At 70.0% G+C, this 40,887-nt stretch carries 40 protein-coding genes and 1 pseudogene (1 of these 41 cut by a window edge); 33 read left to right on the top strand and 8 right to left on the bottom strand.

Features of this window, described 5'->3' with window-relative positions; all coding sequences use genetic code 11:
* The 11 genes from TR50_RS22480 to TR50_RS22440 form a co-directional block, all read left to right on the top strand.
* Positions 1 to 896 (top strand): IS110 family RNA-guided transposase (locus tag TR50_RS22480; protein ID WP_042424590.1); only part of this gene is annotated, 896 nt, incomplete at its 5' end.
* 1,494 nt (positions 897 to 2,390) lie between these two features.
* Positions 2,391 to 3,368 (top strand): conjugal transfer protein, encoded by a 978-nt coding sequence (locus tag TR50_RS22475; RefSeq protein ID WP_052441220.1) that lies wholly within the window; start codon positions 2,391 to 2,393, stop codon positions 3,366 to 3,368.
* 57 nt (positions 3,369 to 3,425) lie between these two features.
* Positions 3,426 to 3,743, top strand: a complete 318-nt coding sequence (locus tag TR50_RS22470; protein WP_042424581.1) for a hypothetical protein — start codon at positions 3,426 to 3,428, stop codon at positions 3,741 to 3,743.
* Complete coding sequence (locus TR50_RS42795) at positions 3,740 to 4,408, top strand: hypothetical protein (RefSeq protein ID WP_052441219.1); 669 nt, start codon at positions 3,740 to 3,742, stop codon at positions 4,406 to 4,408. Before TR50_RS22470 ends, TR50_RS42795 begins: the two co-directional genes overlap by 4 nt.
* A 5-nt stretch (positions 4,409 to 4,413) precedes the next feature.
* Positions 4,414 to 6,507 (top strand): ATP-binding protein, encoded by a 2,094-nt coding sequence (locus TR50_RS49785; RefSeq protein WP_052441218.1) that lies wholly within the window; start codon positions 4,414 to 4,416, stop codon positions 6,505 to 6,507.
* 11 nt (positions 6,508 to 6,518) lie between these two features.
* Entirely contained in the window at positions 6,519 to 7,022 is a 504-nt protein-coding gene (locus TR50_RS49780; RefSeq protein WP_052441217.1) for an ATP-binding protein, read from the top strand.
* On the top strand, positions 7,019 to 9,550 hold the full coding sequence (locus tag TR50_RS22455) for a hypothetical protein (RefSeq protein ID WP_152648566.1): 2,532 nt from the start codon (positions 7,019 to 7,021) through the stop codon (positions 9,548 to 9,550). Before TR50_RS49780 ends, TR50_RS22455 begins: the two co-directional genes overlap by 4 nt.
* Complete coding sequence (locus TR50_RS22450) at positions 9,547 to 10,665, top strand: C40 family peptidase (RefSeq protein ID WP_052441216.1); 1,119 nt, start codon at positions 9,547 to 9,549, stop codon at positions 10,663 to 10,665. The genes TR50_RS22455 and TR50_RS22450 overlap by 4 nt, the downstream gene beginning before the upstream one ends.
* A 158-nt stretch (positions 10,666 to 10,823) precedes the next feature.
* The gene (locus tag TR50_RS22445) at positions 10,824 to 11,258 is read left to right on the top strand and encodes a hypothetical protein (RefSeq protein WP_052441215.1); all 435 of its coding nucleotides are present in this window, start codon (positions 10,824 to 10,826) and stop codon (positions 11,256 to 11,258) included.
* Positions 11,255 to 11,410: a hypothetical protein gene (locus tag TR50_RS46870; RefSeq protein WP_160311153.1), complete on the top strand. Its 156-nt coding sequence runs from the start codon at positions 11,255 to 11,257 to the stop codon at positions 11,408 to 11,410. Before TR50_RS22445 ends, TR50_RS46870 begins: the two co-directional genes overlap by 4 nt.
* Before the next feature lie 69 nt (positions 11,411 to 11,479).
* On the top strand, positions 11,480 to 12,796 hold the full coding sequence (locus TR50_RS22440) for an IS630 family transposase (RefSeq protein ID WP_084700741.1): 1,317 nt from the start codon (positions 11,480 to 11,482) through the stop codon (positions 12,794 to 12,796).
* A gap of 39 nt (positions 12,797 to 12,835) precedes the next feature.
* Here the strand turns inward: TR50_RS22440 and TR50_RS22435 are convergent, their stop codons facing one another.
* Both TR50_RS22435 and TR50_RS22430 read right to left on the bottom strand, forming a co-directional pair.
* Entirely contained in the window at positions 12,836 to 13,969 is a 1,134-nt protein-coding gene (locus tag TR50_RS22435) for an IS630 family transposase (RefSeq protein WP_042424576.1), read from the bottom strand.
* A 63-nt stretch (positions 13,970 to 14,032) separates the two neighbouring features.
* On the bottom strand, positions 14,033 to 14,362 hold the full coding sequence (locus TR50_RS22430) for a hypothetical protein (protein ID WP_152648565.1): 330 nt from the start codon (positions 14,360 to 14,362) through the stop codon (positions 14,033 to 14,035).
* 873 nt (positions 14,363 to 15,235) lie between these two features.
* On the opposite strand from TR50_RS22430, the gene TR50_RS22420 reads away from it, so the two are divergent.
* A complete protein-coding gene (locus tag TR50_RS22420; RefSeq protein ID WP_152648564.1) occupies positions 15,236 to 15,889 on the top strand; it encodes a hypothetical protein in 654 nt (217 codons plus the stop codon).
* A gap of 257 nt (positions 15,890 to 16,146) precedes the next feature.
* Positions 16,147 to 16,830 (top strand): hypothetical protein, encoded by a 684-nt coding sequence (locus TR50_RS22415; RefSeq protein ID WP_052441214.1) that lies wholly within the window; start codon positions 16,147 to 16,149, stop codon positions 16,828 to 16,830.
* Positions 16,831 to 17,938: 1,108 nt separating this feature from the next.
* Here the strand turns inward: TR50_RS22415 and TR50_RS22410 are convergent.
* The 5 genes from TR50_RS22410 to TR50_RS22390 all read right to left on the bottom strand — a co-directional run bounded on the left by TR50_RS22410 (position 17,939) and on the right by TR50_RS22390 (position 22,207).
* Positions 17,939 to 18,316 carry a PIN domain-containing protein gene (locus TR50_RS22410; protein ID WP_042424563.1) on the bottom strand — a complete coding sequence of 126 codons (378 nt, stop codon included), beginning with the start codon at positions 18,314 to 18,316 and terminating at the stop codon, positions 17,939 to 17,941.
* Positions 18,317 to 18,443: 127 nt separating this feature from the next.
* Entirely contained in the window at positions 18,444 to 19,364 is a 921-nt protein-coding gene (locus tag TR50_RS22405) for a hypothetical protein (RefSeq protein ID WP_152648563.1), read from the bottom strand.
* 145 nt (positions 19,365 to 19,509) lie between these two features.
* The gene (locus TR50_RS22400) at positions 19,510 to 20,076 is read right to left on the bottom strand and encodes a GNAT family N-acetyltransferase (RefSeq protein WP_042424557.1); all 567 of its coding nucleotides are present in this window, start codon (positions 20,074 to 20,076) and stop codon (positions 19,510 to 19,512) included.
* Positions 20,077 to 20,093: 17 nt separating this feature from the next.
* Positions 20,094 to 20,912, bottom strand: a complete 819-nt coding sequence (locus tag TR50_RS22395; RefSeq protein ID WP_042424554.1) for a class I SAM-dependent methyltransferase — start codon at positions 20,910 to 20,912, stop codon at positions 20,094 to 20,096.
* On the bottom strand, positions 20,909 to 22,207 hold the full coding sequence (locus TR50_RS22390; RefSeq protein WP_052441213.1) for a helix-turn-helix domain-containing protein: 1,299 nt from the start codon (positions 22,205 to 22,207) through the stop codon (positions 20,909 to 20,911). The genes TR50_RS22395 and TR50_RS22390 overlap by 4 nt, the downstream gene beginning before the upstream one ends.
* Before the next feature lie 204 nt (positions 22,208 to 22,411).
* Here TR50_RS22390 and TR50_RS22385 point away from each other — a divergent pair, with 204 nt between their 5' ends.
* The 18 genes from TR50_RS22385 (at position 22,412) to TR50_RS22305 (ending at position 38,936) form a co-directional block, all read left to right on the top strand.
* Positions 22,412 to 22,906 (top strand): ATP-binding protein, encoded by a 495-nt coding sequence (locus TR50_RS22385; RefSeq protein ID WP_052441212.1) that lies wholly within the window; start codon positions 22,412 to 22,414, stop codon positions 22,904 to 22,906.
* Between the two features lie 177 nt (positions 22,907 to 23,083).
* Complete coding sequence (locus TR50_RS47620) at positions 23,084 to 23,227, top strand: hypothetical protein (protein WP_162837966.1); 144 nt, start codon at positions 23,084 to 23,086, stop codon at positions 23,225 to 23,227.
* Between the two features lie 11 nt (positions 23,228 to 23,238).
* Entirely contained in the window at positions 23,239 to 24,426 is a 1,188-nt protein-coding gene (locus TR50_RS22380; RefSeq protein WP_042424551.1) for a cupin domain-containing protein, read from the top strand.
* Between the two features lie 8 nt (positions 24,427 to 24,434).
* Complete coding sequence (locus TR50_RS22375) at positions 24,435 to 25,319, top strand: aldo/keto reductase (RefSeq protein WP_042424548.1); 885 nt, start codon at positions 24,435 to 24,437, stop codon at positions 25,317 to 25,319.
* Positions 25,303 to 26,157, top strand: a complete 855-nt coding sequence (locus tag TR50_RS22370; RefSeq protein WP_042424545.1) for a hypothetical protein — start codon at positions 25,303 to 25,305, stop codon at positions 26,155 to 26,157. Before TR50_RS22375 ends, TR50_RS22370 begins: the two co-directional genes overlap by 17 nt.
* A 379-nt stretch (positions 26,158 to 26,536) precedes the next feature.
* Positions 26,537 to 26,731, top strand: coding sequence for a hypothetical protein (locus TR50_RS22365; RefSeq protein ID WP_152648561.1), 195 nt, complete (start codon positions 26,537 to 26,539; stop codon positions 26,729 to 26,731).
* A gap of 875 nt (positions 26,732 to 27,606) precedes the next feature.
* Complete coding sequence (locus TR50_RS45705; protein ID WP_152648560.1) at positions 27,607 to 28,194, top strand: hypothetical protein; 588 nt, start codon at positions 27,607 to 27,609, stop codon at positions 28,192 to 28,194.
* A gap of 641 nt (positions 28,195 to 28,835) precedes the next feature.
* Entirely contained in the window at positions 28,836 to 29,132 is a 297-nt protein-coding gene (locus tag TR50_RS45700) for a hypothetical protein (RefSeq protein ID WP_152648559.1), read from the top strand.
* Between the two features lie 25 nt (positions 29,133 to 29,157).
* The gene (locus tag TR50_RS22350; RefSeq protein ID WP_042424534.1) at positions 29,158 to 29,826 is read left to right on the top strand and encodes an SAF domain-containing protein; all 669 of its coding nucleotides are present in this window, start codon (positions 29,158 to 29,160) and stop codon (positions 29,824 to 29,826) included.
* The gene (locus tag TR50_RS22345) at positions 29,823 to 30,656 is read left to right on the top strand and encodes a CpaE/TadZ family protein (RefSeq protein ID WP_042424526.1); all 834 of its coding nucleotides are present in this window, start codon (positions 29,823 to 29,825) and stop codon (positions 30,654 to 30,656) included. The genes TR50_RS22350 and TR50_RS22345 overlap by 4 nt, the downstream gene beginning before the upstream one ends.
* Entirely contained in the window at positions 30,649 to 32,190 is a 1,542-nt protein-coding gene (locus TR50_RS22340) for a TadA family conjugal transfer-associated ATPase (protein ID WP_052441211.1), read from the top strand. The genes TR50_RS22345 and TR50_RS22340 overlap by 8 nt, the downstream gene beginning before the upstream one ends.
* 11 nt (positions 32,191 to 32,201) lie before the next feature.
* Complete coding sequence (locus tag TR50_RS22335) at positions 32,202 to 33,128, top strand: type II secretion system F family protein (RefSeq protein WP_042424638.1); 927 nt, start codon at positions 32,202 to 32,204, stop codon at positions 33,126 to 33,128.
* Positions 33,125 to 34,024 carry a type II secretion system F family protein gene (locus TR50_RS22330; RefSeq protein WP_052441209.1) on the top strand — a complete coding sequence of 300 codons (900 nt, stop codon included), beginning with the start codon at positions 33,125 to 33,127 and terminating at the stop codon, positions 34,022 to 34,024. Before TR50_RS22335 ends, TR50_RS22330 begins: the two co-directional genes overlap by 4 nt.
* Before the next feature lie 33 nt (positions 34,025 to 34,057).
* Positions 34,058 to 34,264 carry a hypothetical protein gene (locus TR50_RS22325; RefSeq protein ID WP_042424523.1) on the top strand — a complete coding sequence of 69 codons (207 nt, stop codon included), beginning with the start codon at positions 34,058 to 34,060 and terminating at the stop codon, positions 34,262 to 34,264.
* A 47-nt stretch (positions 34,265 to 34,311) separates the two neighbouring features.
* Complete coding sequence (locus TR50_RS22320; RefSeq protein ID WP_084700737.1) at positions 34,312 to 34,743, top strand: TadE/TadG family type IV pilus assembly protein; 432 nt, start codon at positions 34,312 to 34,314, stop codon at positions 34,741 to 34,743.
* Positions 34,740 to 35,225, top strand: coding sequence for a TadE/TadG family type IV pilus assembly protein (locus TR50_RS22315; RefSeq protein ID WP_042424521.1), 486 nt, complete (start codon positions 34,740 to 34,742; stop codon positions 35,223 to 35,225). Before TR50_RS22320 ends, TR50_RS22315 begins: the two co-directional genes overlap by 4 nt.
* Positions 35,226 to 35,274: 49 nt before the next feature.
* Complete coding sequence (locus TR50_RS22310) at positions 35,275 to 35,637, top strand: hypothetical protein (protein WP_042424518.1); 363 nt, start codon at positions 35,275 to 35,277, stop codon at positions 35,635 to 35,637.
* On the top strand, positions 35,637 to 38,936 hold the full coding sequence (locus tag TR50_RS22305; protein ID WP_152648558.1) for a LysM peptidoglycan-binding domain-containing protein: 3,300 nt from the start codon (positions 35,637 to 35,639) through the stop codon (positions 38,934 to 38,936). The genes TR50_RS22310 and TR50_RS22305 overlap by 1 nt, the downstream gene beginning before the upstream one ends.
* A 581-nt stretch (positions 38,937 to 39,517) precedes the next feature.
* Here TR50_RS22305 and TR50_RS22295 read toward each other — a convergent pair.
* Complete coding sequence (locus TR50_RS22295) at positions 39,518 to 39,877, bottom strand: hypothetical protein (RefSeq protein ID WP_042424510.1); 360 nt, start codon at positions 39,875 to 39,877, stop codon at positions 39,518 to 39,520.
* Between the two features lie 350 nt (positions 39,878 to 40,227).
* On the opposite strand from TR50_RS22295, the gene TR50_RS22290 reads away from it, so the two are divergent.
* Together TR50_RS22290 and TR50_RS22285 are read left to right on the top strand one after the other, a co-directional pair.
* A complete protein-coding gene (locus TR50_RS22290) occupies positions 40,228 to 40,743 on the top strand; it encodes a GNAT family N-acetyltransferase (RefSeq protein ID WP_042424507.1) in 516 nt (171 codons plus the stop codon).
* 137 nt (positions 40,744 to 40,880) lie between these two features.
* Positions 40,881 to 40,887: pseudogene (locus TR50_RS22285) on the top strand (transposase) (its annotated part continues 263 nt past the right edge of the window); the annotation flags it as partial.

Genomic DNA, 40,887 nt, shown 5'->3' with positions numbered 1-40,887 from the left:
CCAAGACCGACGCGCGGGATGCCTTCGTCATCGCGGACGCCGCCCGGGTCATGCCGCACACGCTCCGCTCGGTCGACGTCGAGGACGAGACCATCGCCGAACTGGAGATGATCGTCGGCTTCGACGACGACCTGGCCGGCGAGGCCACCCGCGTCAGCAACCGCCTGCGCGGCCTGCTCACCCAGATCCACCCGCACCTGGAGCGCGTGCTGGGCCCGCGCATCCAGCACCCCGCCGTCCTGCAGCTGCTGGAGCGGTTCGGGTCTCCCGCCCAGATCCGCAAGGCCGGACGCCGTCGCCTGGTCGGCTTACTTCGGCCGAAGGCCCCGCGGATGGCAGAGCGCCTGGTCGAGGACATCTTCACCGCCCTCGACGAGCAGACCGTCGTCGTTCCGGGCACCGACGCGGCCGCGCTGATCGTCCCGAGCCTGGCCAGCTCGCTGACTGCGGTCCTGGACCAGCGCAAGGTCCTCGCCGGACGGATCGAAGAACTCCTGGACAGCCACCCTCTTTCGAAGGTCCTGACGTCCATGCCGGGGATCGGCGTCAGGACCGGAGCCAGGATCCTCATCGACGTCGGCGACGGCAGCTTCCCGACGGCAGCCCACCTCGCTGCCTACGCGGGTCTCGCCCCCGCGACCCGAAGCTCCGGGTCATCGATCCGCGGCGAGCAACCCTCCCGGCGCGGCAACAAGCAGCTCAAACGTGCCTTCTTCCTCTCCGCGTTCGCATCGCTCTCCGATCCGGTCTCCCGGACCTACTACGACAAGAAGATCGCCCAGGGCAAACACCACACCCAGGCCCTGCTCTGCCTCGCCCGACGCCGAGCCGACGTCCTGTTCGCGATGCTCCGAGACGGCACCTTCTACGAACCCCCGACACCCGAAGCGGCCTGAAGGAACCAGCCCTGCCTGCGGCCCACAAAACACGGCGCCACCGGGACGGGACCGCTACATCTTGTGAACCTCTACAGAGAACCCTTCTGCGAGGGCAGAGTTCAGATGCTCCGCATGGGCTCCCAGCCACTGGCTCGGGCCTGCGACCTGCGCTGTCAGCTCGATGAGCACGTAATCCCTGGCGCCCGCAGTCGGCTCACCGCAGATACAACAACGAAGACGCTGGCTCACCACGCCCGTCCACTCGGCTCCGTCAGCGCTCACCTGCGTTATCTGATCATCAGCATTCACCGCAGCATCGTTCCAGACGCCTTGAACCGGTGCTCGTCCAATTTGACCAAACCCATAGGGGCCCCCCGCGTCGGCGGGGCGGACCGGCGACGCCGTTGTGTGGCCGCCACAGGAGGCGGAGCACCCCCGCGTCGGCGGGGCGGACCTGGAACACGACGACCTCCAGGCCGCCGGCCGGAGCCCCCCGCGTCGGCGGGGCGGACGCGCGTGTGCTCACGCCCCATCACGAGCCTCCGGAGCACCCCCGCGTCGGCAGGGCGGACTCGGCAGGCTCATCGCGAACCCCCTACGAAGCCGGAGCACCCCCGCGTCGGCGGGGCGGACCCGGGCGTAGGCGTCGGCGCGAGCACCGACAGCGGAGCACCCCCGCGGACGCGGGGGTGAGCCGTCCGCGAACCTTGGCGTCACCTATCAGGCGATGTCCGCCCCGCCGACGCGGGGGTGAGCCGGACCCCGGCGAGATGACCGCCGACGAGATGATGTCCGTCCCGCCGAGGCGGGGGTGAGCCGTCTGCTTCTCGATTGGGGCCCTTTGTTCTCACGTCCGCCCCGCGGTGAGTCGGCTTCTCCGACAACCACACCCTCGCCCGCCCCGCCGACGCGGGGGTGAGCCGCTCGTGGAGAACGGCGTCCCGCTGCACATGTAGTCCGCCCCGCCGACGCGGGGGTGAGCCGATCTCCACGCTGTCCGTCGCGAGCCTCTCCGAGTCCGCCCCGCCGACGCGGGGGTGAGCCGACCGCGAACGAGGAGCCCAGCATGCCCGAGCCGTCCGTCCCGCCGACGTGGGGGTGAGCCGAGGACGGCCAGGACTGGGGTTGCCCCCTCGCCGTCCCTCCCGCCCATACGGGGATAAGCCGCAGCAACTGCCCTACAGGCCGCAGGCAGCACCGTCCGTTCCGCCGATGCGGGACATGGCGTCGGGCAGCGGATGCCTGGCGACGGCGGGGCTGGAATCGTTGGCTAGCCGCCGAATCTTCGGTCACGAGATGGGTTACCAGTGCAGGTCAAAGGCCATGGGACGCCGTCAGGCCCGGTGCCAGCACAAGGCGCTGGTTACCGGGCGAGCCGAGGGGCTGGTTACTGGTTACCTCCCGGCTGTTTGGTTTTCGTGATGCTGCGCGGGTGGATCTGGTTACCGGAGCGGTGACCGCGCAGGGGTTTGGTCAGGGCACAGGACCGATCCCCCTGGAGGCCAGACCCCGATGTACCGCTCCCCCGCACCACCCGCCAAGGACGTCGTCGACGACGTCGGCCCGGACCGCATCTACCGCCAGGCCCGGCTGCGCCGCGTCGCCGTGTGGGCTGCGCTCGCCGCCGGTCCGCTCGCCCTGTTCGCGTCCTGTGCCTCGGACCGCGTCCCTGCGCACACTGCCGTCCGGTCGGCCGCGGCGTCGGCCCCACCGGTCGCCATACAGGACCCGTCGGGCTTTGCGCAGTTGTTCGTCTCGCTGTGGCTGCGTACCGACGGGACCGCCGACGATGCGAGCCTGGCCGCGTTGCACGCTCTCGCGCCGAACGTCGATCTGCGCACGGCGCAGAACACCCAGGCACCCGCGTTGTCGGTGGCGCAGTGCGCGTCGGTCCGCAATACGCGGCTACGCGCCGGCTATTGGTCGGTGGTCGTGGGCTGCGAGGCGGAAACGGCGGGCCAGACCGCGGTGCGGTATTTCGTCGTGCCGGTCGAGATGGACCAGACGACGGGCGGGATGGGATCTCTGGCGGTCGTCGCCCAGCCCGCTGCCGTCGCAGCCCCCGCCCCGGCCGGGGTGCCGCCGTTCCTGTACCCCGATGACGCTGCCGCGGGCACGCCGCTGGCGGCCGCTGCGGCCGCGTTCTTGACCGCATACCTGGCCGGGCAGGGCGACGTGTCGGCGCTGCTGTCCCCCGGTGCTCACATTCCGGCGCCTGCCTCGGCGCTGTACGCGCAGGTGCAGGTCGGTCAGATCGCTGTCGGGCAGTCGGGGATGGACGGATCCGTGCCCAGGGACGGTGCCAGCTGCGAGATCTGGGTCCAGGTGACCGCGACGGACCAGAGCGGCGCCGCCTGGCCGCTGGGCTACGCGCTGAAGATGCGGGCCCGCGCCGGCCGCTGGGAGGTCGCTTCTGTTGAATCCGGGCCGGCACTGTCCACCGAACCGCCCCCTGGTCCCGCACCGACGATCACCGCGACCGCCCCGTAGCGCCCCCTTCACCTTTCCTTCCCCCTGTTCTCCTTCTTCTCTTCTGCGGAGATTTCTGTGATCGAGCACGTCTACACGGCCGGTGCCCTCGGCAACCTCGGCGACAACTTGATCGGTGTCGTCGCTAGCTGGGCCAGGCCCGCGCTGGAGGCGATCATCGGCTTGGTGATCGTGGTGAAAGTGATCACGAGGTTCAGCATCAAGGCCGGGATCGGCGTGGCACTGCTGGCGGTGATCTGCCTGGGCATCTACCAGGACCGGGACAACCTGGGAGCGGTCGTCGCCAGCGAGCTTCAGTCGGACGCCCACGGCCTGGCGCCGCTCCACCGCCCGGTCCAGCTCCTGCCCACCGCGAGCACTGGGGTGCGGCGGTGAGCACCGGTTGGGTGGAGGTGCCGGTCGCGCGCTCCTACACCCGGGCGCGGCGGCACCCGTGGGTGCTGGGCAAGCTCGGCGAGATCCGGCTGTGGCTGGGCCCGTACTCGCGGCCGCAGCTCGTGGTCGCCGGGGTCGGCCTGCTGGTGCTGGGCAAGACGATCCCCTTGTGGTGGCCGCTGTTCGGGCCGCTGCCGCTCGTCGGTCTGGGCTTCGCGGTGTGGGCGGCGCGGTGCGCGCGGATCGGCGGGCGGGTGCCGGAGGCCGCGGTGTGGGGGTGGATCCTCCTTTTGGTTCAGCCCCGGTGCGGCCGCATCGCCGGACGGCCGGCCCGCGACCTGGCCCCGACCCGGCTGCACGGCGGCTTCTTCATCACCGACACCGACCCGGTCGCTCGGCCGGACACTTCGCCGGCCGTGCCTGCCGCCCCAGGACGCGTTGCGGCCACGCCGGGCGGCCGCCCAGTGCCCAGGACGTCGGCTGGGTCGATCCGGTCGGCGCGGCGCCGCCCCCAGCCGCCGCACCACGATCGCGCAGCCGAGCCGGAGCCCGCCTCGCGGACCGGCCGCGCGGCGGCACCGGCGTCCGTGACCGCCGCTCCCCGTTCCTCGCTGGACCTGCTGCTGGAGCAGTCCGGCGCCCGGACACCTGTGAAGAAGGCCTGACCCTGATGCGTGTTCCGATCCGTCACATCGTCGACAACCTTCTCTGGTCGAGCACCGGCACCGTGTGGGCCGTCTTCCGTGTCACCGCCGTCTCCTACCGGTACGCGCCTGCTCGGGCGCGGGCTGAGCTGGTGTCCCGGTTGACGTCGATGGTTCGTCAGCTCGACGGGGCGCCGCGCTGGTACGGGCTGGCCGCCCGGATCGACGCGGGCGAGGTGGTCTCCCGGATGGTCAAGGACGTCGATCTGGTGCGCCACCCCGGGTGGGAGGAGACCGCGCAAGCGTGGTTCGCGTGGCTCGCGGGCGATGAGATGTTCCGGCGCACGCACTGGCTCGCCGTCCCGCTGAAGGCCCCGACCAGGCAGGCGGCGTGGGCCGGCCAGCTGGCGGCGACGTGGACGGAGCTGGCGGACCTGCTCGGTATGGCACCCGTGCCGGTGACCGAGCAGGAGGTCACCGCCTACCGGCAGCAGGCCCGGCACCTGGCCGCATCCCTTTCTTCCGGGCCCGGCCTGCGGCCCGCGCGCCCGGCGGAGATCGTGTGGATGTGCCGGCATGCGATCTGCCGTGGGCTCGAGGAGCCGCTGCTGATGGAGGCCGAGCGGTCGCCGACCGGCGGGGGCCGGATCATCGGCGGCGCTCTGCGCTCGCCGTCCTACCTGGTTCTGGGGCAGGTACGGCTCACCGAGGGCGGCCTCCCGGCCGCCGGCTTCGGCGGCCCCTCGGACGTCGAAGACAGAACGAGCGCCCGCGGGCGGAGCGCGCGCGGCCTCGGGCACGGCGACGGGGGCGGGACGTCGCTGATCGCCCGCCGCTGGCTGGAGGTGGAGAGCGAGGCCGGGACCTCCTACCAGGCGCAGCTGGTGGTGGCTGAGCAGCCCGCCACCGCGGTGGCGTCGGCGGCGGATGTGCTGGCGCAGCTGGAGATGACGCCGTTCCCCGTGGACTACGTCATCGACCTGCTGGTGGTCCCGTCGGAGAAGGCGAAGATCTCGGTCCGTCGCAAGAAGCGGGAACTGGTGGACCAGGCCGACCAGTACGGGGCCGAGACCTCCGGGTTGCCGGACAGCATCTACAACGCGGCCGGCGACCTGGGCGAGGAGAGCAACCGCCTGGAGCAGACCACCAGCGAGGTCGAGGTCCAGTCGGTCACCGCGCTGACGGTGTGGGGCACGACGCCGGGCGAGGCCGAGCAGCGCGCCAGGACTCTGGCCGGGGCGTTCACCGGCCTGAACTACCAGATCGTGCGACCGGTCGGCAGCCAGGAGACTCTTTTCTCCCTCGCGCTGCCAGGGAGCCCCTCCTCTCCTCGGCTGCGGGAGTTCCGCCAGCACGAGCTGTCCGGGGACTGGGCGCTGCGCGGGGCCGGCACGAGCGTCGAACTGGGCGACGAAGGCGGAGCCCTGGCCGGGTTCAGCGCCGACAGCGGCACCTCGCTGCCCGTGCTGATCGACCTCGCCGGAGCCCCTGGCCGCAACCGCTCCGCCTCCCTCGGGGTGGTGGGCGAGCTCGGGTCGGGCAAGAGCATCGTGCAAAAAACGCTGGCGATCAGCGTGGTGGACCGCGGCGGGCAGGCCATCGTCATCGACCGGACACCGCTTAGGGAGTGGGCTTCCTTCGCCCGGGCCGCAACCTCGGGTCGGGCACAGATCGTCGATGCGGCCACCGCCACCGTCAGCATCGATCCGCTCAGGCTGTTCCCGGCTGCCGACGGGGCCCGGTGGGCGATCAGCTATCTCACCCTGCAGCTCGGCGTCGGCGCCATGTCGCCGGCCGGTGCCCTGCTGAGCCACGCGGTCCACCACGTCGCCGCATCCAAGGCCCCGAGCATGCGCGCGGTCCTGGACTACCTCGCCGCACTGGCGGGCGAGGACCAGGGCAGCCGACGCGCGCAGGAGGCAGCGCAGCTGGCGGACATGCTGGCTATTGTCGCCGAGGACCGCTTCGGGCAGATGGTCTTCGACCCGTCGCTGCCGCCGCTGCGGTGGCAGGACCTCACCGGGGACATGGTGGTCTTCACCACCGCCGGACTGCTGCTGCCGTCCAAGGAGGCCCTGACGGATCCGAAGCTCCTGGCCCAGCGCCGCTGGAGGCGCTGATCGGGCGGGCTGTGCTCTACCTGGTGGCGGCGGTCGCCCGCGAGGTGGCGTTCAAGCGCCCCGACCGGTTCGGATGGATCGACGTGGACGAGTGCTACTGGCTGACGTCCTCCACCGAGGGCGCCAACCTGGTCCACGAGATCGTCCACGACGGCCGCAAGCACAAGGCAGGGGTGGGCCTTGGTTCGCATGACCCGCTCGAGCTCGGGGACGAGACCACCCGCGGGCTGCTCGGCTACAAGCTGGTGATGCGGCACACCGACCCGGCCCTGGCCCGGCGTTCCTTGGAGTTCCTGGGCCTGGACGCCGCCGATCCGCACCTGCTCGACACCGTCGCCGGGCTCTCGCCCAGCAGCGCCCCGCACCGGCAGGGCGAATGCCTGCTGCGCGACAACACCGGCCGGATCGGACGCGTGCGCATCGAGATCCCCCCGGTGGAGCGCATCGAAGCGCGCATCGGCACGACACCCCCGGAGGGCACCGAGACGGTGGAACAGGTGGGGGTCCCGGCATGACGCGCCGTCTGCAGGGCCTGCTCGGAGGGGTCACCGGTTGGCGTCCTACGTGGTACGGGATGCGCCAGGCCGGCTTCCTCGCAGTGACCGTGTTCGCGTTCCTCACGGTCAATGCGCAGGCCGCGGCTGCGGTCACGGGTTCGGGCGGCGGTGGAGGCGGCGGGATGCTGGCGCCGTTCAACGTGCCCTCCTCCGAGGGCGTGCCGCTGGACCACTACCAGCTGGTGTCCGATCCGGGCGGCGTCACGGACTTCCAGCAGGAGGCCCAGTCGTACCTGATGGGGATGTGCTTCGCGCTGGTGCGGGTCATCGTCGGCCTGGAGTGCTGGCTGATCCACTGGGCCTACAGCTTCCCCGTCACCAGGATGCTGGCCGCCAAGTCGCAGGCCCTCGCGGACGGCTACCGGACCTGGGTGGTGGACCAGCTGGGCCTGCCGGGGATGCTGCTCGCCTGGGCGGTCGTGGTCTGCTCCGTGATGCTGCTGCGCGGCCGCACCGGGCGCGCTTTCGGCGAGCTGGCGCTGACCCTGCTCATTGTCGGTGTCGCCTCCGCCGGGCTGCTGCGACCCGACGTCGTTCTCGGGAGCGGTGGTCTTCTCGACCAGGCCCGCGAGGCATCTCTCGAGGTCGCGTCCATCACCACCAACCAGGGCGCACCGCCGCCGCAGACGGTGGATCCGGCCGGCATCTCCGGTCCGCTGCAGCAGACCCTCACCTCCACCTTCGTTGTCGAGCCCTACCAGCTGCTCCAGTTCGGCCGCCCCATCCCCAAGGGCGACAAGGCCTACGACACCTACCTCGCCTCGGTCGCGATGAACGGCGGCCCGACCGGCGGCGGCACCCCGGCCAACCCGCACGCCTGCGACGGACTCGGGGGGATGGCGGCGCAGGCCTGCCAGCTCGGCCAGTCCAGCAACCCCGCGCCGCCGAGCTGCGACGGCCTGGACGGCGGCGCGAAGATCTGGTGCCTGCAGGGCACCGGCCGCTGCGACCAGCTGTCCGGCGCGACCAAGCTGCTGTGCGACATGGGCGCCGGCCAGAACACCACGGCCGGTAGCGGGGGCGGAGCGAAATGCGACAAGCTGATGGGCCTGGCCAAGCGCTTCTGCCAGGCCGGGACGCCCACCAGCGGGACGACGACCGACCAGGCCAAAGCCCTGGCCGACCGGTTCAAGGACGTCGACCCGGCGATCTCCGCCTACATCGGCCCGCCGTCGTGGGACCGGGTGTTCGGCGCGATGCTGCTGCTGTTCGCCGCGCTGGTCGTGCTGGCCATGGTCGTCGCAATGGTCCTGGCCCTGTTCGCCGCGCAGGCCGCCGACGCGCTGCTCGCCGCCCTGGACTACCCCGCGCTGGTGTGGGCGATCCTGCCCGGCCCCAACCGCGGGGTGCTGTGGCGGTGGATCGGCTCCTTCGTCACCTCCATCCTCGTGCTCTTCGCCGCCTCGGTCTTCCTGCCCGTCTTCGGCCTGACGTGCTCTGCGTTGTTGTCCGGCGGCGGGCAGGACCTCATCACACGGATGTTCCTCGTCGACCTGGTCGCCGTCGTGGCACTCGGCTTCCACCGCCGCATCATGGCCGGCGCCTCCACCGCGGGATCCCGTCTGGCGAACCGGATGCGATGGGCCAGGGTCGGCGGGTCCGGCTCCGGAGACGACGCCACCCGCACCGGCCAGGTCATCGCCGGGGCGCTGGCCGCCGGCGGACCTCTCGGCGCGGGCATGGCCTCCGGCTACAGCACGGCCGGGAACCCGATGCAGGCGCACCTCGCCCGACGCGCCCGCGTCGCCTCGAGCGCCCGGGCGCTGGCCGACATCCCCGGCGCGCCGCTCCACCCGGGCCGACTCCTCGGCGACATCGGCCGCGAAGCCGCCCACGGCCTGGCCCCCGTCACGCTGGCCGCGCGCGGGGTCCACCACGCGTGGAAGGGCCGGGTCCTGACACCGGAGGAGTTCGAGGCACGCTCCATTCGGCCGGGGCTCGGCGGGAAGCTCCCGGTCGGGTCGCGCCTGCACAACCGGCTCATCCAGACCCGTGGCGGCCGGGTGCTGCTGGGCGGCAGCCGGGTCGCCTGGGGCGCCACGTTCGGCGCCCCCGCCACATGGACCCGCACCCGCCGCCGGGTCGCCGCAGCCCGCGGTGAGGTCCGCGGCCAGGTCGCCCACTACAGGCTGGAAGGCGCCAACTACTGGGCGACCGAGTGGAAGCCCGGCCTCACAGACGTGACCACCCCGGCCCGCATGACCGGGAAGGCCGCCGCCCGCACCGGCGCGCGGCTGCACGTCGCCGCCGACGTCTACGGCCACGCCGCCGCCGACCAGGCCAAGCGGACCGTCGTCAACACCACCGCCTCGGCGGTGCTGCGCGCCGGGACGACCAGCACGCCGTCGGGGCCCGGCCCGGTCAGGACCCCGCGCTCCCACAGTCGTGTCGCAAGCCACGAGGAGCAGGCCCGGGCGGAGATCCTGCACGCCCTGCGCCGAGCGCAGCGCGAAGCCCGCGGCGAGCAGGGTGGTGACGGGGCGTGAAGAAGCTGCTGCTGCTCGGCTTCGTGACGCTGATCGGGTTGTCGCTGATGGTGCTGCCGCTGGGCTTGGCCGCTTCCAGCTCGGCCGGCACGAGCGGCGGGTCGGCGGTCGGCGTCGCGGGCCTGCCTCCGGTCCTCGGCCAGGCCTACACCCTGGCCGCCACCAAGGTGCGCGACCTGGTGCCCGCCTGCCGGGGCATGCGCTGGGAGATCCTGGCCGGGGTCGCGGAAGTCGAGACCCACCAGGCCGCCGGCCACCAGATCGGCTCGGACGGCGAGATCACCCCGCCGATCTACGGGCCGCTGCTCGACGGCACAGGCCAAGGCGGCAACACCGTCCCGGTCGTCAACACCACAGCGGGCGAGCGTCAGCTCGACGCAGGCAGCCACTTCGCCCGCGCGCTGGGCCTGTTCCAGTTCATGCCCGCCACCTGGCTCACCACCGCGGTCAACGCCCACGGGACCAGCGCCGCACCGGACCCGGACAACGCCTTCGACGCAGCGCTCACCGCGGCGGCGTACTTGTGCGGGAACGGCCCGGACCTCACACAACCCGCCCAGCTTGCCGCGGCCCTGCTCGCCTACAACCGCTCCGACGCCTACGTGCAGCAGGTCGAAGCCGCGGTCGCCCAGTACGACGCCCTCGCCTCCGTCACCTCAACCATCCCAGCGTCCGGGAAGGCGGCGGTCGTGCTGCGCGCGGCCATGGCGCAGTTCGGCGTCCCCTACTCCTGGGGCGCCGGCAACGCGGCCGGCCCCACCCGCGGGCAGTGCTGTTCCCCCGGCGGCCAGGACGGCAGCCGCATCACCGGCTTCGATTGCTCCGGCCTGACCCTGTACGCCTACGCCCAGGTCGGCATCACCCTGCCCCGCACCGCAGCAGAACAGGCCGCTGAAGGTCGCCGCGTCCCAGCCTCCGCAGGCCTGCCCGCCCTCCGGCCGGGCGACCTCATCTTCTACGGCTACATCCCCGGCGACGACGCGTCCATCTACCACGTCGCCATATACGCCGGCAGCGGCATGCAGATCGCCGCACCACGCCCCGGCCAGGGCGTCACCGAACAGCCCGTCGACCTGAAGTCGCCCACCTACGCCGGAGGAGCCCAAATCCTGTGAAGACCTGGCCGATCCTCGCATGCAGCGCCGCCCTGGCAGCCCTGGGCGTGTGGCTGCTGCGCACCCCACCATCGAACGAGGTAGGTGCCACAGTCGCGACAGCCTCCGCATCCCCAACCGTTGCCACGGGATCCGTCGCCCCCGGAGCGAGCACGCCCTTGGAGGGGCAGGTACCGAGCGCAGCGGCAGCTGCCCCACCGTCCAGCAGCCCCGCGCTTCCTCAGAACGCGCTGGCACCGGACGACGGGCCCGGAGGGGACCACCTGATCCAAGCACTCCTCGACGCACACACCCGGCACAATCTCCCGGCCGCCCTCCAAGAGCGGCTGAACCAACTCGGCCGCGCCGTCTGGCTCGCCGACCTCACCGGCGAAGGCCGCAGCCAGTGGCCCTCCTACTTCACCTCCACCGGAACCTCCGGCTACACCCACGTGCGCGTCCAGGCCGCGGTCGCCCGCGGCATCGGCACCAGCCGCGCAGAGGTCACCCTGATCTGGGCCGGCAGCTCCCCAGCTGGAGACCCGGAGGTCGGCCTACCGGCCACCGTGCTGCTCGCCAAGCAGGCGGGCGGCACCTGGGAGCCGGTCCGGTGATCCCCTCCGAGGTCACGAGGCGCGTCCTGCCCGCCCTGCCGTTCCATCAGGCGGCCACCTCGGTAGAGCTGTTCGCGTTGCTGTCGCCGGGCGGCCTCCCGGCTGCGGAGAGCTGGACGACCGGCTCCCGGCTCTGGAAGAGCAGCAACTAGTGTGATGCGCCGCAAATCACGAGGGTAAGTTGCTACCCTTTTCTCGTGTCGCATCCGGGGCCCTCTGCTGTGTCGATCACGTTGTCCGCGGACGAGCGGGCCGAGTTGGTGCGGCGGGCTGGGTCGTGGGATCGCAGAGCCGCCGAACGTGCTCGGATCATTCTTGGCTGCGCTGACGGCATGTCGAATGCTGCCGTGGGGAGGCTTGTTAACGTCCAAGCCAAGACGGTGGGCAAGTGGCGTCGCAAGTTCGCCGCCGAGGGTTTGGCCGGCCTGCAGGACGCGGGCCGCATCGGTCGGCCGAAGGCCGACCTGGTCCTGAGCGAAGCCGAGCGGGGCCAGTTGGTGCGGTGGGCCAGGCGGGCGAAGACCGCACAGTACCTCGCTCTGCGGGCGAAGATCGTGCTGCGCTGTGCAGAGGGCGGCACGAATCGGCACGCCGCGATGGACCTCGGCGTGGACGAGTCGACCGTGGAACGCTGGCGGGCCCGGTTCGTGGAGCGGCGGCTGGACGGCCTGCAGGACGAGCCGCGACCGGGCCGGCCACCGTCGATCCTGCTGGACCGGGTGGAGGAAGTCGTCGTCGCGACGCTGGAGTCGACACCTGAGAAGGACACGCACTGGTCGCGGACCTCGATGGCCGCCCACTCGGGGCTGTCGAAGTCCACGATCGGGCGGATCTGGAAGAAGTTCGACCTCAAGCCCCACCTGCAGGACAGCTTCAAGCTGTCCACCGACCCGCTGTTCGTGGAGAAGGTCGTCGACGTCGTCGGGCTCTACCACAACCCGCCCGAGCGGGCCGTGGTCCTGTGCGTCGACGAGAAGTCGCAGATCCAGGCCCTGGACCGCTCGCAGCCGGTGCTGCCGATGATGCCGGGCATGCCTGAACGACGCACCCACGACTACCTGCGGCACGGCATCACCAGCCTCTTCGCCGCCTTCAACATCGCCGACGGCACCGTCATCAGCGAGCTCCACCGCCGCCACCGCGCCCTCGAGTACAAGAAGTTCCTGGTCACGATAGACAAGGCCGTCCCCCTCGAGCTCGACGTCCACGTGGTGTGCGACAACTACGCCACCCACAACACCGCCGAGGTCCGGGCCTGGCTCGCGAAGCACCCTCGCTTCCACGTGCACTTCACCCCGACCGGCTCGTCCTGGATCAACCAGGTCGAGCGCTGGTTCGGCCTGCTGACCGACAAGCTCATCCGACGCGGCGTCCACACCTCCGTCAAAGCCCTCGAAGACGACATCAAGGCCTGGATCGACACCTGGAACCAGAACCCCAGACCCTTCACCTGGACCAAGACCGCCGACGAGATCCTCAAATCCCTCGCCGACTACCTCTCCAAGATCAACCCAACCAACACACCAACGCAGCCATAATTACCCTCGCGATTTGCGGCGCATCACACTAGTGCCGCATCAAGCAACGTTCGCCCTGTTGACCACCGTGTGAAGGCGTTTGTCGGTGGCGTGCTTGTTTCGCCAGATGATGTAGCGGCGGATCATGCTGCCCTGGGCCTTGTGGCTGGGGTGGTCGGTGCCGTCGAGTGCGAAGTAGCGCAGGGCGGTGAACTGGGCCTCGATCCGATTGAGCCAGGAGCTGTTGGTCGGGGTGTAGGCGATCTCCACGTTGTTCGCCGCGGCCCAGGTCCCGACCCGCTGGCACCGCCGCGTGGTCAGGTGGGGTGAGTAGTTGTCGCAGACGATCGCGATACGCGTGCCGCTCGGGTGTAGCGAGCGCAGGTAGCGGCAGAACTCCAGGAACTTGGACCGGTTCTTGGTCTTCTTGATGTGGCCGTAGAGCTGGTCTTTGCCCAGGTCGTAGGCGGCGAACAGGTGCCGGACCCCGTGCGGGCGGGTGTAGGTCGCGCGGCGGCGACGGCGTGGTTCGCGATCGGGGTCCTTGTGCTTGCCGCCGCGTTCGGCCCACTGACGGCCGGGGTGTGGCTGGAGGTTCAGCGGCCCGAACTCGTCCATGCAGAAGACCACCTCGGGTTCTCCCAGCTCAGGCAGCACCTCACCGTCGGCGATGGCGTAGAGGTGCTCGACACGGGCCTTCTTGACCGCGTAGTCGGGATCCTTCGAGGTCTTCCAGGTCTTCACGCGTTGAAAGGTGACGCCCTCCTCGCGGAGCAGGATGCGCAGGCCCTCGTGGCTGATGTCGTCGACCACCCCCTCGGCGACCAGGAAGTCGGCCAGCTTGGCCAGGCTCCAGGTCGAGAATGGCAGGCCTTGCTCGACCGGCCTGGACTTGGCGATCTTCTTGATCTCGCGGCGTTCGGGCAGGGTGAAGGTCCTGGGCCGGCCGCCTTTGTACTTCGGGTAGAGCGAGGCGAAGCCGTCGGCGTTGAAGTTGTGGATCACGTCGCGGACCCGGTCCGTGCTGGTGAAGGTCACCTCGGCGATCTTCGTCACCGGCATGCCTTGAGCGGATAACAGCACCATCTGGGACCGGCGCCAGGTCACCACCGATCCGGTCCCCCGGCGGACGATCCGCAGCAACCGTTGCCCCTCGTCGTCGTCGATCTCGCGGACCTGCACACGCTCAGCCACCCGACCAGCATGACGCCTGAGTGGGCGCCGGACGGCGTCACATCGCTGGCCCGCCCTCTGGACCTACCTCGCGGCGTGGATGCAACCGCTCGACTGCACCAGGCCGAGCTCGGGGGCGACCAGTCGCCGTTGTCCGCGAGCCTCGCACGCACTGTTGAGCGGCGGCTCCATCTGCGCGCCCGTGATGGCCAGGCGACGACCGTCACGAGTGCGCAGCACGAGGGACATTCCATCCATCCAGTCGCCCGAACGCCAGTGGCCGGTGATCTGGGTCTGACCGTCCGGCCGACGGTGCATCTCGACCACCATGAAGTGGAACCAGTCGCCGTTGCCCCGGCCCGCCTGCTGGTAGAGCTCCCCGCACTGAGCACAGACAACGGTTGGACCGGGCAAGGATGCGTCACCGGCAGTCACGATGCTCCAGCCCCTCGTATGGACGGCAACGACTCAGTCACCGTCGGCATTCTGCAGATGCTGCTGGCTCACGTCATCTGGTTTGCGATGCGCACAGGGCGAACGTTGCTTGACGCGGCACTAGTGACCTCCGGCGAGGGATGTTGGCCGCTCACGGGCGACGGATTGGCCATTGCCCGAACCCTCCCCACCAGCTTCGTTCTGTCCCCCGGAAGCTCCGTTGACCGCCGAGTCTGGCGAGGCCCTCCGAGTGGAAACCACGACCCCGGCTCCGTACAAGGGACACCTCTGACCGCCCTCTCGAGGTCTTCCCTGCCACGGCGCTGCGTACCTTCGCCTACGGGCAACACCGCCTTGAGCCTGGGAAAGCGCTGGTCGAGGTCCGTCGCCGAACGGCTGCACCGCTTCGCCGAGCTGGGGGCAGCAGACTACGAGGACTCGGCGCGAGGACCACGGCGGCTTGGCTCGGCAGACCCCGGTCCTTCGCACCGCCGTTCCTTCGGAGCCGTCGTGCGGGGACGTCACCGATGTGGCCAGCGACCTCACCGACTCCGATCCGCTCGTGGGGCACAGGGTCGCTAATCTGCCGATCGGCGTGAAAGGGGTTGACGCCCGGAAGGAGGGCAGCGACGCCCGGGTCTGGTGATCCCCCGCGCATGAAGGCGTCCAATCGTTAGGCCGCGGAATGCAAAGAGCACGGGAGGTGTCATGTGCCAGGAGCGCTTGTCACCTTCGCGGGTGATTTCCGCCCGCATGGGGAACGCAGCGGGCTGCCGTCGACTTGCTCATTGACGAGCCGATACGTGTTCACACCCCCTCCGGGCCTTGATGAACTCCGAACAACCAGGCTCCTTGAAGCATTACTATCCGCCCAAGATCCATACACGCAGAGCAAGGTGGCTTTCCATCGTGGTTACCAGTGATCGGTCCTTCGGGTTCACACGACTCCGTCGGCGCCCTCTCCTAACCGCAGCGGCCCTGGCCGCAGCCAGCCTGCTCGTAGCCGGCTGCGGCGGCCCCGCCAGTTCATCGGCCTCGTCCGACAGCGCGGCCCCCGCACCCACCGCCGCGTCACCGTCGCCCAACGCGACTGACACCGCGAAGGCGCAGCTCCTGACCGCGTACCAGGGCTTCTGGAACATCCAGGTGCAGGCGTACTCCAGCGGCAGCCTCAACGGCATTCCGATCAACAAGTACGCGCTGGGACCGGCCTTCTACGACATCAAGCAGACGGTCCTGTACTACCAGCAGAACCATGAGGTGATGCGGGGACGGCCCACGCTCAGCCCCACGGTCACAGCTCTGCAGATCACTAAGGAGCCCTTCAGCGCGAAGATCTCCGACTGCGTCGATACCAGCAACTTCCTGCCCGTGGATTCCAGGACCGGCAAGCCCGCCCAGCTGGAAAGCAGCGTCCATCGGCACCCATGGACCTTCACGGCCACTTTCGACAACGTCCTGTGGTACATCACGAACGCTGACATCGACAGGACGCGGACTTGCTGAGGGCCAAGATCGCGGTGCCCGTTTCAGCAGCCGCCTTACTGGCCATCTGCTTCCTGCCAGGCCGCGCGATCGCTGACGGGGGTGGGGGCGGCGGCGGTGTCTCGTGCGGTCCTCTCGCCGGGGACTGCAACGTCAGCGCGAGCTCGGCCCCAGCTCCATCATCGGGAGGCGGCGGTGGCTCCGGCGGAGGCACCGGGGGCCGCGGACATGCTGCCACGTGCTCCTTCGGCGGTCATTCCTTCCCCTGCCACAGCGACATGTTCGGCTGGTTCGACTCTCAGGACGGCTGCTACTACCAGCGCATGGATCCCCAGCCCCCGGCCAGCAGCGTCTGGTGGCAGGGGCACCAGCCAGGCGACGGCGCCGTTTTCGCCGCAGAGTGCCCGCTGACAACTGGGAAGGGCCTTCCCGGCGGCGGACCGACGTGGTTCCAGAATCCACCGCCCGGTTACGGGGGCGGGGTAGACGTTCAAGCGCTGGCACAGCAGGCGGTGTCGAAGATGGGCTTGAAGGGCCCGGCCATCGGGGTCGCGCCGCCTCCTGGATCGCAAGGTGTGATCGGGCTGCCCGTATGGCTGTGGGACAAGGTCTCCCCAACGACGTGGGGTCCGAACTCGGCTTCGGCGTCAGCGGGTGCCGTGACCGTGACCGCGACCGGAAGCGTGACGCAGATCGTATGGGACATGGGCGACGGCCAGTCGGTTACCTGCACCGGTCCGGGTGAGGCCTATCAGGCGTCATTCGGCAACGCCCAGCCGCCGTGCGGCCACACCTACACCACCGTCTCCGCATCGCAGCCCGGGGGCCGGTACGCGATCAACGCGACGGCGACGTGGGTGGTGAATTGGCAGGCCACGACCGGCCAGGCAGGACAGATCACGGTGACGAGGAAGTCGGCGTCGTCGGTGGTCATCGGTGAGCTGCGGGATTTGAACAACTGACGAGGTGGAAGCGGCATTTCGCAGATAGCAGTCACCAAGCCGCGGCAGCCGGTAGAGCAGGCCTTTGGAGCAGTGCCTCTCAACCTGCTTCCACGGGCCCGGCTCTCCCCTGTCCGCCCAACTGGATCTCACGCGCGCATCCCGTGGCAGACAGAGCTATCGCAGGCGCACAGATCGCAGCCGAGCGCAACGTCCACACTGACGGGAACGAAGGGTGCAGCCGTTCAACGGGCGCTACCAGGGACCCTCGCCGAAGGGCCTACTACGGCAGCCCGGCGAGAAAACCCAGCACCGTCCAGCCGGTGGGCGTGAGCTGGGGCAGCGACTCCGGCCCCACTCCGCCCGCTGTATATCTGGCAGACATAGTCACTCGCGCAATGTACCCCGCGACGATCACCCGGCTTGACCGGCTCACCCGTCGGCAGAGCGACTTTTCGAAGCCCGGAACGCGGGCCGGTGGGCCGCACGGCCGGGCGTGGGTGCCGGATTCGCGTGGCCGCGCCGGCGTCGAGGAGGTCCCGCCGGCCTCGCCGAGGCCTCACGAGTCTCCGGACCGATCGACAGCAGGCGAAGCGTCCCCCCGAAGAGCACTTGCGCTTCGCGGGCTCAGCCGGTTGGACAGCCGTGCGGCCGCTACCAGCACACCACTCTCCGAACGAGTGAAACGCGGCTCAGGACAGGCGTTACGAAGCCCGCAGGCCTGTGTCTCGTCCAGACCGCCCAGGTGTCGAGTACGGCGACGCCGGCGCGTAGCGCCCGTCCGGCGTCGGCGGGCCGATCGGTCCGGTCACGGACGTGGCTGACGGAGCTGACCCGTGCGGGACGCGATGCTGGGCGGAGCGCAGGGGCGAGCCGGGTGCCGCCCCGTCCACGCCCCCGCCCCGGCGGTCGGTGCTACGCAGTGGGGCCGGCGCTGCCCGGGGCGGCCAGCCGGTCTGCCGACATTCGCATGCCGTCATCGACGCGTGGTGAACAGGGTGCCCGCACCCCAACCAGCACACCTGTTCGTCTGACGTTCGCATGAACGAGCGATCATGGCCCAGGGAACAGGGACTTAACATCCACTCGGTGTCGACTACGAGACGACGGTCAGGACTCCCAGGCGCATTCAGCGGATGCAGATCGTTTTGACGGTGAAGCCTCCGATGAGGCGTTCGACAACCGACCAGGCCCCGTCGGTGGTCAGGACGGGGAGTCCGTGGCGTTCGGCGATGGCGATGGCGATGCACAGTGAGTCCGCGGTGGACAGGGTGCCGGGCTTGCCGGTCCGGGTGCGTCGGAGATCTTCATCTGTCCCGGCGGAGTGGGTGGTGTACGAGAAGTGCCGCAACTCGGCAGCTCGAACCGCGTCGGCCTGGGTGAGCTCTTCGGCGAGAAGCAGGCCGGTGCCGGCGAGATCGTCCGCGATGCGTCGGGGAGGGCTGGGATGTCCGTACGCCTGGGCGCGCCGGAGGACCTCGGTGAGGCAGATCGTCGGCAGTGGCAAGCGCGCGCCGGTCCGACTGTTCAGACTTGCGCTAGTCCTGGTTACCATCGTCGATCCGGCGCGAGCAACCCCCAACGCGGCCTCGGCCCGCTGCCGAGCCGACCGCTATCGGTGCGGCCCGGCCTCATCAGTCTCGGCGGCCTCGCGCCAGCGCCGCCGCCCGGTCGCCGAAGAAGGTGACGATTCCAGCGAGGAAGGTCTCTGCGGCTTCCGCTATGTCGCGCACGCTCGGCAAGGTGTACCCCACCGTTCGGCGAAGCCCGTCCACCTCCTTGCGCTCGTCATCGGACAGTTTGCTGCTGGCTCGGTCCAAGAGAGACATAGCGATCACCGGACCGAAGCCGTTGACACCCACGCGCGCCCCCTCGACGAGATCAAAGTGCCTGTGCACGAGATTGTTGAGCGAGGTCAACATTTCCTCGGTCGGCGGGACTGTGGGCAGGCGCATATACGAGACGTCACCGGTGTTGTCGGTCCGGACGACGGAGTACAGCAGTTTGGGGTGGACGACCGCGTTGTTCCTCGCATACAGGGCGGTACGTTGGAGGTGTCGCACGGCATGCGCTGAGTCGTTGGATAGCCACTCGGGAAGCGGCTCCTGTTCAGCGAGCTTGAGCAGCTTCTTCCAGTTCATCTTCGGATCGTTGATGAGCACGCCGATCGCCTGCGCCGCCAAGTCGAGTGCCACGTCCAGAAAAACCAGGTAGGCCTCGTAATCGACGACCATCGAGGACTCGATGGTCGACCTCTTGGGTTCGTCGCGCGGCGACTGGTAGTGGACGTGCGCATGCATGCCTGGAGGGCCGCTCGGCTGGAACCATTCGAGGTACGCCTGCTTCAGCCTCTGCGAACACAAGACGATGCGTCGCTGCGTCTCGTAGATAGCGATCGTCAGCGGTTCGTGATCGGGGCCGAGGCTTGTGCCGATGGTGCCGAGCAAATCGACGGGGAACGCCGCCCAGCACTTGAGTCTTGGGCTGGCTTCCGCCGGGCGCCACTCGATGGGGATGTCATCCACCGGAACGTACGGCACGCCGTCGTTGGCCATGTTCTCTGGGTCGAATGTCACCGCTTTCGCCTGGCTTTCGTTCGGAGTGCGCGGCTGGGAAGGTCGCAGGACATCGATGCTATGCGCCGTCGTCTGATCAGGCAGATCAAGTTGCTGCGAGCGACCGAGCGGGTAGCAGGGTCCTTCAGTCAGGACAAGTTCCTGGGGCGTGCACCGGGCGGACCATTGCGACCAGGGGCGGGGATCCGGGGCTCGGGGTCTGGTGATTGAAAGGCTCGTAGCCCCAGCTCGCGTATAGGGCGCGGACCTTGCCGTCTCCGGCCTTTGGGTTGACCAGGAGTGTGACACGGGACTCGGTGCGTTCTGCGAGTAGCGCGTCATGGAGCCGGAGCGATGCGCCGGTCTTGCGCCAGGCGGGGCGGACGCCGAGTTCCTTGAGGGCGAGCGTGGAGACCTGGTCGAAACCTTCGGGCAGTGGCTTGTCCATGCGGGTCCACCAGCGGTTTCCGGTCAGGACGGTGTTGCCGTAGGCGTAGCCGACGGGCTCGTCTCCGTCGTGGCCGATCACGACTTCCCAGCCGTCCTCGGAGGCGTGTCGGTCCAGGCGCTCACCGAAGGAGTCCACGCTGTAGTGGGGGAGGTGGATGAGGTCGTGGCGCACGTCCGCGTATACATCGAGCATGACCTGCCGGATCCCGGCGAGGTCGGCGTAGCGCTCGATCGAGATGCGAGATGCGGCGGCGGTGCTCATGCGGTCCTTTCCGTCTGTTACTTCCGGCCTACGAGGATGCCGCCGAGGCACGTGATCCGGAACGAACCCTGCTCAGCGATCTCCGCCTCGACCAACTCTCGTGCCCTACTGAGTGTGGAGGTGAAGGGCACGCCGAGCTGATCGGCCCAAGCCTCATAGGACGCGAGGTGGGCCACCACTGGTTCGGCGTCTGCGATCTCGATCGTGCCTGGCAGCTCCATAACCCGGATGTCCACGAGGCTTCGGCCGAGCAGCTCCGGTGCCTTTTCCAGCGAGAAGCGAGAGCTGAGGGACACCCGAGACGGGCCTTCAGTGACGCCGAGTACATCAGCGGCGGCTTGCCTCCAGAGCTGATCGAGTTCCTGCTTGTCCGCGTCGCTGTTCGTGGAGGCAATCATGAGCCCGCCGGGCTTGAGGACGCGGGCGAGCTCGCTGACAGCGGCCGGGATGGCGGGCACGTGGTAGAGCATGTGCATCGCCAGGACAGCGTCCATGGAGGCGTCAGCGAACGGGAGCGCTTGGGCGTCGGCGACCACGACGGGGCGCGGGACGTCGGCGAGGATGCCAGCGGAGATGTCCATCCCAATGACGCGGAGATCGGGCCGGTCGAGGTGGAGGCGGGTGACGAACTTGCCGTTGCCGCAGCCAATGTCGAGGACGGTTCCCGTGATCTCAGTGAGTTGTTCGACGACGATGCCGGGGAGGTCGTAGCGGGGCTGCTGCCACTGGTAGATCGACTGCCGTGCGGCGAGGTGCCGTTCGTCAGCGTATGCGCTGGTGGCCAGGCGGGTCTTGTCGGTCAGGGCGGCGTCCTGCTGTGCGGTGTTGCTCGTCACGTGCTTGGCTCCGGGCTGGTCGTGAGGGCGGGGCGGGAGCAGGCTTCCTGGACATTCTTACGGAGGCTCAGGAGCGCGGGCGATCGGGCGAAGGGCCGCGAGGCGAGGCTGCTGTTCAGAGCCTGGAGGCGCTTGGCGATGCTGGCAGTGAGCCGTTCTGGACCGGCCTGCATGACGACGTTGAGCGCTTCCTGGGCGCCGTCGGTGTCTCGGCTGGCGAGGTGGGCGTTCGCGAGGTCGAGGTGGGCGGCGAGTAGGTCGCCGGATGATTGGTCTGCCACTGGAGCCGCTTGGTAGAGGGCGATGGCCAGATGCGACGCCCCGATCGCTTGGGGTACCCAGCGCGGGCTGTCGAGAGCGAGGAGCGCGGTGCCGGCGTACGCCCACTGCTTGGCTTCGGGGAAGGTGAAGACGCCGGGCAGATCCGCGACTGCCGAGCTGGTGCGGGCCTCGGCGGCGGACTCGATGGCGCGCAGCGTTCCGGCCTGGTCGCCGATCGCGGCGCAGGCGCGGGCTTCGAGGCTGAGGAGGCGGGCGCCGATGGTCCCGCCGTCGCTGTACGGCATTCCTGCTCGGGCGAGGCCGGCGGCCTGGGCGTAGTCGAGCTGCCAGTAGGCGATGAGGGACTGGACGGAGCGGACCCAGGCGCGTAGCCCGTTGTGGCCGGCGTGTTCGGCGCAGAGCCAGGAGGTGCGGGCGTGGGTGGCGGCGACGGCGTAGTGGCCGAGGTCGAGTGCGATGTGGGTGGCGAGTCCGCTGAGGCGGCCTGCGGCGAGGTAGAGCTGGATGGTCTGCTGCGGGTGCTGGCGGCCCTGGAGGAGGTCGAAGACGCTACGGCGGAGGCAACTGATCTCGTGGATCAGGTCGGGAACCGGCTTGCTGACGTACTCGACGGCTAGGCGGGCGATGTCCGCCTCCAACTGCTCCAGCAGGATGTCGTCGACGTTCGTGCTGCTGGCGAACCGTAGGAACAGGGCTGATTCAGCGGAGTCGGTCGCGATAGCGGCGACCATGTCCCGTGGGCTCGCAGGTCGCCGCGCTTGGGGTAACTGCAGGGGAACGTCCATTGGTCGGGCTGTCTCGGGGCCTGCGCTGTCGAGCAGTTCAGCGAGTTGATCGACAGTGATACCGAGTGTCCCAGCCAGCTTGGGGCGCATCCACGGCTGAGGCGCGGCGTGGCCGCTCTCCCACCGCCCGACGGTGGTCCGGTCGACCCCCATCGTCTCAGCCAGCGACTCCTGGGTGTGTCCGACCGCCTTTCGGCGCTCGATGAGCCTGGGCCTCCTGGTCGCCACGCACGTCCTCCTCGGCGAGCCGGATTCGCCTGGAGTGCGACGTCCCAGCTCAGCGGTCGGTTTGCAGCACGGATGCGTCCTGTGCGCATCAATTCTGCCGTGGTTCGGCGCGCTTGAGAGCGGTTTGGTGGAGACACCCGGGAGCGCCCGGGGTGAGAGAAGGCCGGCGGAAGTCGGTGCACGCTCCTCCTCGAAAGGCCAGCCATGTCCGTTCTTGCCGCTGCGCCGAGCCAGCTCGGTCCGGGCTTCCGCGTGGAGCCCGCCGCACACGCGGTGTCCGCTGCACGCCGGGTCATCTCGGACCTGGTGATCGAGCGGGAGTTGCCGCTGACCGACGCCGCTCGCCGAGACGTGGCTTTGCTATCGGCGGAGGTCATCACCAATGCCGCCCGGCACACAGGCGCCGCCTGCGCGGTGCTGGTCCTGTGGACCGGTGAGCGCCTGCGCGTCGAGGTCACCGACACCGACCCCGAACTGCCCACCCCAAGGGGACTCGACCCCTCGGTGCCGCACGGGCGCGGCCTGCTCCTGGTGGCGGCCCTGGCTGCCGACTGGGGAGCCGAACCCGACCCCGCTGGCAAGCGGGTCTGGTTCGAGGTCGGCCCGGACTCCCGCCTCGACGGCGAGGAACGGCTCACCACCCTCGTGCGCGTGGCCGCGCCGATGGCAGCCGACTTCACACCGAAAGGCAGCACCTGACCCCCAGCTCCTGGCCCGGTCGCGACGCGGGCCAGGGAACGGAGCCCGGCCCTGGCCTGGGCTCCCGCACCACGCGGTGGCTCCCGGTTTCACGCTCCCCCGCGACGGGAGCCGCCGCACACAACCCGATGGACCAGGCATCCGGCCGGTCCGCACTTCTCACGCAGGAGGACTGCGATGCACGAGCACCTCACCAGCGCCACCGAGCAGGAGAACGACGGCCTGCTCATCGCCCGCACCCGGGTCGCCGCCGCCCGCTCGCGTGCTGCCATGCAGGAGTCCGACGGCGGCTCCACCGGCGTCAGCGACACCAACGACTGACGGCTGACGCGATGACCACCGAGCCCTTCTCGGTGGCCCAGCGCCTGGGCGGGGACGACTTCCTCGCCCAGGCGTTCGGCCGCAGCTACCTGGTCGCGCGCGGCGAAGCCGCGTCCGTCGCCGGGCTGATCAGCTGGGACGACCTGAACTCGATCCTGGCCCGGCACCGGCTCGACACCCCACGGTTCCGCCTGGCCGCCGACGGCGAACCCGTCCCCGACTACCGCTACACCCAGCCCGTCGTCACCCGCCGCAGCACCGTCTGGCGGCGCTTGCAGCCCGACGCCCTGCACCAGCAACTGGCCGCTGGAGCGACGCTGGTACTCGACGCCGTCGACGAGCTCCACCCTGGCCTGCACCACCTCGCCGCCCAGCTGGAGCGCTGGCTGCGCACCTCTTGCCAGATCAACCTCTATGCCTCCTGGACCGGCACAGAGGGCTTCGGCACCCACTGGGACGACCACGACGTGGTCGTCGTCCAGCTCGACGGCGCCAAGCGCTGGCGTCTGTACGGCCCCACCCGTACCGCCCCCATGCACCGCGACCTCGAGGCACCCGAGCCGCCGCCGACCGAACCCGTCGCGGACCTGGTCCTGGCCGCCGGAGACGTCCTCTACCTCCCACGTGGCTGGTGGCACGCGGTGGCCGCGTCCGAGGGCCAGCACTCCCTCCACGTCACCTGCGGCCTGCAGTCCCACAGCGGCGCCGATCTGATCACCTGGCTGTCCGAGACCCTGCGCGCCCACGAGGCAGTCCGGGCCGAGGTGCCCCGCCTGGCCGGTGACGCCGACCAGCGCGCCTTCGTCGACGAGCTACGCAAGCTGATCCTGGAGGAGCTGGACAGCCCCGACCTCGTCGCCCGCTTCGCAGCGGCCCGGGACGCGACCGAGTCCCCGCGGCTTGCGCCCTCGCTGCCCTTCGTCAACGGCATCCCGCCGCAGCCGGATCTGCCGGTGCGCCTGCTGCCCTCCCGTTCGGCCCTGTTCACGGACAGCGACGGGAACGTCCACCTGGTCGCCGGGGGACAGGACTGGACGTTCGCCGCCCCCGTGCTGCCGCTCCTGGAGCAGCTCGCCGACGGCGGTCAGCACCACCTCGCCCTCCTGGCCGACCGCGCGGGCCTCACCCTCACCCAGGCGGCCTCCGTGGTCACCGAGCTGGTCAACGGCAACGCCGCCGCCCTCGGAGGCAACAGGTGAGAACTCGCATGGGGCTGGGTACCTACCGCTGCCCCGACATCCGCCGGGCCGCCTCGATGGCGGCCCGGTGCGGTGCCGACTGGCTCGACACTGCCCCCAACTACGCTGCAGGCCAAGCCGAGACAGCCCTCGCCCCCGTCCTCGCCCGACACTCCCGCGTCCGGGTCTCCACCAAGGTCGGCTTCATCGCCGAATCCGACCGTCCCGCCGCCGTCGCGGCCGGCGTCCTGACCGAGGCAGAAGCTGCGGAAGGCCACAGTCTCAAGCCGGAGTACCTGCGCTGGCAGATCGCGCGCAGTCGCCGCCACCTGGGTCGGATGCCCGACCTCGTCTTCCTCCACAACCCCGAGCACCACTGCCCACCCGAGCACGTCGACGAGCTGCTGTACTCAGCGTTCACCGTATTGGAGGAAGCCTGCGGCGACGGCCAACTGCGCTCCTACGGCGTCGCCACCTGGAGCGGCTTCAGCGGCGGATTGTTCGACATCCCCACCCTCCTGGGCGCCGCCTTCCGTGCCGGAGGAGCCGACCACCGCCTACGCGCCGTCCAACTCCCGCTCTCCATCGTGCGCCTCGCCCCGATAGCCCAGGTGCTCGAAGGACGCGGCGTCCTCGCCGACGCCAGCGCCGCGGGCCTGGCCGTCTTCGCCGCCGCCCCGCTTCACGGCGGCCAGGTCCCCGAGCTGTTCACCCCGGAACTCATCGACCTGATCGCGCCGGGAAGCACCCCGGCCCAGGCAGCGCTCACGGTGGTCGGGTCCGCGCCGGGCGTTCGCCGGGTCCTCATCAGCACCGGCAGCCAGGAACACTGGCACCAGGCCGTAACCGCGCTCGACGGCCCTGTGTTGAGCAGGGACCAACTCCAGAGGATCACGGATGTACTCGGAACCTGACCCCGCAACCGCCCAGCGCATGCGCAAAGCCCACGCGAACGCCGCGCGCACCTTCAGAGCCCGAGTCCTCGGCGAGGGCGAATCATGGGGCTGGCGCGGGCGCACCCTCAGCAGGCGCGTCACCACCGAGGACGGCGAGCGCTGGCTCCGCCTCGTCTCGGCACCGGCCGACAAGGCCGGCGGCAAGCTCTGGGAGGGCCCCACCGAGGCGGAACTCGCAATGCCCGCGAGCGTCCCCCGCCCGCGACTACGAGCCTCTTCCGCCTGGACGGACGACAAGGACGCCTACCTGGCCGAGCTCTACGACGTCGTCGCGGACACGACGATCACCACGGACAGCCCCGTCCTGCGCTCTGCTCCGCGCCTCTCGGGGGAGTGGTGGGTCGGGCTGATGATCGCGCTCGGCGCGGTCCGTGACGTCCACACCGCCCGGGTCGCGCTGCGCCAGGAGTACCTGGAGCGGGCCATGCCGGAGTACCTGGGTTTCATGCCCGGTCAGGACGGAGTCGTCTGGGCCGCCGCTCACGGTGACCTGCACTGGGCCAATCTGACCGCTCCAGGGCTGCACATCCTCGACTGGGAGGGATGGGGCATGGCACCTGCGGGCTACGACGCCGCCATGCTCCACACCTACAGCCTCCTCGTCCCCGACGTTGCGGCGGACGTCCGGCACCACCTGTCCGACCAGCTCGACACGCCTTCGGGTCGCTTCGCCGAACTCGCGGTGATCACTCAGCTTCTGCAGACCAACAGGAGAGGTGACAACCTCGACCTCGCAGAGCCCCTCCGGGCCCGGCTGGCGATCCTGCGAGAGGCAGAGGACGTCGCGCTGGGGTAACCGTGTCCAGCCCGCTGTCCGGCCAGGCCGGACGTGCACGTACTCTCTCGGGCATGCGCCACCAGTACCACCCGGCTGAGCCCGTTGCCGAGGGCCTGTGCCCGTCCGTATGTATGAGTGACCTGGATGCGGTGCCTGCGGTGGGCTGGGGGTTGACCTTGGTCACCTCGCTCCTGGCGAGCGGCGCTTGGCCTCGCGTTTTTACGAGACGGCGGCTGTCGACCGCGCGCGTCTCCGGGCCGTGCAGGAGGTCGCGCGCTCCTCATGTGAGCAGTGGACGGGGAGTCGCCCCCATCCGATGGGGTCGTCGTGCGTGGGGACCGCGCTACGGTGCTCGAACACCGACCTGACACCCCGGATGCCTGAGAGGTGCGTGAGCATGGAGGAGCTGGAGGCCCTGCGTGCGGGGAAGGCGGTCACCGAAAGACGCCCCCGGGGCCGACCGGTGAGGACCGGTGAGGACCGGCACTTGTTCAGCTACCAGGAGAGCGGAGCCCGGGTGGACCTGAACATCGTCCCGCCCTCGGACTACCGGCTCGTCATGACGGTCGTCACGGGATCCGCAACGGCCTGACCCGCAGAACCGTATCTCGGACGCCCGGATCAAGGACCTGCTCCAGGATTCGGCCTAGCCCCGGACACTCCGCTGACCGCTGAGCACGGACCTGCACAGCGCGGCGCTTCTCGGTTAGCCACCTCACTCGCGCTCGCCTTCCTGCGCAAGCACCGCACCATGTTCGGAGAGGCGTCGAGTGAGAGTCGCGACCGCGACTTCGAGCGAGAGACCGCTCCGCCTGCTCACGAGGTAACCCCTGACGCGGCACTGCACGCGTTCACCCACGACGAGCGCCAGGGCGTTGAGCCCAGGCACGCGTTGGTCAAGGTCTGGATCAAGAAGCCGGAACAGACGGCGTTCACGGAATACCTCGCCGCTTCGCCGAGCAGACTGCAACGGCGTGCGAGAAGCCGACGCGAGGGCCGTGGCGGCACCAGGTCGGCCGACCCCCTCTCCTGCTCAGCGTCGTCCCCTCGACTTTGACGTGCACCGCCGATGCCGATCCCATCAGGGACCTCGCCGGTTCCGACCCGCCCATGAGGAACATGGTCAGCAACCCTGCCGATCGGCACGGCCGGGGTAACTCCGTCACGGATGCGGGCAGCGACGCAGGGATCTGGTGGTCTCCCTTGGGTGGAGGCGAGCCCGCCTGGCGGGAGGCGAGTCCCGGCCGGGAGAGCACACGGGAAGGATTATGTGCCAGGAGTATTTGTCACCTTCGCGGGTGATTTCAGTTGGCACGGGGAACGCGGCGGGCTCAGATCGACCTACTGAAAGTCCAGCTGAGGCGTGTTCACAGCAGCCGGGGTCTTGATGAACTCCGAACAATCCATTGCCCTGGGCCGTTACTATCCGTTCAAGATCTGTACACGAAGAGCAAGGGGGCTGCCGCCATGCGCACCGCTGAAAGAACCTTTGGGTCCACGCGATTCAGCCGGCGTCTCATGGCCGCAGCAATGGTGCCTGCCGCCAGCCTGCTCGTGGCCGGGTGCAGTAGCTCCCCAAAACAGTCGGCCTTGTCCCCCAGCGTGGCGCCTACCTCAGCTGCCGCCTCTCCGTCGCCGAACGCCAGCGATGCGGCGAAGGCACAACTCCTGACCGAATATCGGGGGTTCTGGAACCTCCAGGTGCAGGCATACACCCAGGGAAGTCTCGAAGGACTCCCGATCAGCGCCTTCGCGATCGGGAAGGCAGATGCGAACGTCCGGGCTTCCGTCCAGTACTACCGGTCGCAGGGTCTGGTCATGCGAGGAAGGCCCACGCTGAGCCCGATAGTGACCGCGCTCAACCTGGCGTCCAAGACCGCGACGATCACCGACTGCATTGACAGTGCCAACTACCGGCCCGTCAACAAGGCGACGGGGCAGCCCGCGCAGCTGGCGGACAAGGTGTTCCGCCACCCCTGGACCTTTCAGGCGACCTTCGACAACGTCCAGTGGCGCATCTACGACGACTCAGTCGACCGAACGGTGACATGCTGATCCGGGCAAGCCGCCTCCTAGCCGTCTTGTCCATCGGGACTACAGGGCTGCACACCACGCCTGCCGTCTGGGCTGACGGTGGCGGGGGCGGCAGCGTGACCTGCCCGGTCGGCGTGACCGATTGCAGCGTGTCGGCAATGAGCTCGCCTTCGTCGGACAGTGGAACATCCGGAGGCGGAGCTGGCGATGGAGGAGCAGGAGGCGGGCTTGCCGAGTGCCAGTTCTCCGGCCACACCTTCCCCTGCTACAACTCCACTTTCGGCTGGTTCGACTCTCAGAACGGCTGCTACTACCAGCTGATGAGTCCCCAGCCGGACGCAAGCAGCGCCCTGTGGCGAGGGCACAAGCCCGGTGACGGCGCGATCTACTCGGGGAACTGCCCGCTTGTCACCGGCAAGGACCTACCCGGTGGTGGAGCACGGTGGTTCCAGCATCCACCGCCCGGTTACGGAGGTGGGGTAGACGTTCAAGCCCTGGCACAGCAGGCGGTGTCGAAGATGGGCCTGCAGGGCCCGGCGGTCGGCATCGCTCCCCCACCCGGCTCGAACGGGGTCGTCGGCCTGCCCGTGTGGCTGTGGGACAACGTCTCCCCAACGACGTGGGGCCCGAACTCAGCCTCAGCCTCAACGGGTGCCGTGACCGTGACCGCGACCGGAAGCGCGACGCAGATCGTATGGAACCTGGGCGACGGCCAGTCGGTGACCTGCACAAATCCAGGTGAGGCCTATCAGGCGTCATTCGGCAACGCCCAGCCGCCGTGCGGCCACACCTACACCACCGTCTCCGTATCGCAGCCCGGGGGGCGATATGCGATCAACGCCACGGCCACGTGGGTGGTGAATTGGCAGGCCACGACCGGCCAGACAGGCCAGATCACGGTGACCCGGAGGTCGGCTTCGTCGGTGGTCATCGGTGAGCTGCGGGACTTGAACAACTAGACGCGCAAGGGAAACAGGAACGCTGATGGCAGTGATCAAGCCGCGGCAGCCGGTCGAGCAGGGACTCGGGCCGGTGCCGATCACGACGAGTGCGCCCCGCAGGGCCAGGCGGCCCATGCTCGCCGCCGCTGGAGCGGCGCTCGCAGTCGTCGGGGCACTCGGGGCGTACGCAATGGTGCACCAGGCAGGTGACCGGGTGCCGGTCCTCGCCCTGGCCCACATGGTGCCGAAGGGGCAGGTGCTCACCACAGGAGATCTGATGGTGGCGCAGGTCGCACCGGATCCGGCGCTAGCTCCGGTGCCGTCGCGGGATGCTTCGCAGGTGCTGGGCAAGACCGCGCTGACGGATCTCACCCAGGGGTCGCTGCTCACCCGCGGGTCGGTGGCTTCGGGCCCTGACGTGACCGCGGGCAAGACCGTGGTCGGGGTGCTGGCCAAGCCCGGTCAGCTGCCCGCTGGGATGCTGGAGCCGGGCAGTTCCGTGCAGGTGGTCCAGACTCCGGCGCAGGGCGACAGCAAGGTGCCGGCGGCGCCGATGACGGTCCTGGCGAGTGTGGTCTCCGTTGGACCTGCGGACGCAGGCGGGAACAGTGTGGTGGACCTGGCGGTGAACCCGGGTGACGCGCCGCAGCTCGCGGCGTGGGCGGCGGTCGGGCAGGTCGCGATCACTTTGCAGTCGGGACCTGTGGGATGACGGTTGTCGCCTTGGTCTCCGCGCGCTCCGGCGCGGTGACGGTCAGCTCCTTGGCGCTCGCTCTGGCCGCGCCGAAGAAGTCGGTCCTCGTGGAGCTCGACCCTGCGGGCGGTTCGGTGCGGGCCGGCTTCCTCCAGGGGTACGTGAACGCCAGCATCGGGTTGCACCGGCTCGCGACCGCGGTCCGTGCGGGGAACCTCGGGAGTCAGTTCGCTGAGCACCTGGTCTCCTTGGACAGCGGCGTCGGGAACCGGATGCTGCTGCCGGGGCTGACTGATCCGGCGCAGGCATCGGCGATGGCAGGGGTGTGGGAGCACCTGGTGCCGGCGTGGCCGGTGCTGGAGCGGAACGGCTTCGATGTGGTCGTCGATGCCGGGCGGGTGGCCATCGAGTCCGGGGAGCTGTCCAGTACGCGCTACCCGGCCGCGGTGCTGCGCCGCGCGGACGTCGTGCTGCTGGCGGTGCGTCAGTCGATGGTCGGTGCGGTGGCGGCGGACCCGGTGATAAGGGCACTGAAGCGCGACCTCGCCGAGCGCGGCACGGGCTTGGATGCGCTCGGCCTGCTCCTGGTGCAGGAGACTAAGCAGCCCGCCGCGAACGAGATCGCCCACCATCTCCAGGTGCCGGTGCTGGCCCAGTTCGGCTGGGACCCGGACACCGCCCGCGCGCTGGCCCACGGCCCGGACCGGCGCGGGCTGACCCTGAAGTCCCTGCTGTTGCGGCAGGCCCGCTCGGCATGGGAGCCGATCACAGCGCTCGGGGCCCGGCGGCGTGCGCAGCTCCACGTGGGCGGTTACGCCTCCGTCGACCTGGGGGGTACCGGTGGCTGACACGCAGCCGCGCACCGTCGTGAACGGCGCGAGCACCGCAACCTCGTTCCAGGTCCTGCGCTCTTCCTTCGAAGCGGCCCTCCAGACACCCGCTCCGGCCTCTCCCGCCGAGCCCGGCCCGTCGGCGCTGCCGGCGCAGCAGAGCGTGCATGGGGCGGCCGGTGTGCTCCCGGTGGGCTTCGACGTGCTGGCAGAACTGCGCGGCAAGGTCGCCGGGCTGCTGTCGGACCGGGTGCGCGACGAGGTCATGGGCGAACGGGACCGGCAGCAGTTGGGCTGGCGACTGGTGGTCGAGGTCGTCGCGGCCTGGGCGACCGACTACAGCGCGAAGAAGGCTCCGCTGGACTCCGAGCAGGAGAACCTGATCAAGCGGGCGGTCTTCGACGACCTCTTCCGCGCGGGCCGCCTGCAGCCGCTGTTGGACGACATGGGTGTGGAGGACATCCGTATCGACGGCTGCAAGCCGGTCGAAGTGGTCTACCAGGACCGGCCCACCGCCATGGTGGCCCCGATCGTCGGCTCTGAAGGCGACCTGGTGGACCTGGTCAACCAGTTGGCCCGCTCCCAGGGGCAGGGCGAGCGCTCGTTGTCGCCGGCCAGTCCGGTGCTGAACATGCGGCTGCTCGATGGTTCACGGCTCGCCGCGACCTACCTCGTCACCCCGCGGCCGCAGGTGGTGATCCGCAAGCACCGGCTCAAGGACACGCGCCTGGACCAGATGGTCGGCTGGGGCTCCCTCGACACCGTCCTCGCTCAGTTCTTGAAGGCGTTGGTGCTGGCCCGGAAGAACGTCTTCATCGTGGGTGGGCAGGGCGCGGGCAAGACCAGTCTCCTGCGCGCGATGGCCCGTGAGATCCAACCGGGTGAGCGGATCGGCACGTTGGAGTCGGAGTACGAGCTGTGGCTCCACCAGCTTCCAGGTCCCGGCCCGCAGGTGGTGCCGTTCGAGGCCCGCGAGGGCAACGGTGAGAAGGACGCCACTGGGCGGATGCTCGGTGAGCTCACTCTCGCTGACCTGTTTCCCCAACTTCAGCGCATGTCGCTGCGGCGGATCCTGGTCGGCGAGGTCCGCTCGGTCGAGGTCCTGCCGATGCTCCACGGCATGATCGAGGGCGACGGCGGATCGATGTGCACCGTCCATGCCCGCTGTGCCCGCGCCGCGATCGAGCGCGTGACCACCCTCGCGCTGCAGGCCGGGATCGGCATGAGCGTCGAGCTGGCCTACCGGCTGATCGCCGAAGCCTGCCAGTTCATCGTCTACCTGCGGCAGGTCGACGAGACGGGCATCGGCGGGCGCCGGCACCGCTTCGTGGCCGAGGTCCTGGAGATCACCGGCCTGGGCGAGGGCGGCCGCCCGTCCGTGCAGCGCATCTTCGCCCCCAAGGACCAAGGGGGACGCCGCGAACCGCGGGCGGTACCGCACCAGATGCCCGCCTGCATCGACGACCTGGTCCGAGTGGGCTTCCAACGCGAGTGGCTGCAAAGCCCGTTCGGCACCTGGACCCACGAGTTGAAGACGGTGACGAAGCTGTGAGTATCTCGCTGATGGAATCGATCGCCGCGCTGTGCGCGGCGGTGGCGGTGGCCGGCCTGGTCGTCGCGGTGGCCGCTTTCGCCGGCTGGGCGACGCCGGAGAATGCCCGGCGCCGCGGGCACGCGGAGCGCAGGCTGCGGGCGCTGGCCGGATTCGACGGGGGCCAAGCGCGTGCCGCCTGGTGGCGCACGCGCCGCACCAGGGTCCTTGCCGGGGGCGGGGTCGCCGTGGCGGTGTGGCTGGTCACCGGCTGGCCCATGGCCGGCCTGCTGTCCGGCTTGGTCGCGGGCAACGTGGTCTGGCTGCTCAACCCGGGGCGGGAGCACGCGATGCGGATCGCCCGCCTGGAGGGCCTGGAGGAGTGGGTGCGCCGGCTCGCGGACATCCACACCACTGGGCTGTCGCTGGAGCAGTCGATCCGCTCCAGCGCCCCCAAGGTCCCGGCCGCGATCGAACCCCAGGCCAAGCTTCTGGTCGGGCGCCTTGCCGCCGGCTGGCCTACCCGCGCCGCCTACCGCGCGTTCGGCGACGACCTGGACGACGTCACCGCCGACATGGTCGTCGCGATGATGCTGCTCCACGTCCAGGACCGAGGCGGCGGGCTGTCCCGCGCGTTCAAGGAGCTCGCCTCCTGCGTGCAGGAGGAGGTGCTGATGCGGCGGAAAGTCGAGGCCGACCGCGCCAAGCCGCGCGCCAACATGCGCTGGATCGTGCTGTTCTGCCTGGTCGTGTTCGCTCTGTCGATGTTCTCCGGCTCCTACGTCGGCCCCTACTCCAGCCCGCTCGGGGTGCTCGCGATGGTCGGGTTCGCCCTCGGCTTCGCCGCGATGGTCGCGTGGATGCGGTCGATGGCGAACATGCGCCCCACTCCCCGTTTCCTGTCCTCCGCGGACCGCACCAAGTCGCTGGCTGAGCGCACCACGGAGGTGCAGCCGTGATCCCCCTCGCCCCCGTTCTCCTCGCTGGTGCAGCCGTCGGAGGCGGCGTCACGATGCTCGTGGCCGGTCTCTCGCGCGGACGCGGCGACCTGGGGGACGTGATCGCCCGCATGGACGCGGGCCGCCTCGACCTCCTCGCCCCACAGCGCGCCGCTGAGCCGGCGGACTGGCGCGAGCGCCTGGGCTCCTGGGCGCTCTCAAGGCTCAGCGACAGCCTGGTGCGGCTGCCCCGCAAGGAGCTCGCGATCCTTCGCGAGTCCCCGGCACTCCAGCTCGGCAAGAAGCTCGGCGCCGCCCTCTACGGACTGCTGCTCCCCGCCGTCGGCACAGCGTTGGCTGTCGCGGGCGGAGCCCGGATCCCGTTCGCTATCCCCGGTGTCGCCTCGATCGTGTTCGCGGTCGCGCTGTGGTTCCTCGTCGACGTCAACGTGCACCAGCGCGCCGCCGGGGCCCGCACGGAATTCCGCATCGCGGTGGCCTCCTACCTCGACCTGGTCTCGCTGGAGCGCGCAGCCGACGCCGGCCCCAGCGAAGCCCTCAAGCGCGCCGCCCAGGTCGGAGACGGCTGGGTGTTCGAGAGGATCCGCGACGCCCTGCTGCACGCCGAGCTCGCGGGAATCGCGACCTGGGACGGACTGCGGCAGCTGTCGGAGGAGATCGACGTCCCCGAACTCGGCATGCCCGCCGACATCATCGCGATCGCCGGCGAAGAGGGCGCGTCCGTCTACTCCACGCTCCAGGCGCAGGCCCGCTCACTGCGCGGTGTGCTGCTCACCGACCAGCAGGCCCACGCCAACACGGCCTCGGAAAAGATGGTCGTCCCCGTCGCCGCGCTGGTGATCATCATGACCTGCTACATCGCCCTGCCGGCGATGATCCGGGTCGTCAACAGCTGACTTCTCCCTCATCAACCCTGCACGGAGGCTTCCATGTCCGACCCACTGATCACCCTGTTGACGACCACGCTGCGGGCCCGCGCCTCCCGCATTCGCACCCTGCACCGAGACGAGGACCGCGAGCGCGGAGCGCTGTCCATCGAGCTCGCCCTGCTGATCGCCGCGCTGGTCGTCATCGCCGGCATCGTCGTCGCCATCGTCACCACCAAAGCCACCCAGAAGGCCAACCAGATCGGCTGACCAGCCGGGAAGCGCCACCGGCACCAAGGGAGGAAGATCACAGGCCCATGACTCGTCGACCACCACGGCGAAGAAGACCTCCACAGCGCATCCGCCTACACGGCCGCGGCCTTGACGGCGCCGACCGGGGCGCACTGTCGCTGGAGTTGGCGATCCTCGCACCGGTCGTGATGCTGCTGTTGTTCACGATCGTCCAGGCGGGCTTCTACTTCTACACCCGCGACGTGGCCGTCACCGCGGCCCAACAGGGCGTCGAGACCGCCCGCGTCCACGGCGGAACCCTCGGCGAGGGCGAGGCGCAGACCTGGGACCTGCTGCACCGCACCGGCGGCAGCATCACCGGCCCTGCGGTCTCCGGCTCGCAGACGGGCGCGAACGTGACGATCACCGTCACCGGCAGCGTGACCACCTGGATCCCTGGCCTGACCTTCCATCTGTCCCAGACCGCCACCGCCGCGAAGGAGCAGCTCACCCGATGACCCGCTCCCCCAGGCCCGTGGCAGGCGAACATGGGGCACTGTCGTTGGAGATGGCGATCCTCGCCCCTGTGCTGCTGCTCGTGTTCGGGCTGATGGCTCTGGCCGGACGGGTCTACCTGGCCGGCTCAACGGTCGCCAACGCTGCCCGCGACGCCGCCCGCGCGGCCTCTCTGCAGAACTCCCCCGGTGGTGCCCGGCAGGCCGCCCTCCAGGTCGCAACCCAGTCCCTGACCTCCCAGGGGATCCACTGCGTGAACACGGACGTCACCGTCCCGACCGCCGGATTCACCGCCCCGTTGGGGCAGCCCGCCGCGGTCACCGTCACCGTCACCTGCCAGGTCCAGCTCGCGGGCCTCTTCCCGGGGGTGCCCGGAACCAAGACCCTTCGCGGCAGCTTCACCTGCTCGATCGACCAGTACCGGCAGCGCGCCACCGCCCCGATGCCGCTCACCAGGGAGACCTTGGGGGTGCGCGTTGCGTGAGCGCCACCTGCGCGCGCGACACGAGGACGGTGAGCGGGGAAGCCTGTCGATGTTCACTGCGATCGTGATCCTCGCGTGTTTCGCGGTCCTGGCCCTGGTTGTCGACGGTGGCCTCAAGCTCCAGGCACTGGCCAAGGCCGACGCAACCGCCCAAGAGGCCGCGCGCTCCGGCGCGCAGGCGCTCGACACCGGCGCCGCCCTGACCGGGCACGGCTTCCAGATCCAGCCCCAGCGGGCCGTCACCGCCGCCCATGCCTACCTGCGTTCCGCAGGGGTGAGCGGCACCGTCACCGTCAACGGCAACCAGGTCCAGGTCACGGTCACCACCCCCTACGCCCCGCCGTTCCCGCTGATCGGCCCCGGCAGCGTCACCGGGCACGGCAGCGCACAACTCCTCTACGAGGGAGGCTGATGATGGGCTCGCGCCCGCTCCCCCGCCTGCTTAAGGGTCTCGGCGCGCTCACCGCGCTCGCAGCCCTGGAGGCCGGCGTCCCGCTCGCCCTGCTGGCCTGGGGCACCAACCCACACCATGTCCCGACCTGGCAGCAGACCACCAACGCGCTCACCAGCCCCGACAACGGCGGCCTGTTCCTCGGCGCCATCACCGCCGTCGGCTGGCTCGCCTGGGGCCTGTTCACCCTCCAGGTTCTCCTCGAACTCGTCGCCGTGCTGCGCCACCGCGCCGCCCCGCGCCTGCCGGTGCTCGGCGCGGGCCAGCACCTGGCCGCAACGCTAGTCGCCGCGGCCGTCCTGCTGCTGCCCACCACCGGGACGGCGATCGCCCAGACCGCCCCCGCGCCGGCGGCGACACTCCACCTCCCCCACCACGCCACACCCGACCCGCACCATGTCGCCGCGGACGTCGTCGCCGACGCCGCGTCGGGCTGGAAGGGCAGGGTTCACCAGGTCACCTCCGGCGACGAGACCATGTGGGGCCTGGCCGAGCACTACCTCGGCGACGGGACCCGCTGGAAGGACATCGCCGCCCTCAACGACGGCATCATGCAGACGGACGGCCAGACCCTGACCGCTTCCACCCTCCACCTCGTGCCCGGGTGGACCCTGCGGCTACCCGCCGACGCCAAGCACCCCGCGCCCGCGTCCAGCGCACACCACGCCACCAAGTCCGCCGAAGAGGATCACCGGACCGCACGCCACGGGACGCAGGAGTCCGGCGCCGAGCACGAATCCATCACCCACGAGACGGTGCACATCGTGAAGCCCGGTGAGACGCTGTCCGGCATCGCCGCAGACGATCTCGGCAACGCCGACGACTACCCGGCCATCTTCAAGGCCAGCCAACGGATCGAGCAGCCCGGCGGCGCGCACCTGACCGATTCCAACCACATCCTGCCCGGCTGGCACCTGACCATCCCCCAGCCCGCCTCAGCGCCCGCGCTCGAGAGCCCAGAGCGCACGCCGACCCCGCCGCCTGCGCCGACCGGCGACGGCTCCCACACCGGAACCTCTCCCGCCGCGACGCCTACCGCCGCACCGACCGCACCGACGGCGACTCCGGCGCCGACCGGGTCCCAGAGCGCGGCTGCGCTATCCGGCCCCGTCGCGGCTGCGGTGGGCGCGCCCACCGCACCCGGCCCCTCCACCACGGCCAAAGCGCCGCCCACAACGGCTGCGAGCAGCACGCCGACCGGAGCCGCCTCCCCTGCCACGCCCTCGCCAGCCGCCGAGGCATCTGCCACCGAAACCGGAAGCGAGCTTCGCATCGGCGCCGCGATCGCAGCCCTGCTCGCCGCTGGGCTCGTCGGTGGATACGGCATCAAGAGAGCCCTGCAACAGCGCTCCCGCCGCCCCGGCGAAACCATCGCGATTGCTCCCGAGGCCAGCTCGCTGGAGCAGATCCTCGCCAACCAGGCCGACGCCCCCACCGCCGAACGGCTCGACCTGGCGCTGCGCACCCTGGCCGGTCGGATTCCCGAGGACGAGCCGCTCCCGGTGCTCGAGGCGGCCCGGATCACCCCGACCGGCATCCACCTGCGCGCAGACGGGCCGCCCATCGCGCCGTTCACCGCCGGCGAGGACGGCTGGTGGAACCTCGACCCGACAGCTGACCTCCTCGACCCGGCCACGGCCGCCGACGTGGCGGCGCCCTACCCGATGCTGACCACCATCGGCACCGAGCCCGACGGCACGCTGCTGCTCCTCAACCTCGCCGCCGCGCGCACCCTGCTCCTGGACGGCAGCGCACAGGAGATCCGCGAGGTCGCCCGCGGACTCGCACTCGATACCGCCACCAGTCCGTGGGGCCAGGAACTCCAAGTCCTCAGCGCCGGCCTGGTCGAGGCCGGCCTCCCCGCGATGATGGCCACGGGACGCATCCGGTGCCTCGACCGGATCCGGCACGCCGTTACCGACCTCGCCGACCTGCTCCTGACGGCCTACCAGGACCACGACGCCTCCATGCCGTGGATGCTGGTCGCCGCCGACAACATCGACCCCGAGACCGCCTGGGAGCTCGCCAATCTCATCTCCCGCTCCCCCACCGCACCGGTCGCGCTCGCCTTGCCGGCCCACGGACTGCAGTCGCTGTTCCCGGAAGCACTGGTCCTTGACTGCGCGACGACCGACCCCCAACTGGTTCCCCCCGGCGCCGCCGCGGTCAACCTGCAGCGCGTGACGGAAACCGAGTACCAGATCCTCAAGCGCGACCTGGGCACCACCGAAGAGCCCGCCAAAGAGGCCACCGGCGCGTGGACCCGGGTAGCCGACGACTCCCAGGACCTGGACGATCCCAAACCGGGGCTCGCCGGCGCGGCCGCGTCGGCCCACACGTCGAAGTCCGCCGCTGAGGAGCCTGCCGGGAGCGCACCGGTGACGCCGTTCCTCGCCTTCACCAAGTCGGCAGGCGAGACCGCGCGGCCGGCCGTGCCTGTCCCCGTACCGCCGACGCAGGTCGCCGCGCCCGCTGCGAAGACGGACGGCGTGGCGACGCAGTCTGCGGCGGTCGCAGGGCCCGCTGACCTGCATGCTCCGGAGATCCGGGTGCTGGGCCCGGTGGACGTCACCGGGCTCGGCAGCAGCGGTCGCGGCCGACGCCTGGCGGAGGTCGCGGCGTACCTCTACCTGCGGCCAGGCCGCATGCGCGACGACCTCGCCTACGCCATGAACCCGATCACGCCCTGGAACGAACGAACCGTCAAACAGCGTCTGCACGACGTGCGCATCCTCCTCGGGAACACCTCCGACGGAAATCCGCGGCTGCCCCGCAAGTCCCGGGACGGCGTCCTGCCCGCCCTCATCGGGGTTCGCTGCGACTGGACCCGGTTCTGCAAGCTCGCGGAAAGCGGCCTGCTCGCCGGCCCCGCAGGTGTCGACGGCCTCGAGACCGCGCTCGCGCTGGTCCGGGGCCGCCCCTTCGCCGGGAGTACCGCAGCGTGGAGTATGCCGGACCAGCAGGAGATGGTCTCGCGCATCGTCGACACCGCCCACACCGTCGCCCGCTACCAGACCGCGAGCGGCCACTACTCCGCGGCGAGGGCCGCGATCGCCAAGGGCGTCGAGGTCGAACCCACCGCAGAGCGCTTGTACCGGGACTGGATCGCACTCGAGGCGGCCTGCGGCAACCGCGCGGAGGTACAGCGTGTGATCTCCCGCCTCCAGAAAGAACTGCGTGCCCTGGACGTCGAGATGGAAGACGCGACCGAGAAGCTCATCCAACAGTTCCACGACCGGGACCTGAAGGGCAGCGCCTGATGGATCCCTCAAGCGCGGCGAAGCCCCGTCCATGGCCTCCTCTGCCCCGGACGGACCTCGAGCAGGTACGTGCGGGCCGAGTACGGGTCAGGTGCTACGCGGAAGCCTCGCCTGCCAGGCGGTGCAGAGGGGGACGCCACTGACGTCGGCGAAGATCACGACGCCGAAGGGGCGATCGAAGGTGGTGTGCCGGGCCCGAAGCGGGCGGCTGCGGGCACCCAGCGTCACCGTGTGCACCGACGTCACGGCAGCTGACTCGCTCCCCATCGTGCACCTTGAGGAATCCTCTTGTTGTGCGCGACCTGACCGACTCTCATCGGCTCAGGTCCAGCGCGGAGAAATCCGCAGAACGGCAGAGTGGCGAGGGAGCTCCCAACGGGACGAGATGCGGTGAGAGGTCGAGTTGCGAAGGCCACTGCAGCCGCGTTGGTGCCGAAAAGTCGCTCTGACGCTGCCTCCGGCGGTACCGCAGGCTCGGGTACCTGCCTAGGCTCCGAGGAATTGCCAAAACCTGTGGGCGGCCAGACAGAACGGCACCGGTCGGCCGCGCGCTCGGGCCGGGCGGCCTGGGGCTTCTTGGGTCAGCTGCCCCGCCGCGGCGTCGCGTCGGCGGCATCGCGTAGTGCTGCTGCAGCTTTACGCTCGGCGCGACGGTCCCTTCTCCATCGCACCTCGACCACGGTCGAGGGGAGCACAAGTGCGATCCCGGCAGCGTAGAGCAGGTCCGTCGCTATACCGGGCGGGTGCAGGGGCTTAACAGAGTTGGTGCCCCAAATCAGCCCGAGCCCAGCCATGCCTGCGGCTCCGCGCAGGGTCGATCGTTCCCCTTCGCGGAACACCCCGATGGTTGCTGCCGCGATTGCCGTGACGACCATCAGGCCGCCGAGGATCACGCCGAGCCAGTCCCAGAATCCCATAGCATCCCCTTCGGCGGCGATCATAGAGCTCGCGCTCCCGGTGGAGCCAGGCTCGTGTGGCGGGCCTGGTCTCATGCCTTAACCTCGGGCTTTCACGAGCCAGCGCAGCTGAGAGTGGCCAACACGTCCAGGAGTGCTTTTGACCTGGGGTGGTAGGGCATTCCTGGGTCCTGATGGGCAGTGCGGGGAAGTTCACTCCCGGAGTGAAGGCCAGTAGCGGGTGATCGTCGGCTGGGGCGTCGGCCCGGAGGTTCCCGGCAGCTCTGTGAGGGTCGACAGGCGGGGCAGGCGCTCCGCGACAAAACTCCTTGCCGATCTGCGGATGGCGACCTATCGTCGGGCGGCCCGCATCGCTCCCGACCCGAAGGACGTTGATGCCTTTCCGCCCCGCCGTCGCTAGCGACGCCGACTTCCTCTGGCGCATCCTGCTCGAGGCATACAACTGTAACGGCGAGCCGCGGTTCACTGCCGAGCAGCTCGCCGCTGAGCCGCACGCCGCGCGCTGCCTCGTCGGCTGGCCCCGCAGGGACGACTTCGGGGTCATCGCGGAGACCGTTGCCGGCGAACCGATCGGTGCGGCCTGGGCACGGTATCTCCCCGAGAGTGAGCCCGGATACGGCTTCGTCGCTGCGGACGTTCCCGAGTTGACCCTCGGCCTGCTGCCCGAACACCGCGGCCGCGGGCACGGCCGGGCTCTGATGGAGGCGCTGGTCCAGGCCGCCGCCGAGGGACCGGCCCCGGTCGCTCGGCTCAGCCTGAGCGTCGAGGACGGCAACCCCGCCGTGCACCTCTACACTACCCTCGGCTTCACCCGGGTCGGGCGTAGCGGCAATGCGGACACGATGGTTCTGGACGTCGGGACCTGCCCCGCGCTACTGAACAATCGTTGATTCCCGTGCCCCGCCACCCCGTGCCTTCACGAGCGGGCTTGTCCGGGTCTTGATCAAACAAGCGGAGAGTGCCTCTGACCTGGGACGATAGGGCTTGTCTAGGGTCCGGTCGCCGCAGGGAAAGAAGCACTCTCCAGGTGAAGA

This window comes from Streptacidiphilus anmyonensis (assembly GCF_000787855.1).
GTDB classification, from domain to species: domain Bacteria; phylum Actinomycetota; class Actinomycetes; order Streptomycetales; family Streptomycetaceae; genus Streptacidiphilus; species Streptacidiphilus anmyonensis.
The sequence above is the reverse complement of the archived record's forward strand: the minus strand, read 5'-3'. Positions and strand labels throughout refer to the sequence as shown.

What these genes read in the sequence shown, in the direction of transcription:
- TR50_RS22325 (WP_042424523.1), top strand. Translation starts at nt 34,058, where the DNA reads ATGTCCGACCCACTGATCACCCTGTTGACGACCACGCTGCGGGCCCGC.
- TR50_RS22400 (WP_042424557.1), bottom strand. Translation starts at nt 20,076, where the DNA reads ATGAGCACCGCCGCCGCATCTCGCATCTCGATCGAGCGCTACGCCGAC.
- TR50_RS22290 (WP_042424507.1), top strand. Translation starts at nt 40,228, where the DNA reads ATGCCTTTCCGCCCCGCCGTCGCTAGCGACGCCGACTTCCTCTGGCGC.
- TR50_RS22375 (WP_042424548.1), top strand. Translation starts at nt 24,435, where the DNA reads ATGGGGCTGGGTACCTACCGCTGCCCCGACATCCGCCGGGCCGCCTCG.
- TR50_RS22370 (WP_042424545.1), top strand. Translation starts at nt 25,303, where the DNA reads ATGTACTCGGAACCTGACCCCGCAACCGCCCAGCGCATGCGCAAAGCC.
- TR50_RS22320 (WP_084700737.1), top strand. Translation starts at nt 34,312, where the DNA reads ATGACTCGTCGACCACCACGGCGAAGAAGACCTCCACAGCGCATCCGC.
- TR50_RS22415 (WP_052441214.1), top strand. Translation starts at nt 16,147, where the DNA reads ATGTTCGGCTGGTTCGACTCTCAGGACGGCTGCTACTACCAGCGCATG.
- TR50_RS49785 (WP_052441218.1), top strand. Translation starts at nt 4,414, where the DNA reads ATGCGTGTTCCGATCCGTCACATCGTCGACAACCTTCTCTGGTCGAGC.
- TR50_RS22305 (WP_152648558.1), top strand. Translation starts at nt 35,637, where the DNA reads ATGATGGGCTCGCGCCCGCTCCCCCGCCTGCTTAAGGGTCTCGGCGCG.
- TR50_RS22295 (WP_042424510.1), bottom strand. Translation starts at nt 39,877, where the DNA reads ATGATCGCCGCCGAAGGGGATGCTATGGGATTCTGGGACTGGCTCGGC.
- TR50_RS22335 (WP_042424638.1), top strand. Translation starts at nt 32,202, where the DNA reads ATGGAATCGATCGCCGCGCTGTGCGCGGCGGTGGCGGTGGCCGGCCTG.
- TR50_RS22475 (WP_052441220.1), top strand. Translation starts at nt 2,391, where the DNA reads ATGTACCGCTCCCCCGCACCACCCGCCAAGGACGTCGTCGACGACGTC.
- TR50_RS47620 (WP_162837966.1), top strand. Translation starts at nt 23,084, where the DNA reads ATGCACGAGCACCTCACCAGCGCCACCGAGCAGGAGAACGACGGCCTG.
- TR50_RS22365 (WP_152648561.1), top strand. Translation starts at nt 26,537, where the DNA reads ATGGAGGAGCTGGAGGCCCTGCGTGCGGGGAAGGCGGTCACCGAAAGA.
- TR50_RS22455 (WP_152648566.1), top strand. Translation starts at nt 7,019, where the DNA reads ATGACGCGCCGTCTGCAGGGCCTGCTCGGAGGGGTCACCGGTTGGCGT.
- TR50_RS22310 (WP_042424518.1), top strand. Translation starts at nt 35,275, where the DNA reads ATGTTCACTGCGATCGTGATCCTCGCGTGTTTCGCGGTCCTGGCCCTG.
- TR50_RS22315 (WP_042424521.1), top strand. Translation starts at nt 34,740, where the DNA reads ATGACCCGCTCCCCCAGGCCCGTGGCAGGCGAACATGGGGCACTGTCG.
- TR50_RS22405 (WP_152648563.1), bottom strand. Translation starts at nt 19,364, where the DNA reads ATGGCCAACGACGGCGTGCCGTACGTTCCGGTGGATGACATCCCCATC.
- TR50_RS22345 (WP_042424526.1), top strand. Translation starts at nt 29,823, where the DNA reads ATGACGGTTGTCGCCTTGGTCTCCGCGCGCTCCGGCGCGGTGACGGTC.
- TR50_RS45705 (WP_152648560.1), top strand. Translation starts at nt 27,607, where the DNA reads ATGCGCACCGCTGAAAGAACCTTTGGGTCCACGCGATTCAGCCGGCGT.
- TR50_RS22385 (WP_052441212.1), top strand. Translation starts at nt 22,412, where the DNA reads ATGTCCGTTCTTGCCGCTGCGCCGAGCCAGCTCGGTCCGGGCTTCCGC.
- TR50_RS22350 (WP_042424534.1), top strand. Translation starts at nt 29,158, where the DNA reads ATGGCAGTGATCAAGCCGCGGCAGCCGGTCGAGCAGGGACTCGGGCCG.
- TR50_RS22380 (WP_042424551.1), top strand. Translation starts at nt 23,239, where the DNA reads ATGACCACCGAGCCCTTCTCGGTGGCCCAGCGCCTGGGCGGGGACGAC.